This window comes from Ruegeria sp. YTSC199 (assembly GCF_059609725.1).
On record NZ_JBXWMF010000039.1, the window covers coordinates 1 to 42,428 of the forward strand.

A 42,428-nucleotide genomic window follows, 5' to 3' on the forward strand; every position below is an offset into this window, starting at 1 on the left:
TGCCGTCGAAGCCAAGGTCAAAGCCGAAGTCGCAGATCTCTGCGCCAAATTCCCGATCTACCCTAACCTGTAAGTTGAAGGACCCGAACCATGAGCTTTCATTCCATTGAACAGGCCCCTGCCCGCCTGAACCGCAGTGAACTGGCCGTTCCGGGCAGCCAGCCCGGCATGTTCGAAAAGGCCGCCAAGTCTGACGTCGACGTCATCTTCCTCGATCTGGAAGATGCCGTCGCACCCGACGAAAAAGAACAGGCCCGCAAGAACATTATTGAGGGTCTGAACGATATCGACTGGGGCAAGAAAACCATGTCGGTGCGGATTAACGGTCTGGACACCCACTACATGTACCGCGACGTGGTAGATGTGGTCGAGCAGGCCGGAGAGCGGCTGGACCTGATCATGATCCCCAAAGTCGGTACCGCAGCTGATGTCTATGCCGTGGACATGATGGTGACCCAGATTGAAGACGCCAAGGGTCACAAAAAACGCATCGGGTTCGAGCACATCATCGAAACCGCGCTGGGGATGCAGAATGTCAGCGAGATCGCGGCGGCTTCGAAGCGCAACGAAAGCCTGCATTTTGGTGTTGCCGACTATGCCGCCTCGACCCGCGCTCGGACCACGATCATCGGTGGTGTGAACCCCGACTACTCGGTTCTGACCGATTCGGATGCCGACGGTGGGCGCATGACCCACTGGGGCGACATGTGGCATTACGCGCTGGCGCGTATGGTGGTTGCCGCCCGTGCCAACGGTCTGCGCCCGATTGACGGACCATTTGGCGACTTCCAGGATGCCGACGGCTATCGCGCCGCTGCCAAACGTGCGGCGGTTCTGGGATGCGAAGGTAAGTGGGCGATCCACCCCAGCCAGATCGCGCTGGCGAACGAGGTCATGTCACCCGGCGACGCCGAAGTCACCAAGGCGCAGCGTATTCTTGAGGCGATGGCCGAAGCCGAAGCGGCAGGAAAAGGGGCCGTATCTCTGGATGGTCGTCTGATCGATTATGCCTCAATCCGCCAGGCAGAAGTCATGGTCGAAAAAGCCCGTCAAATCGAGGCAGCTTGATCGCATTTTGATTGTGCAATCGTCAATATCCTTACGCGATAGTGCCGCCGCCATATGTTACCGTGGCGGTCGCGGCAGCAGATACGGCCGTCTCCCTGCGCAGACGATTGCAATCAGCCCCTTTACCAAAGAAAGGCGGGCGCAGAATCTTGATCTCGATAGGGAAAGCTGGCCCGCCATGATAGCCGAGGCATTGCGACACGTTCAGGGCGATCACGTCGCCCTGGCCGTGACACATGCCGAAAACCAGCCCAACGTTTCTGGAGCGACGGTATTGACCAACTCACACCCCGTCCCGGATGAACGAGACCTGAAAGCCGGGCAGCAGATCATCGCGCAGCTCAGCGCAGCACGTGAGCAGGATCAGAATATCGCGCTAATCTCGGGCGGGGGGGGCGGCCTTGGTTCCAGCGCCTGTTGAAAGACTAACCCTTTAGGACAAAATCACCGTCAACGGGGTTCTGCTGTCTTCCGGGCTGGACATCATGCGGATTAACCTTGTGCGTCAGCACCTGAACCGACTTAAAGGCGGTGGTTTTTGCAGCACGGCTCGCCTGCCCCGGTCGCGGTCTATATCCTGTCAGATGTGATCGGAGATGACCTGCCCGCCGTATCCGCGCGTCATGACAAGACCCTGTCGCCCTTCTGGACATCGCCGCAGCATCCGACGATTGAAGAACTGTCAAGGTTCAGGCTTACCTTCGCCCGGCTTTGCGATGTGCAGGGGACGTCCGTCGTAACTTCTCGGACCGGCTATTCCGGTGAGTTTGACATGGAATCTTCGGCCTCCTCAAAGATGCCGTTGAAACCATTGATCTCGTGAGGGAGGTCGGTCAGGAATATGGTATTGGACCGCTCGGGTTAGCGGCACTCGACATGTTGCGGATCGAAGGGGACTTGATCTTCTCCGTGTCAGAATTCAACGATCAGACGGACCTGTTTGAAGCCGGCATCAACTTAATCGTGCCGCCAAAATCAAAGACCGACGATTTCATCGGACGGGCGGCGATCGAAGAACGCAAGACGCGCTGCTATTGTTCCGCGACGCTTGGAGGGAAGTTACAAGCTATCGCGAAGGTAGAAGCCCCTCGGGTTCCAACCCTGTGAATCACTCCGACAACTACAACTCGCGGGAGTTGATAACAGAACATGGAACCTAACGAACCGTGCTGATAGACAAAGGCCAGCCAGTCCAAAGTTCGGTTGTAATGGGTTTAGAGAACCTCAAATGAGAAGTCTTGCTGCAAGGAACTTAGATGCGATGCCAAAAATGACCACGAGTATTGTCGGTCCAACTCACTGAAGTGTGACGGTCTGCTTTTCGCAGACTTACTGGATGCTTGGAAAGTACTCTGCCGGAGAGATCAGGAAATCGGTCAGCGTCGGATCTGACCGGGTCAAAAGGGTTATGTCAGGCCCAATCAGCCCGACCGGTTTTTCAGATGCCAGAACGGACACAACCTGATTGAGTGCCATGTCACCCTGCATGGCCGGATCGTCAAATGGAGCTGCCAAGACCCTTCCATTCATCAATCCACGCATGACGGTATGGCTGATATAGGTAGAGATCAGATGCGGCGGGTCAGGATCATCTGAGTTCACAAGTACACCAATCGCCGCCTCAATTGCTGGTGCACTACCAATCAGGTAATCTGCATCGGGATAGCGTTCCAAGGCCGTTTCGACCTGAGCCAATTGCTGACTAAGGCCCGTATCGGCACCAAAGACCTCAAGGATTGTCACCTCGCTACCGCTCAGGCCGTTGCGCAGCCCCACCTCCAATGGGCCCGTCCAACCGGCTTCTGCCGGGCCTGAAACAAAGATTGCGGTTTTGGGCGGCGATCCGTCGGGATGCAGCTTGGTCAAATGATGCCCAACGGCTTGTCCCATATCCTGCCAGTCGACGCCGATGCGCCCACTCAGGGTATCTGAATGAAGCTCGTTAACCAGGCCAAAAACAGGGGTCCTCAGCGCTGCCTGTTCTATGGATTTAATCAGATCCGCATGATCAGATGTTACTGCGCCGATGAGGATCGCATCGACGCCCTCGTCAATGCAGGTTTCAATCTGCTCAATCTGCCGAGACCGGGCGCGGTAGCCGCCCGCCTCATAGAGTCGAAGGTCCAAGCCCAACCGCTCTGCTTGCTGTTCCAGCCCATAGCCGACGCTTAGCCAGTACTCATCCTTGAAATGGGGAACAAGCACGCACACCAGCGTGCGCGGACTCGCCGCGACAGCAGACCAGAACGCGACACATAGTCCGGTCGCCAAGATTGAACCAACCCAGATGGCCCCGTAGTGTCTGACAATGCGACGGACGAGATTTGACACGCGGCTGATCCAAATCCTTTCAGCAATGGGGGCGCTTGCCATCATGGTGGGTATCGTCGCGATTGCCGTCAACCGATATCTCATACGCACACAGAACGAGCTGATCGAAACCAATCTGCCCGCAATAGAGCTGGCCAGCCGGATCGGTGCCTCTGCCGAGGTTGTTAGTACGCTTGCCACTGCATTCACGCAGGCGGATACCAGCGATGATCTTGATCGAATTTCAGTTGCGCTTGGCCAGACCGTCGAAAGCATCGAACTTGGGGTTCAGGTCATGCAGGGCATGAGCCCTACCACGGCAGGCACAAGGCCAGAAGCTCGCGCAAGCGAAGTTGTCGCGCAAATGGCCGAAAACGGACAAGAGGAGTTGCAGCTTGCCATCCAAATCGCAGTACAAACAAACGAGATCATACAGCTGGCAGGGCAGTTGGATTCACTCATCAGCGACGAGACCGATCTGGCGCGACTTAGGATAACAGCCGGCATCGTAGGGATTTATACCGATTCTGACGGCGACCCACGCCCGGCGCTGGACGAGCTTGCGGATCGCCATTTCTTTGCCTTCGAACGGTTGACTGAGCTCGCAAATGTGGTTGATGCGATCCGGCTGAAGCTGCAGCAAGTGCAGGCGATTGCCTCACAGGATGCGCTTGCAGATCTCCGCGCAGAGCTATCGGATCGTCTGACTCTGGCCGATCGTCGCATCCGCTACCTGCCGACACCAACAGCGAGGGACGCGGCACAGGCTGCGTTGCAACAGCTGCAGGATACCATCGCACAGGGTGGGCTAGTCGATAGTCAGAGAAACAGGATCGCTTTGCAGATGGCGATTGCTGACGACAGTCAACGCCTGCAATCCCTGATCGCCAGCCTGTCGTCACAAGCCCGGCAGGCACGCAATGCCGTGCAGGCCCAGGGGGTCGCTCAGATCGCGGCTGCGGAACGGCAGTCTTCTATGATGAACATCGCATTGCTTGTAGTGGTCGCTGCAGCGGTGATCTCCGGTTCGGTCTTGTGGCTTTACGCCCGACAGCAACTGGTCGCACGTCTGGGAGAGCTGGCCCGACGCATCGTGGCCGTGGCAGAAGGTGATTATGGCGCACCGATGCAGATCAGCGGCCACGATGAGATCGGGCGTATGGAAAAAGCGCTCAACATCCTGCGTCGCCGTGCAAGCGAAGCGGCCGATCTGCGCGAACATCTGGAAGAGGCGGTGATCGCACGTACCGGCGACGTCGTCGCCGAGATGCAGGCCTCGGACGCGGCGCGCACCGAGGCCGAGGCTGCAAACCGCAGCAAAACCGAATTCCTGGCCCGGATGAGTCATGAAATCCGCACCCCGCTGAACGGCATTATCGGGATGTTGGGGCTACTGGAGGCCGAAGTGATGGACAAGGCCCGGCAAGACCGGGTGCGAACGGCACACCGATCGGCCCGTGAATTGCTGGAGATCACCAATGACATATTGGACTATGCGAGCAGTGAAGACAGTGGCAATCGCACGAACCCTGTGCACTTTCACCTACGCGATCTGGTTGGCCAGCTTGGTCACCAGATGCAGTCTCTGGCAGCAAAGACGGGGCTGCAAACCGTTGTTGAGCTCGCAGGGCCCGCCCCTCCGGTGCTATTCGGCGATGTAGTGAAAATCCGTCAGATACTGGGCAACCTGATCTCGAACGCGGTCAAGTACACCAAGCGCGGGACTGTCACGCTTACCGTGGACCATGCGGTGGCGGACGACACCGGACAACCCGTTGTCAGTTTCACGGTGGCCGACACCGGAATAGGCATGACGCGTGAGGCTATCGCTCAGGCCTTTGATGCCTATACGCGGACAGCAACCGTAAAACGCGCAGGAATAGAGGGGCTTGGCCTCGGTCTTGCCATATCGCGTAATCTGACCGAAGCGCTTGGCGGAGTGCTAAGCGTCGAAAGTGAACCCGGCGTCGGCACCCGGTTTACCCTGACCGTTCCGCTGATGCCCGGCGATGCCGACTGTGTGGCCGAAGACGAAACCCACTTGTCCGAGGCTGATCTCGACCGCAATGTCCTGGTGATCGATGATCATGCCGTGAACCGTATGGTGGCACGGGGATATCTGGAGCGGCTGGGGTGTCGGGTGCATGAAGCCGAAACCGGAATAGCCGGGTTGAAGTGCAGCCTCGACAACCGCTTCGATCTCGTCCTGATCGATCTCGATTTGCCGGACATGCGGGGCGAGGAAGTGGCCGCGCGGATCGGTGCCGAGGAACATGCGCCGATGCTGGTCGCGCTGACGGCGCATTTGATTGATGACACGGAACAGAACCGCAACCGGTTGGGCGTTGCGCGCATTCTGGCCAAACCGATTTCACCCAGAGCTTTGACAGAAGTTCTTTCGCCCGTCAGCCCGACCGAAACGCCCCGGCACGAGACGGCGGTTCTGGACAGTCTTCGCAGCGATATTTCAGATCTCGGCCAGGAAACAACAGGGCTAATCGTATCCGAGTTTCTGCGCGCACTGCCCGAGGCTGTAGAAACGATCAAGTCCACACGGGCCGACCAGCAACGCAAGGCCGCACACCGGTTGAAAGGGGCTGCTGCGAATTTCCGGCTTGAGACCCTGTGTACGCTGCTCGCCGAGTTGGAGGCACAAGACAGTGATGCCAGCGAGGCCCTGTTGGACCGGGTCTGCGTCAGTGCCCAGACCGCGGCATCGACACTTGAAGCGGCGGCTGCAGAGGCGGGGCTTCAGGTCGAGGCCGGATTGACAAAGTGATAGCCCTGACCATGTTGGGTTAGAATCCACTCGGGATTGGCCGGGTCTTTTTCCAGCTTCTTGCGCAACCGTCCAACCACCACGTCGATCATCCGGTCATTGGCGCGGTTGGAGCTGCGGCCGATCAGTTCGGAAAGCCGCGCGCGGCTGAGCGTCTGCCCAGGGTGATCCGCCAGTGCCGTCATGATCGCGAATTCCTGAGGTGTAAGTGTTTCTGTTCTTGCTGCCGAGACCAACCGGTGCCGAATCCGATCAAAACACCAAACACCAAACAATTCGACTGGTGGAGGGCCCTCGGGTGCCTGCCCGATATCCGCAATCCGGGCCAGCAGATTCTTCACGCGCGCCGCCAACTCACGTTTGTCGAATGGTTTCGTCACATAGTCGTCGGCGCCCATTTCCAATCCGACGATCTTGTCGACCTGATCATCGCGGGCTGTCAGCAGAATGATACCGACCCGTGATTTTGCCCGCTGTTCGCGGGTAATCGTCAGGCCATCCTTTCCGTCCATGTTGATATCGACCAGCAATAGGTCCGGCGGATCGTATTCGATGATGCTCTCCATCTCGTCCGCATCTTCGGCCAGGCTGACACGATGCCCCTGCTCTTGCAAATAAGCGGCAAGCCGCAACCGGGTTGTGCGGTCGTCTTCGACGATGAGGATATGCTGCGCCATATGCTGCTTTTACATTTCTTTACATATTCGGACAACCGCAGTTGTGCGCAATCAAAGCGACAGCGTTGCCCAAGAAATAGTGTTTGCCCAGAAGCCACAGGAGACCCGATATGTCTTTCTCAACGCCAACCCGCCGCGCCTTTTTGCAAGGGGGTATCGCCACCTTCGGCGCAACTGCTCTGATGAATTCCACTGCACTTGCAGCGCTTGACCCCAACTCATTCGGGGGCCGCACGTTCCACGCGACCCATTTCGGGCCGTTTGAGGCCGTGGTCCGCGATGGCAAGCTGATCGGTATCAATAAAATAATGGAGCTTGATGCCCGCCCTACCGAGATGCTGGCCTACGGCGTCATGGATCGTACCTATGACAAGAGCCGGATCAACTATCCGATGGTGCGAAAGTCCTATTTAGACGGGTGGGAAAGTGGCGACATCAAGCCCGAATTGCGCGGCAAGGAAGAATATGTCCGCGTCGATTGGGACACCGCCTGGAGCCTGACCGCCAAGGCACTACTGGATACAGCCACCAACCACGGAAACGAAGCGATCTTCAGCTCGTCTTATGGCGGTTGGTCGAATGCCGGCGTGTTCCGTCCCAATGTTCTGCAGGGGCGCTTGATCAACCTGATGGGCGGCTGCACGAACACTGCGGGCGACTGGTCGGCCGGTGCCGGGCAGGTTTGTCTGCCTCATATCATCGGCGACATGGAAGTTTATTCCGCGCAGTCCGCCTGGGAAACCATCCGCGACAACACCGAATTGTTTGTGCTTGTCGGCTGTGACCCGATCAAGAACAACCGGATCGAGTACCGCGTGGCTGACCACGGCATGTACGCCCATTGGGAAGAAATCCGCGATGCGGGCGTCAAGTTCATTTCGATCAACCCGCAGCGCACCGCCAGTGACGATTACTTGAACGCAGAGTGGAAGCGGATCATACCGAACACCGATACCGCCCTGTTCCTGTCGATGGCCTATCATGCGCTGGAAAACGGTCTGGAAGATCAGGCCTATATGGACAAGTACACAGTCGGCAGCGACAAGTGGATTGCCTATGTGAAAGGTGAAACCGACGGCACACCGAAAACACCCGCCTGGGCCTCGGCAATCACCGGCATTGACGAGCAGGAAATCAAGGATCTCGCCGAACTCATCGCGTCGTCGAAAACCAGCATCGCCGGTTCCTGGGCCATCCAACGCGCCCAGCATGGTGAAATGGCCTATTGGTCTCTGATCAACTTTGCGGCCTTACTTGGCAAGATCGGTAAACCGGGCGAGGGCGTTGGGTTCTCGTGGCACTATGGTAACGGCGGTATGCCTCAGGGTGGCAACGCCACACCGGTCGGCATGAGCCAGGGCAGGAACTTCGTCAAGAAGATAGTCCCGGCCTCGCGCATTACCGAGGCGTTGGAAAGCCCGGGCGTGGATTTCTTCTATAACGGGCAGACCAACACCTATCCCGACATCAAGATGATCTTCAATGCCGGCAACAACTTCATGTCGCACCAGCAGGATACCAACCGGTTGATCCGCGCGCTTGAGAAGGTCGACACCATCGTCTCTGTCGATGTGTGGTGGACAGCTGCAACCCGCTGGGCCGATATTGTCCTGCCTGCGGCCTCGACACTGGAACAGGATGATATCACGTCGGGCGGCACCTATTCGAACGACCGCGTCTACGCGATGAAAAAGGTGATCGAACCCGTTGGCGAAAGTCTGCCCGACTATGAGATTTTCGAAGGTCTGGCCGACAAGCTGGGTCTGTGGGCGCAGTTCACAGACAGCGAAGACAAGATGTATCACATCAAACTGGCTTATGAGGCTTCGGGCGCGGCCAAGGAAACACCATTCGAGGAGTTCTGGGAAAAAGGCTATGCCCGGATGCCGGTACCTGCAGAGGCCCGGAAATGGGTGCGGCACGGCGAATTCTACGCCAACCCGGAAGCAAACCCGTTGCACACAGCATCGGGCAAGATCGAGATGTTCTGCGAAAACATCGCGAATATGGAGATCGAGGACTGCCCCGGTATGCCAATGTGGATGGAGAAACACGAGTACCTCGGCAATGCCAAGGAAGGTCAGTTGCATGTCGTGTCGCCCCACCCGTGGTACCGCCTGCACAGCCAGATGGACCAGTCGGAAACGCTGCGTGGTATCTATAAGGTTCAGGGTCGCGAGCCGGTGCGGATCAATGCCGAAGACGCCGCAGCACGCAGCATCGAAGACGGCGATCTTGTTGAATTGTACAACAACCGAGGCACCGTTATCGCCGGGGCTGTTGTCAGCGACGAGATCATGCCGGGCGTCGTTTCGATCTACGAAGGTTGCTGGCCGTCACTTGACAGCAAGGGGCGCTGTAACTCGGGTCTGGTGAACTTCCTGACTTCGACACAGCGCGCTTCAGGTCTCAGCGAGGCAACTACGGCCAACACCGTCCTTATCGAAATGCGCAAATGCGAAGACCCCGAAGGTCCGAACATGGCTTACGACAAACCGGCTATCATCGAAGACATCGAGCTTGCCGCGATTGATGACGATAAACTTGGCCTGGAGCGGCTCGAAGCTTTGACGGCATCCCTCTACGCCGACATGACCCCGGGCGAGAAGATGTTCTTCCAGCGCTGTACCGTCTGTCACGCCCCACGGGAAGTGACTCACTACACGCAGCAACAGTGGAAAGGCATCGTACCGTCAATGTTCGAAAGGGCCGGCCTTGATGGCAGCGAACGTGAACTCGTCATGGAATACCTGATGATGAACGCGGCCGACGCCCACTAAGACACCGAAGACCAGCGTGGCCGGGGCAACGCCCGGCCACGCAAAACTTAAGAAAATCCCCATCACATGCAGGAGGGTCCGATGCTGGACAACACAAACAGCAGTGGTTGCGGCGAGAATGCCGACCCTTCTGACCTGACCCCCATCAAAACTGCGCGCATTAGCGCATCTTCGTCATCCAAAAGAAAAGCGCAGGATCCGCTAACTCCGCTGGTCGATGGTTTTGGCCGAACCGTCAACTATCTGCGCCTGTCCGTCACCGACCGCTGCGACCTGCGCTGCACATATTGCATGGCCGAGAAGATGTCGTTTCTTCCCAAGCGCGACCTTCTGAGCCTTGAAGAGTTGGCCCGTCTCAGCGACGTTTTCATTCGAAGCGGTGTGCGCAAGCTGCGCATTACCGGAGGCGAGCCTCTGGTGCGTCGTGATGTAATCGATTTATTTCGGGATGTGTCGCGGCATCTGCGATCCGGCGCGTTGGATGAGTTGACGCTCACCACCAACGGAACGTTACTGGCGCGCCACGCGAATTGCTTGGCGGCTTGCGGTATAAAGCGGGTCAACGTCTCTCTCGACACGCTAAACCCGGATCGATACCGCAGCATGACACGGCTTGGTGATATTCGTATGGTACTGGCTGGGCTGGATGCCGCGCAGGACGCGGGCCTTAAGGTCAAGCTGAACGCGATTGCCAGCCGTGGTGCGTTCGAAGACGAAGTCGACGATTTGATCCGTTTTGCCCATGGGCGAGGCATGGGTTTGACGCTGATCGAAGAAATGCCGTTGGGCGATACCGGCCTGGACCGAAGTGAAAGTGTGTTGTCCCTGAGTGATCTGCAATCGGACCTGGCGCGCCGCTGGACGCTAACCTCGTTAAAACGCAGTTCTGGCGGTCCGGCGCGCTACGTGCAGGTTGCAGAGACTGGTGGCCAGCTTGGGTTCATTTCCCCGATGTCCTGCAATTTCTGCGCACTCTGCAATCGTGTGCGGGTCAGTTGCACCGGACGCCTCTACACTTGCATGGGCGACGAAGGATCGGTTGATCTGCGCGCGCCACTGCGCCGATCCGAGGACGCGGTATCGTCCGCCATTCGAAGCGCGTTGCTGATGAAGCCTGAACGTCACCGCTTCGACCTTTCACAAATGTCACAACCCGCTGTGACGCGCCATATGTCCGCGCTTGGTGGATAAAACTACAAACCTCACAGGGAAACGCAGGATGAAACTTAAATCTCTGGCCACAGCCACCTTTCTAGCTCTTGGCCCGGTTTCGGTGTTTGCTGAAACCATCGAGGTCCAGATGCCAAACCGAGGCGAAGCGGAAACAATGGTGTTCGAACCGCGACTTGTCTCTGCTCAGGTCGGCGACATCTTGGTCTTCCGCGCAGCGGACAAAGGTCACACTGTCGAAACCGTCAAAGGTATGGTTCCCGATGGGCAACAGCCTTTAGTAGGCAAGATCAATGAAGAGGTTGAGCTGACTGCCGATGGCATGATCGGGGTTAAATGCAAACCGCATCTCGGGATGAGTGTGGTAATGGTCATTCAGGTCGGCGCTTCTGATATGCAGGACGGGTTCCTCGATGCCAAAATGCCAAAAAAGCTAAGAACGCATTTGAAGAATTCATTTCCGAAGGCATGAGCTAACGAAAAGGAGAGTTCGAGATGACCAAAGATCTGCCCGGCGCCGCAGGCGCGCTTGCTGCAAAACACCCCAACATCTGGGATGCATATGCCGCACTTGGATCAGCAACCGCACAGGCCGGGAACCTCACGGAACGCGAACGCCGGCTTGTCAAACTGGCACTCGCGATTGGCGCCGCGTCAGAAGGTGCCGTACATTCACATAGCCGCCGGGGACTGGCCGAAGGAATTCCTGCCGAAGACTTGCGGCAGGTCGCGCTTTTGGCGATTGGCCCACTTGGACTTCCACGGGCTGTTGCAGCGGGAACGTGGATTTCGGACGTGACCGGCGATTAAGCTATCACATGCGGCGCCTGAACAGAGAGGCGTCGCATGTATCCTTAAGAAACCGGTTCCTGGTTATACAGCATGCCCATCGTTTATTGAAGCGGTCGGATTGAGCTGACAGCGTTGAGGATAGTCTGGCTTATTTGTTGAGACTTCACGCGGCGCGCCCATTGTCACTGTACCAAAAACTTTGGGCGCGGTAACACTCTGGGACATATTGCCCGATTCTGTGCCCTTAATTCCCGGATTTGTGACGTTCGACAAGGAATGTCGGACGAACAACGATTTGCCATTGCCTTTTCGCCAAGCCATTGATTTCTGGACCACGGGGTTTTCCTCAGCACACAAGTTTCACCATTTGCGACTCAAAGGTCTTCCACTACGCTGATGCAATATAGGAGCGGCCGTTGGTCGGTGAGGCGCAAAGTATCCGCTTCGAGCCTAACGTTGTCGTTGCGTTCGCCCGTGAATGGACTGAGACCCAAAGCTTTTTGGAAACACTGACTGCAGTACAAACAGACAGATCTTCAAAGCCTCCTCGGGTTTAAAGATCTCTGAGTGCAAGTGGTAATCGGTCCAGAGCCCTTCCAGCAGCGCAATCAATGCGTCTGCAGCAAGTTTGCAGTCGATGTCTTTGTACTCACCTTCGCTCTTTAATTCCTCAAATAGTTCCAGGATCACGGCTCGAAAATCTTTGTCTCGCGAGTCGATCAATGGAAAGATTTGTGGATTCGAGACCGCTTCAGCCCGAAACGAAAACCAGATCGAAACATCCCGCGGATTAAGGACGAAAGGATCGAAATCCGCCTTTATGATAGAAATCAGCTTTTGGGCAGCGTCCAACTTTGGATCGTCTGCTATTGCCCTCCACCGCCCTGCGTAGCGCGCTGACAATTCTTCTGCCACAGCGAGCAGCAGCTTCTCCTTAGAACCAAAATGCAGGTTCACCAATCCCCGAGACAATCCAGATAATTCCTGGATCCTAGCCGAGGTCGTTCCGCGAATTCCGTATTCGTGGATAGCGTCCGCAGCCGCCTGGATCAGCTGCTTTCGGTTCTGCAACTTGCTCAGATCTCGGGCATTGGTTGGGCTATCTGGCTCGAGAGTAATCTTATTTGTCCTTCGCTGGGGTGCCGCTTTTGGTCTTTTCGCATCTAGCTGATCATAAGTTCAAGGATTGACATTGAATGAATGATTGTTCATTTTGTGATAAATGTTTCAACACGGTGACGCATGATCCTTTTCAACTCCGACTTTCAGTCCGTACGTGACTGGGACAACAAACACTTCCTGCACCCGTGGGAGGGAATGTCGCATCTCGGTCTGAATGAACGAACTTTTGCCGAAAGTGGTCTTGGTGTTCACGTCGTGACAGAAGACGGCAAACGCCTGATAGACGGGCCTGCCGGCATGTGGTGCGTGCAGCTGGGCTACGGAAACACCGAGATTGCCGATGCCATGGCCCAGCAGGCAAAGGAGATGGCCTATTTTTCGCCCTTCAACAATACCAACTCAGCACCTGTCGGGTTGGCACATGAGATCGCCAAGAGAACACCGGGCGATTTGAACCATGTCTTCTTTACAACCGGTGGTTCCACGGCCGTGGATAGTGCTCTGCGTTTCGTGCAGTTCCGGAACAACCTGCTGGGCAAACCGGAAAAGAAAATCGTGATATCGCGCCAGAAAGCCTATCACGGATCGACTTATTTGGCCGCCTCGGTATCCGGAAAAGAGCGCGACAAGGGATGGTTGGACCAAGCTTCCCACCTGACGCGTTTCCTGCCGAACGTGAACCCTTATACACGTCGCCCTGAACAGACAGTTAATGAATTCCTGGACGAAAAAATCAGTGATCTGGAGAACATGATCCTGCAGACCGGAGCAGACAAGGTCGCTGCCTTCATCGCGGAACCGATCCTGTGCTCTGGCGGGGTCATCGTACCTCCGCAAGGGTATCATCAGCGCTGTCTGGAAGTCTGCCGGAAGTACGATGTCTTGTATATTTCAGACGAGGTCGTAACCGGGTTCGGACGGCTTGGACATTGGTTTGCGTCCGAAGACGTCTTTCAAATCCAACCCGATATCATCACCTGCGCAAAAGGCATGACGTCTGGATACGTACCCATGGGGGCCTGCATCATCTCCGATCGGTTGATTGAAGATGTGACTGGTGACAACGCACAGGACGCCACCTTTTCAAACGGTTTCACTTATTCGGGCCATCCGGTGAGTGCGGCAGCAGGTCTGAAAACAATCGAAATCATGGAGCGTGACGGCGTTCTAGAACATGTCCGCGCGATCACGCCGCTGTTCGAAGAGCGCCTTCAGGCTCTGGCAGACTTGCCGCTCGTCGGTGATGCCCGTGGTATGGGGCTAGTGGGCTGCGTTGAATGTGTTGCCGATGCAAAAGCAGAGAACCTGTTGGACCTTGATAAATCAGTAGGTGCATTGATTGACCGGTATTGCCAAGAGAACGGGCTGATCCTGCGCCCGATCATCAATATGTGCGTATTTTCCCCACCACTGATCATTACCGAAGACGAGTTGAACCAGATGTTCGACATCCTTGAAAAAGGCATACAGCTGGCGACCGAAGACCTGACGCGACAGGGTGCCTTGAGGATTTAGGTTTTGCAATGGAATGGCATCGCAATCTTGTAAATTGCGATGCCTTCTTCGCAGTCACAGCGCTTAATCCGCTCGCATCGCCTCAGGCGGTAATTTGATCGGGAACTTGGACCGCACCTCTTTATCGGCTTTGCTACCAAAGTAGTTTGGGTAGTGATTGGACAGGATATCGTCAACAACCGACCGGCTCCGCTCAAACATGTCCTGACGACCTGCTTTCTCCCAGGTGTCGGTCAGTTCCCGGTCTAGCAGGGTCGGATAGACATATTCGGTCTCCATATATTGCAAGGTCTGCGAGTTGCCGAGAAAGTGACCGGGATCAATTGCGCATTCATGGATGACGTCGACGGAAAGCGTGTCGTCGCTCACCTCAATCCCACGGAGGGTTCGCGAGATCATACCGGCGGCTTCGTTGTCGATGACCATGGACTCAAAACTGCACCCCATCAGACTGCCAAGCATACCGCCAAATTCACACAACCTGTTGGCACCGGCATGGGCCGCCAACGCGAAGGTTAGCGCCTTTTCCAGACCGTATTGCGCATCGGGTATCTTGGAATCCGTCATACCACATCCGACGCTGGTCGGCAGGTTGTAGAAATTGCCCATCTGAATGGCCGCAGCTGAAATCAACGCTTGTTCGCCACTGCCGCCTGTAAACGAACCGGTACGCAGGTCGGTGATGAAGGGCCAAGCCGCAAAGACTACCGGAGTGCCAGGGTTGATCAAGTTGGCAATTGCGACACATGACAGGGTCTCGGCGACGGCTTGCGCCAAGGTCCCGGCAAGCGGCGCAGGCGACGTCGCCCCAGCTTGCGGCGGAACAGCGAGGTCGCAAACCAGCCCCATTTTCGCCGTATCAATCAGGATCTCCAGATTCTCCCGCCCGAATCTGAGCGGTGATACGATGGGGCACCCGCCAAAAATGACCGAGGGTTTTTCAAGGAACTTGCCTTCCCCGCCCGATGCCAGGTCGAACAAATGAATGGCGTCCTGAATATGCTCGCGTGTACGGAATGTCAGGCAAGACGGCTTCTCGCTACCCGCCAGAATGGCGTAGAGCATGCTCATATCATGCTCGTAGTCCTGTGGCACATCCGTCGCCAAAACCGTGTCACCGGTCATGTGAATGTTGTCTAGCCGGTCTACCAAGCGGGTGAAGTCGTAAATGTCCTTGAGTGTTGATGGCCGGTAACTGCGCGTTTCCGCGTCAAACGTGGTCACAGCGGTACCGGAGTTTGCGTAATACACCTTGTCCTTGGTGCAGTGCATATCATCCTTACCAGCCCGCGATCCGCGTGCATGGACATAAAACTCACTGGCGGCCTTGGCCAAAAGGTCTTCCATCAAGGCCCGAGGAAAGCACAGCCTGCCATGCTCGTTCAAAGTCGCCCCCTTGGGCAATACGAGATCAAGAACTTCCTGCGTAGGATCCCCGACCCCAGTCCGTTCCAGAATGCTGAGCGCAGCTTCGTGAATGCGCGACATGTCTTCGTCTGACAGGGGTTTGTATCGCCCACCGGGAACACCCGGCCAAATCGCCTGCGAAGGGGCGTTACTGGATCGTACTGCTGCGCGCGCCTCACGCCCACCCCCGCGCCGTCTTGATCTGCGCTGCGTTAGTTCTGTCATGTTTATTCTCCGAATTATGCGCGTCTCAGATCATGCTGAAGTAGTTGCGGTAGAAACCGGGAATGCTCCATTCCATCTCGGACAGCGGCCCCGGGGCGAAATGGTATGAATTCACGCCTTCCTGATTGTGACGGATGATCCGTTCGTCATCGAGCGACGTGACATGCCACAGCCATGTCAGGGCATCTTTTTCATAGTCGCGCCCCTCTTCGGCGTCTCCGCGCACGTACCAGACGATCTGAATATCCGTTTCCTGCAGAGCGCGCGGCACGAACCGATACCCGACCACGTGATCAGCATAGATCAAGAAGTAGTTCAGCGTACCGATCCCCAGATCAGTTGCACCGCCGTCATGGGTTCTCAGTGCACCCAGAGGCGGCGCCAAGGGCGCGCCGTCCTTACTGCCTGTCAAATAGCCCGGGAACAGCGGGTAGCGCCGCCAATAGACATCTGCACCCGGCGCGTCCGCATTCTCTCCGGTCAGGTCGAGCTCCTCTGTTGGAACTCCGGCTTCTTCCATTCGTTCGTGCAGCGCCCCGCTGAACTCCAGAACCTGCACCGGGTCTTTCAGGGAATGGCTACGAGAGTAGTCCTGATGGGACGGTGCACAGTGATAACATTCCAGATAATTCTCCAAGGCCAGCTTCCAGTTTGCCGGAACCGGATATGAGGCCTCATGGGCTAACTTCAGGTTTTCAAAATCAAACGGCTTTGAAAGCGGGGCCAGTCTTTCCAATGCAGCGTCCAGCGGTGGAGCATTTTCAGCCGCACAGACAAAAATCAGGCCTTGGAAAATCTTAACCTGAACCGGGAACAATCCGTATTGGCCCGGGTCAAAATCTGCCCCCATTGCCCGTCCGTTTCTCAGTTTGCCGTTGAGGTCAAAAGTCCACGCGTGATACGGGCATATGAAGTTGCGCGCCTTGCCTTTCTGTTCAATGCAAACGCGCGATCCCCGGTGGCGGCAAACGTTCAGATGCGCGCGCAACTCTCCCTCGCGATCCCGAACGATGATGATGGACTCGGGGCCGTAGTCGAAGAGGAAATATTCACCGGGTTCAGCGACTTGACTGACATGGCCGACCCAGATCCAGTTGCGGTTCCAGAACGTGCTGATATCGTTTTCGTAAACCGCCTGAGACGTATAGAAGTGACGCGGCAAAGCGAACCTTTCCCGCTGCGCCTTCATCAAGTCGCGCATTACTTGCAAGTCATCTTTTGGCATAGCGCACCTCATATAGATTCAAGGGAAACGATTTCCCGACGGAAAAAATCGCGGTCGATATCGCCCGCATCGCGTTCGAAATTTCGGGCCGCCATGTGTCCCGAATACACGGCATCAGCGATCAAACCGGGGGTCGCGGCATCACCGATCAGCTCCAATGTAGTCAGCGGGCTATCGGTCAAACCACGAAGTTCATCATAAAGGGTGGTATCGCGCGCGCGCTGCGTCACCAAAACGACAGAGCCGCAATCAATGGTTTGTTCGCACCCGGTATAGGCGCATTGAGTATTCGCCTTACCGGGTGTCACGCTGGCCAAGGTTTGGGACAGGGCCAACCGAACGCCCTTTTCCAGCAGACTGCGCTGTACTTTGACCTGTTCCAACGTCAATTCCGTGAACGGCGAAACCATTGAGGCTGGGGTTACAAAGACAACCTCTCGCCCTGCCTGGGCCAGATGATCTGCCAGCACCCCACCGAGATAGGCCTGATCATCATCATAGACCAAAACCGGACCGTCCCCCGGCATAACACCTGACATGATGTCGCCCGGCGTAAATACCTGAGAACCAGAGCCTATTGATATTCCCTGAAATGCGGATTTCCCGCGACCATCTCGCCGCCATGATGCGCCAGTTGCCAGAAAGACGTTCGGAATGCCCAGTTCGACAACCTCACCTGCTGATAAGCGGCTGTCAGTGAACAATTGAACGTTTCCGCGTTGCTGCAGGTCGTAAATCCTGTGATCTGTCACGCGTTTCCAGGCGGATAGCCCGGCCAGGCTGGATTCCTGCAACACACGCCCGCCAAGCGCTTGCTTGGCTTCGGCCACAGTTACGTCGTAACCCCGGCGAGCCAGCTGCATGGCGCATTCCAGCCCGGCGGGACCGCCGCCAATAACCAGCGCGGCCTCTTCTTCGCCCTTGCGTTCAATGATTTCAGGATGCCATTTCCGTCGCCATTCTTCACCCATTGTCGGGTTTTGCGTACACCGGATAGGAACCCCCAGAGAATCCGATGAAACACAGATATTGCAACCGATGCACTCTCGGATTTCCTCGATGCGGCCGTCCTTGATTTTGTTTGGAAGAAACGGGTCAGCAATGGACGGTCGTGCCGCGCCGATAAAATCAAGAATGCCTTTTTTGACGAGTGATACCATCAAGTCCGGAGACGTAAGACGCCCGACGCCCACAACCGGCTTGGACGTGACCTGTTTGACGAACTCGATATAAGAGGTTTGAAAACCGTCACGGGGTTCAAAGCGGGTCGTCGCCGAGTCGTTGCTCCAATCCGCTACATTCACGTCCCAAAGGTCCGGCAGCTCGGCCAGTAGTTCGACAACGGCACGGCCTTCTTCCTGCGCCTGCATGCCGTCAGGTCCCAGCATTTCATCAACTGCAAACCGCAGAGCAACAGCACAGTCATCGCCAATTTCTTCTTTGGTTTCTTCCAGAAGCTCTCGGGTAAGACGCACCCGGTTCTCTAACGATCCGCCGTATTCATCCGTTCGGTCATTGAACTGCGGCAACAGAAAATGATGCGGCAAGGTCATGTGGTGACCCGCGTATACATACACAATGTCGAAGCCCGCCTCGCGCGAACGTCGCGCTGCCGCACGGTGCCACTTGCGGAGCTCGCGAATGTCCGACTTGTCCATTGCCCGGGCTTGCTTGGGATATGCTGTCTGCAGGGCAAGTTCTGACGGCGCCAGTAAGGGCGCGCGGCTCAGGTGATTTTGCGCATGGTGGCCATTGTGCGCCAGTTCAATCGCCGCCAACGAACCCTTCTCGTGCACCGCTTCTGTCATCAGGCGCAGCGCTGGAATGTCCCTTTCGTCCCATAGTCGGTTTTCAGCAAAGGGGGACAGGTCCGAAGTGGGGTGGATTTCCGTTTCTTGATTGGACACAACAGCCCAGCCGCCCTCGGCCTTCATGGCCCGCATGGCCGCTTCGGCCTGCGGTCGCAAATGTCCCATGCCGTTGCAGTGGGGCACCTGATAGAACCGGTTTCGCGCCGTCACGGGCCCGATCTGAATCGGCTCAAAGAGAACAGAATATCCGTCAGCGCCTGACATTGCCGCGCTTCCTCCAGAAAAATTGGAAATAGTTCTGCGGGAACGGCAGGGCAGCGAAGCCTCTACCGATCCCGGGTGTGTCGTTAGATAGCCCTAGAAGCCCGCCTTGATGCGTTCGAATTCCTTCAACATTTTCGCTTCAATCTCAGGATTGACCGCGTCGAAGAAAAGGCTGCCGTCAAAAAAGCTGTCCACGTCCGAGAACCCGTAGGTTTCGATCAGTTCCGGATCAGCCTGCGCAAATGCCTCCTCGTTGGCATGGGCATAACCCCAGCTTTCGATGATATACTTGCCGCTGGCAGCAGAACTAAGCGCGTTGAGCATGTCATAGACCTGCTCATCGGACTGTTTGGCAGATTTCAGGTGCACATAACCGCAGACCCAGGTGGCGATGCCCTTGTCCACATCACGCATCATGACCGCCGGAGTTTCGTTCCAGATCAGGTTGAGTTCCGATTGGTTCCAGCCCCAGCCCAGTGTCACCTCACCGCTGGCAATGGCTTGATCCAACTGGCCCGCATCAGACCAGTAGAAGCGTACATTCGGATGAATCGCGCGCAGGTAATCCGCGGCCTTCTGGAATTCTTCTTCGCTCATATCGGAATAGCTTGAGGCACCAGTTGCCAGCGCAGCCATGGCAAACGCGCTGGAGGCTGCATCCGGAACAGCAACCTTGCCCTGATAGGCAGGGTCTAACAACAATTGCAGCGAAACATCATCAGCTGAAATCATATCGGTGCGGTAGATCAGGCCGGTATTCCCCCATTCAAAGGGCACCATATAGGTCTGGCCGTCTATCGTGATGCCATCGACCTCTTTGATCTTGGGCATCAGTTTGTCCCAGTTTTCCAGCTTGCTGGTGTCGATCGGTTTGATCATGTCCGCCGCCACCCATTTTCTCAGGGCGTCCGTGCACGGATGGGCCAGATCAGCCTCAAACCCGGATTGAAGCTTGGTGAAGGCCTCTTCCACACTGCCGAAATAGGTGTAGCTGGGCGGCCCGCCGTATTTTTCGACGTAATCACCAAAGAACCCTTGATCCTCATACCCGGACCAGTCGAAAACGGTCAGATCAGCGGCATCAGCCAATGCTTGACTTGCCGTGAAGGTGGCAACCACCGCTGCCACAAGTGATGTTGCTTTATTCATTTGTCTCCTCCCAAAGATTCACGTTTGCCCAGGTCGATCACCGAGGCGCTTTGAACGCCAAGCCAAACGGTATCGCCCCGGCTGTGGTCGACTGTGTGAAAGTAGTTTGGCACCGCAACGGCGATGCTTTCCGGCAACCCGTCGACGCGCACATAATAGTGGACGCTTTCACCATAGAAGGCGACGTCCGACACCTTGCCCTGAACATGCGCGTCGTACTCATCCGGTTTTTCCGCGCTGATTTCCAACTGCTCAGGGCGAACGCCGACCAGCAGATCTTTGTCATGCACCTGAACATTTGGGTTCACCCCAATTGTCATCGAGCCAAACCCTTGAACATTCACGTCCAGCGTGTCGGCGTTCTCAGCAGTCACTTCAGCATTCAGAAAGTTCATTCCGCCGATGAACGAGGCCACTTCCCGATTGCAGGGTTGAGAATACAGAACCTCGGGCTTGTCGACCTGCTTGAGTTGACCAGCGAACATGACGCCGATCCGGTCGGACATGGTCATCGCCTCATACTGGTCATGCGTGACCATAACGAAGGTAATGCCAAGCTTTTGCTGCAGTCGGCGCATTTCCAATTGCATCGCTTCGCGCAGGTTTTTATCTAGCGCGGACAAGGGTTCATCCAGCAGCAGCACCTTGGGCCGCATGACCAGTGCGCGGGCAAGCGCCACGCGCTGCCGCTGTCCGCCAGACAACTCATTGGCCTTACGGTCCTGCAAACCGCCGAGTTCCACCATCTCAAGCGCCTCGGCAACGCGTTCCTTGATTTCATTTCGGGAAAGCTTTGTCTTACGCAAGCCGAACCCGACATTGTCACCCACATTCAGGTGCGGAAAGATCGCATAGCTTTGGAACACCATGTTCGTAGGCCGCTTGTTGGCAGGCACCTCGCCCATCGTCCGGCCGTCAATCCGGATCTCGCCCTCTTCGTGATCCTGAAATCCCGCGATGATGCGCAAAGCCGTTGTCTTTCCACAGCCCGAAGGGCCAAGCAGCGAAAAGAACTCGCCCTCTTTCAAGGTGAGGTTCAGATCGGACACAGCCACAAAGGTGCCAAAGCGTTTTTCTACGCCCTGAATCTCGATGATGTTCTGTTCGCTCATCTTGTTTGTTTCCTTAGGCTTCAATCAGAAGATTGGGTGGAACGGCGGCGGAAATACTCGGCAATCAGCAGCAGCAGGACGGACGAGAGCAAAAGTAGCGAGCCAAGTGCCAGTGTATTGGGCAGTTTTGCCGGGAAGCGAATCTGACTCCAGATATAAACCGGCAGTGTCGGGCTGTTTCCGGACAGGAAGAAGGCCAGAACGAACTCGTCGAAGGACACGGTGAACGTGACCAAAAGGCTCGCGATAATGCCCGGTGCAACGATAGGAAGAGTGACACGCCTAAATGTCCCCACAACGCTTTCGCCGAGGTCAAAGGCAGCCTCTTCCAACGACTGGTCGAAGTCATCAAAAGCGGACTTCATGATCGATACCGCGAAGGGCAAAGCCACGAACACATGCCCAAGGATCACGGTTGTCAGCGAAGGTTTCAGCCCGACGCTGATGAACAGTACCAGCATCGAACTTGCGACAATGATGCCGGGTACGACCAGCGGGAGCATGACCAAGCCTTCGGAAAACTCCCGACCCTTGAAACGGTATCTAACATAGGCGCGCGCGGCGAAAAGGCCCAGAGACGTCGCCATCAGAGCGGTCACGCTGCCGACAATCAGCGAATTCACCATCGCTTGCAGCAGCGTGTCTTGCTGACCCAATTGCGCGTACCATTTCAATGTGAACCCTTTTAGCGGGAAAGCCACAATGGTTCCGTCGTTGAACGAAAACAGCGGCAAAAGCAGAACCGGCAGGTAGAGAAACACCAGATAGCCGACGGCATAGACAAGCAACCATGGGATACGAAACGCCTTGGTCATCTGATCCTCCGCCCCAGTGCGGTGACCACCACCACGAACAAGATCGCGACGCAGCCGACCGAAAGCATGGCAAGCAGAGACAAGGTTGCACCCAATGGCCAATTATTAGCAGCGCCAAACTGCACTTGGATCAAATTGGCAACCATTTTACCTTGCGATCCACCGACCAGAGCCGGTGTGACGTAGTCGCCTACCGTGGGGATAAAGATGATCAGACAGGCCGCGATGATCCCCGGTACTGTCAGAGGCAAAGTCACGCGGACAAACCTTTCAAGCTTGCTACAGCCAAGATCGGTTGCGGCCTCCAGCAAGCTACGGTCGATCTTTTGCAACGACACATAAATCGGCAGGATCGCAAACGGTGCCCAGGCATGGGCAAGCGTGAGAACAACGGCAAATTCGTTATAGAGCAGGAAAGTCAGCGGCTCCTGTATCAGCCCCAATGAGATCAAAGCCGAGTTCATCACTCCATTGAATCCAAGGATCAGCTTCCAACTAAACACCCGAAGCAGATAACTGCTCCAAAACGGGATGGTTATCAGCAATAGCCAGAGGGTCTTCTTTTGTGTCCGGAATGCGATGAAGTAAGCAATCGGATAGGCCAAACAAACGGTTGCCAATGTCACCGCCCCAGCGATCGCGACCGACCGGATCATCAAATGCCGAACCAAGGGGTCGGTAAACGCCTCCTGGTAATTCGCCCAGGTCAGAGTGCGGTCAATCTCGACATAGGTCTGGGTCCAAAAGCTGTAGGCTACAAGAATGCAAAGGGGCACAGCGACAAGCAGGCCGACATAGAGCGTCGCAGGCGCGCTCAATGCCAGGCCCTTGCCCGTTTCACTTCTTATGACTCCGGCCATGCTTCCCTGCTGAACTTTGCTTTCGGTGGCGAGACCATTTCCATCACAAAATGGACAATCGTCCATTTAAATCTGGAATTTTCAGGCCAGTTGTGTCAACTGATATTTTCACATCTGCGGCTGGCCAATTTCACATGGGCCGCTAGAATGCACCGCAAGAGATTGAAAACAAACAGAACTGCCTGATCAAATGACTGGAAGACGCCAACAGATACGAGAACGAAACCGCCTGTCTCTGATCGAGGCAGTCCTCGACTCGGTTGCAGAAAAGGGAATTTCTGAGACGTCGGTCAGCGAAATCATTCAACGTGCCGACTTGTCCCGCGGGATGATTCACCTACATTTCGGCGGCAAAGACAATCTGGTTGACGAGGCGGCCCGCTACTCGTCCGAGCAATACTACGACGGCATCCATGCCATGTTGGAAACGACCGGGCAAACGGGTCAAGAACATATTGAGATGATTGTGCGGGGTGACTTGAGTGAAGCCATCCTCAACAAGAAGAATGTTTCAATTTGGTACGCATTTCGAGGTGAAGCCAGAAACAGAGCAGCAATAGCGGCCTTTTCAGATACACGCGATGCAAAGCTTCGGAACCTGGTTTTCAACGCATTCGTGCGAATTGCGAAAGAAACAGGCATCGAGCACCCCAATCAGGTTGCACGGGATGCTACCCACGGCACAATCGCCATGTTGGAAGGCATGTGGACCGATTACCTACTCCACCCGGATTCATTTGATCGTAACGAGGCAATGAGAATTGTTTTTCGATTTTTACGTGCAATGTTTCCCAAACACTTCGACCTCAACGGCGCACTGCTATTTTGATGAAAGTTGCGATAGTTTGTTAGTGAGGTTCTAAAGGTGCGGACGCCCTCTCTGGCCTCTCCAGGAATTCGTGACGCAGTGTTTTCACAACCCCAATTGTACCGTATTACAAATCTCCTACCCGCGTTACGCGCAAAAACCGGATGCGTCGCAGACATTGGGCTATTATTGACGAGAATGTGTGTTTCGGCACTTGTTGCTTTCAAATCTATCGAGAGCAGGTTTCAGTACGGTCTCATTTAAGGGCTGCCACTTCCCCAAGGAAGCAGTTTTGTACGCTCTATACATCCATTTGCGGTACGCAGTGCCTTATCGTGACTTGGAAGAGATAATGGGTGAACGCGGTGCGCGGATTGACCACGGCACTCACAACAAGCGGGTTGCGAAGCTTTCGCCAATGATCGCCGTGCGTGCGCAATCACAGAAATACCCAACACAGAAATCCTGGGGCAAGGCCGAGATCCACCAGCGTATGCTGGCAAGTGGATGTACCTTTATCGAGCTGTCGGCAAAGCAGGAAGCACGTTTGATTTCATGCTGCCTGAGCGCAGGAACCGTCCATCAGCAACGATGGTTCTTTGCCAAAGCGCTGTCTTCAAGTGGAATTCCAGGCAAGATCATCATCGACAAAAGTTCAGCTAACGCGGCGGGCATTCGAAAAGTGAACGAAACCCTTAGTCGGTTTGACTGCCCAACCGAAATTCAAGCCATCCGGTTCAAAAGTTTTAACGACATGATCGAGCAGGATCACAGTTTTATCCACGGCGTGACCGGCACATGTGCGGGTTCAAGTCGCTCAGCTTAGCTTCCGCGACATTGAATGGGATCGAAGTTGCCAACATGATCAGCAAGAGCCAATTCGACTTTCCGTGTGCCTCTGGGTTTCGTCAATTCGCTGAAGTCTTGAGAAAAGTGTGTCCAGCATATCCCTGATTCCGGCCGTTCCAATAGTTTGCGATACAACCGTCAGCGCGACTGCGTTCTGGTCACCGGACAATGAGCTGCATCGCTGGTTTCAATCACTGCTGGGCGCCTTCGACGGCATGGGGCGGTCGCAACTCCTTCGCACCTCTCGTTAGGGCAGCAGTTCTGATCTATGGGTGCGAATGTAATCTGCTGTGCGGAACACCAATGCGGCCAGAGTAGCTGTTGGGTTGATCGCGCCGGGTGTGGGAAACAGGCTTGCGCCAGCGACAAACAGATTGTCGACTTCATGCACCTGCCCGAAGGAGTTTGTTACCGATGCTAACGCATCATCGCCCATGATTGTACCACCAATCATGTGCATTGGATTTCGCGGCCCTGCCCAGGCGTCACGGGCCCCTGCGGCATTAAAGATGCGCAGACCCTCCTCCTTTGCCAGCTCTGATCTGGACGCATTCGCCCGCGGAAGCGAATTACTCACATGCGCTTGCGGCAATCCATAACGATCACGTTTTGACGCGTCGAGTTTGATGCAGTTTTCCGGAACGCTATCCTCCTCGCAAAGCACAGTCATGTTTCCATAGTGCAAACTGGCCTGACGCAGATATTCATCCAGAGCCGCGCCAAACAATTCCGGCTTTGCCAGAGCAGTCCCCAACAAATCGTTTGGTTTTGCTGCCTGTCCCACCAGCCAGGCGCGGCTGCCAAAGGCATCTTGTGCTGGTTGTTTGTCGTCATAGCCTTCCAAGCAGAGTGAATTGGCGCCGGACACACCCAAATGCGGTTCTGTTTCCTGCTTAAACAGCCCGTGGATGGTCGTGAGAGCGTGGGACATGAAATATCGCCCCAGTGTCTTGCTTCCATTGCCAAGTCCATCGGGATGCTTGTCACTGGAAGACAACAGCAGCAGCCGTGCATTCCAGATTGTATGACAGGCCGAGATGACAACGTCGGCGGGTTGCAGATTTTCCCGGCCCTGCTCATCAAGATACACAACACCGGTTGCCTTCGATCCTGAAGGGTCTGTTTCAACCCGTGACACGTAGGCATTGTGGCGCAGTTTAACCCCCGCCTCTCGGGCCCGTGGCCATTGCAGCACCAATGGGTTCGCCAATGCTCCGATCGGACAACCCGCATCGCACCAGCCGTCAAGCAGGCAACCTGCTCTCCCAACATACGGGACGGAGTTCACCGCCAGAGTGTTTGTCGTCAGCCTCAAACCTTCTGCATCAAACCCTGGTTTGATTGCCTGTGACTGTTTGGATAGGGAAATGGCCGACATGGGATAAGGCGCCGCTGATGGCGCATGGGAATCATTGTCCCCCGATACCCCGAAATAGGACTGCGCATGGTCATACCATGGTTGCAGATCATCATATCCTATGGGCCAGTCCAGACTTCGTCCGTACATAGATTTGACGTGAAAGTCGTCCGGATGCAGCCGGTACCAGTTCGCGTACCAATGCAGGCCCGCGCCGCCGGTCCCCCAACCCATGGCAAAATTCGCCGCCCCCACAAGGTCACCTGTTTCCAGAACTTCCGGCCCGGCCCATCTGAGCCTCCGCGACCAGATTTGCGAGCTGATCATTTCAGACAGATGGCGCTCCGGTCCGGCCTCAAGCACCAGTACTTCAAACCCCGCCTCACCCAATTCGGCCGCCATCGTGCTGCCAGCGATGCCAGAGCCGACAATGACGACTTCAACTTTGTCATGTGCCGCTTTCGCCATTGGCTCCCCGCGTTTTGGTTTAGCATATATGCGGTTAATTCGTTACCAGGGTCGCGGTGGCGGAATATGCGCCAGATAAGGGATGTTCAGATCCGAAAATCCCGCCTGCGTGCCATAAACCACATCCACCGCGTCGCTGCGTGAGATGAAATAGAAGAAATTCGGATCCGGGTCGGTCCAGACCTGCATATCCGAGGCTACAGCCGCCTCAACCAATTCCATCTGCTGGTTGTTGGTTATTTGGACAAATGGCAGGTTAAACCGGTGGATACATTCCTGCTCGATTCCGGCGAGACCCAGACGGTAAAATCCCGCCATGTCGCTGGCATTGAGGTACCGCAAGAGCAGTAGCGACGAGGCCTGATCTCCTGCAAGGCTTTGATCGACAAACTTTGCCACCCCGGCGTCTCCTGCGCCCGGCACGATAGTTGAGCACCAAGCAGTCAGAATCTCCGCTTCCTTTACCGTTAGTGCTTTGTAGATCTCACTTTCGACGGTTTTTGCCTCCGCATTTTTGGACAGGCTGCGCATCAAGGTGCTTGTCCCGAATGTGGTCGGGAGTATACGAGTCAAAAAGCGGCGTCTTCCCATCATTTGATCCGTCTCCGCCTATCGCAAATGGAACTTTCCATTGTCGCAGTCGTGCGGTTTTTGTCAAATTCCAGAGCTTTGCCGGTGTTGAACCTGAAAAAGCCCGACTGTCATGAATCAGCAACTCAAGTTGCATCGGATTGGTTTTCCCCTAACCCAGATGCAGGCTCAAAGGGTCGCAACCACAGAAAGGGTGCAGTCGTCCACGTCTTCTATAAGCCTGATAATACAGCCCTCACGATGATGGTGTTTGCATTACGACCTTGGCATCAATCAAACATTCAAACCCATCTAACGCCGAAACCCAAATTCGGTCTCATAGATTCTCGGAGACATCCCGCTGAACAAATCACGCAGTTTTTCAAGCTCAGCCTTAGGACCATGCAACTCTACCCCGGTGATCTCGACCAGGGCTTGTGTACTTTCAAAGATGTGTGTGCCCAATTCCATATGGCGGATCACTGCATCAGCGCTCTCGTAATCTTCGCGTGAAGCGGCCGTCCCATCCTTACCAAAACTATAGGCCGAAGCCACATGGCCAGGTTCCTGATTGCGCAGTTCTATCATTTCCGCACAGTTTTTTCGAAATGCCTCCGCATTCGCTGCGGACACGGAAAAATAGCCGACGACGGTAACAATCTGTGGAACGGACATAATACTTCCTCCAATAACCCGTTTAAATCATCCGTCGTCAGAATAGGCGGAGTCCGACCTGCCTTCAAAAGCAAAACTGCTTGAAGGCTGACCCTGTAAGACTGCTCAGGTCGCAGGACCGAAGGATGGATGCTTGATGACCCGGCAACATTGCATGTCCCGAGCGTTCCCTATACGTTCCTCCCTGCGATTCAAAGGGACACAGCTAAATGGTGAAAGTTGCGCTGATACTTACAAACGAGTTCGCTGACTGGGAGTACGCCTTGATAGGTGGTATCGGCGGTTCATTTTATGGGCTCAATGTGATGTACTTCTCTCCTACGCCAGGGCAATTGATCTCGATGGGCGGATTGACAGTTGTTGTCTCCAGAGGATTGAGCGATCTGGCCGATTGGCAACCGGACGTAGTGGCAGTCATTGGTGGTACCGTGTGGGATTCTGATGCCGCGCCTGACATTTCGGACCTGCTTGTGGCTCAAAATGAAAAAGGCGTTCCAATAGGGGGGATTTGTGGTGGCACCCTGGCCCTTGCCAGATCTGGATTGCTGAACGAGAAGCCGCATACTTCAAACGATACCGAATTTTTGGTCAAGAATGCCGTGGGATATGATGGCGTATCGCACTACGTTCAAAGTGCTTCGGCGGTTTCATCAGGTCGACTTATTACCGCTTCTGGAACAGCGCCTGTGAGCTTTGCTGCTGCGATCTTTGAAGCAGCCGGTGTTCCGCAAGAAACCGTTTCTCAGTTTATCGAATTGATTACGGCTGAGCACAATTAAATGCAGGCAGTCGCAACAATAGTATCGATAGCGGCCTCAGCGAACTTAGGTTCAAGACCCGTTCTTGTTTCATAGCCAGAAAATGACAGCTGCGACGAGAGCAACGGCGGAAAGGAATACTTTTGGGCACCTATCGTATCTGTTTGCGACACGCCGCCATGGTATTGCCAAGTTGTTTGCCGGCAGTTGAAAAGAGCTGTGAACGGCGCGGTCAGGAGGTCAACTCGAGGGCATGGCCATTCCAAAAATCGTAGGCATCCGATCGGGCGTGGCGGTACGAGTTGGCGGTGGCAGAACATGGTGTTGATCTGGTCGTGAGCGCAAAGGAACCTTTGGGCGTGTTTCGGAGATTTGAAGCGGCCCATCAGCTTTTCGCTTTTTCGGGTCGGCCGGTTCGATCCTTCAGCCCGAATGTTCAACCCCGTGTGCGCCCGGTGATCGGGTCCCGGTCATAGTACTCTGATTGGCTTGACGTAGCTACGCAGTTTGTCGGTGACGATGACACGCGGTTCGCCGATCCGGTCGATCAGTTGTTTCAGAAAACGTCCGGCGGCTTTTGCATTGCGTTGCCTTTACATCAGGATATCGAGCACGTTGCCATTGGCATCAACCGACCGCCAGATCCAAAATATTTCACCGTCCATCGAGATGACAACCTCGTCCAAATGCCACTTGTCTGCAGCCCACTGCGGCAACTGGATGAGAGACTAGTAAGCAAATTCCAGACTGACGGAATCGTCCTATCAGGGCACAGCTACACGGATGGCGGCCGACTGACAGGGTTGGTGATCCGGGGCAACAGGCCTTGACTTCAGCCCAATGCTGAATCCGGAAGTCTCTACCGGAAGCCCGGCCAATAACGGGTTCAACTACGCCAATTTCCTGCTCGGGGAACTGGGCATCCTAAACGGCAACAGCGAGATCGGGACCTTTGGCTCGGACGCTCTGACCGGGACGCGCGACAAGGGCATGATCCTGGGCTGCGACGGCAATGGTTTTGTCACCGGCGGCCAGGGCGATGGTCGGATCTCGGGCGGCAGCGGCAACGACCTGTTGAAAGGTGGATGCGGAGAAAACGTGATTGAAGGTGGCGCCGGGAACAATATGTCCTCCGGCGGGTGCAACTAAGAGGTGTTCGAATATGCACAATGGCTTGTGAAGACGGGAAGTGGACGAGCCGGGGGTAATAAGCCTATTGCATTTCTTAGTAAGGAATTTATGGGAAGGAAGAGCGTTGCAGAATTCTGCCTGCTGATTTTCCATTCTGGGCCGCTTGGCCGGAACAAATGCCTACACACTGCGCGGCCCCGTACGCCGTTCATATCACGACCATTTTTTTAGAAAACAACACCGAACGGAGATGCGAAAGATGCTCAGAACCCGAGCCTTCCTGCTTACGTCATTGACTGCATTGCTTTCCGGTTTGACATCATTGGCTGCTGCGCAAACCAACGATCCTGTGCCGGTAACAGTTGTGACGCTGCAAGCGCAGGACGTGACCTTGTTTTCGGAATTGCCGGGCCGCGTCGCCGCGCTGGGTGTGGCAGAGGTCAGGCCACAGGTCTCCGGAATCGTTGTCGAGCGCCTGTTTCAGGAAGGCGGCACCGTTCAGGAAGGTGATGCGATGTATCGCATCGACGACGACGTCTATGACGCGCAGGTCCAGCAGGCCACCGCAAGCGTTGCTCAGGCCAAGGCTCGGCTGACCGCTGCGGAAAAGGAAGAAAAACGCGTGGCCGAGCTGTTGCTGCGCAACGTGGCCAGCCAACAGGCGGTTGACAGTGCCGTGGCAGAACGCGACGCGGCCAAGGCCGCGTTGCTGGTGGCACAGGCGCAATTGCAAACCACAAAAATCGACCTGCAACACACGACGATCCGCGCGCCCCTTTCAGGCCGCGTAGGCCGGGCGCTGGCCACGCAAGGCGCGCTGGTGACCGCGCAACAGGCTGAACCGTTGGCTGTGATCCGGCAGATCGACCGTGTCTATGTGGACGTTGCCGTTTCCACTCAGGATGTGTTGCGATTCAATCGGGCCGTTGCATCGCAGACGGCAGCGTTACAAATGATTGACCCGACGGTGACGGTGTCGCTGGCGGATGGATCGACCTTTGATCAGACCGGTACGGTTCTTGCGGCGGAACCGCAAGTGGACCCGCAGACTGGTGTCTCGGTACTGCGGATCGAATTCCCGAACCCCAACCAGATTGTCCTGCCCGGCATGTATGTCACCGCGCATCTGCCGGTCGAAGTTCTGCGGGGCGCAGTGCTTGCACCGCAGCAGGGCGTCGCGCGCAACCGGCGCGGTCAGCCGACGGCGATGGTGGTAGACGACAACAACACCGTCGTCGAACGGATCCTTACGGTCCGGGGCACCGAGGGCAACAAATGGATCGTGACGGACGGTCTTGAAGCTGGCGACCGCCTGATCGTTGCAGGGCTGCAAAAGATAGGGGTCGGCGCGACGGTTGCGCCAACCGAGGAACCGGAGTCCTGAACCGCGCTGACGGATTTAAGCGCTCAGTCTCCCGCAACCAGATGTGAAAGTTCCCCATGGCACGTTTCTTCATCGACCGACCTGTATTTGCATGGGTCATTTCCATCCTGCTGATGGGCATCGGCACTTTGGCTGTCTTCAACTTGCCGGTGGCGCAATATCCGCAAATCGCCCCACCCACGGTCGAGGTTACCGCCTCCTATTCCGGCGCCTCGGCCCAGACCGTGAACAACACCGTGACTCAGGTGATCGAGGAACAGATGACCGGGCTCGACGGGCTGCGATACATCAGTTCGTCCTCGACATCGACCGGGTCTTCCACGGTGACGCTGACCTTTGAAACCGGCACCGACCCTGACATTGCGCAGGTGCAGGTTCAGAACAAGCTGAGTCAGGCGACGCCGCTGCTACCGGAAATCGTTCAGCGTCAGGGTGTTGTCGTCGAAAAATCTTCGGGCGGATTCCTTCTGGTGGCGGCGCTTGTTTCGACCGATGACCGCCTCGATGCGGTGGATTTGTCAGACTATATGGTATCGAACATGGTCGACGAGTTCAGCCGTTTGGAGGGTGTCGGCAATGTTCAGGTCTTTGGTGCGCAATATGCGATGCGGATTTGGTTGAACCCCGAACAATTGGCCGCATTCGAGCTGACGCCTACGGATATTGTACAGGCCGTTTCGGAAGAAAACGCCCAGGTCTCGGCGGGGTCCTTCGGCGCTTTGCCTGCGGTTGAAGGTCAGGCGCTTAACGCCACGATCACCGCGCAGTCGCTGCTGTCGACGCCCGAAGACTTTGAACAGATCGTGGTGCGCGCAGAAACCGATGGTGGGCTGGTTCTGCTGCGTGATGTGGCGCGGGTGGAGATCGGAGCGGAAAGCTATACCACATCCGCCTGGTTCAATGGCAAGCCCACCGCGGGTATGGCGATCCGGCTGGCCTCGGGCGCCAATGCTTTGGATACAGCCGAGCGCGTGAAGCACAAGCTAGATGAAGTCTCTGCCTTTTTCCCGGACGGCGTGGAATATGTCATACCCTATGACACCACCCCCTTTGTCGAGATCTCGATCGAAGAAGTGGTGCACACACTGATCGAGGCGATTGTACTGGTCTTCCTCGTCATGTTCCTGTTTCTGCAGAGTTTGCGCGCAACGATTATTCCGACCCTCGCTGTGCCGGTCGTGCTGCTTGGGACATTCGCGATCATCTCGGTCTTTGGGTTCACGATCAACACACTGACCATGTTAGCGATGGTTCTGGCCATCGGTCTGCTGGTGGATGATGCCATCGTCGTGGTCGAAAACGTCGAACGGATCATGGAGGAAGAGGGACTTTCCCCTTACGAGGCCACCAAGAAATCCATGAGTCAGATCACCGGTGCACTGGTCGGCATCGCCTTGGTGCTGTCGGCGGTGTTCATCCCGATGGCGTTCTTCGGTGGCTCCACCGGGGTCATTTACCAGCAATTCTCGATCACCATCGTCTCAGCCATGATGCTGTCAGTTGTGGTTGCGCTGACCTTGACGCCCGCCTTGTGCGCAACGCTTTTGCGCAAACCTGATCATGACAAACGCAATCGCGGCCTGTTCGGATGGTTCAACCGCGGATTCGACCGGCTGACCGAAAGCTATTCGTCACTGGTTGGATTCTCGATCCGGCGTCCACTGCGCGTGGGGCTGATCTATCTGCTGATCGGCGCTGCGATGGTTTTCCTGTTTGCGCGCACGCCGACCGGTTTTTTGCCCGAAGAGGATCAGGGCATCCTTTTCACTCTGGTTCAGGGTCCTACGGGCTCTACCGCTGAGGCGACAGAGGACGTGCTTGAACAGATTGAGCAGTATTATTTGGAGAGTGAGACCGAAAACGTCGTTTCTGTCTTTACCGTGCGTGGCTTCAGCTTCGCCGGGCAGGGCCAAAACATGGGTATTGCATTCATCAGCCTGAAGGATTGGGACGAACGAAACACTCCTGATCGAAGCGCTCAAGCCATTGCGGGCCGGGCCTTTGGGGCGTTCTCGCAAATTCAGGAAGCGTTTGTGTTCCCCATTGTTCCACCTGCGGTGATCGAACTTGGCAACGTCAGCGGCTTCGACTTCTACTTGCAGGCCCGTGACGGCCAAAGCCATGAAGAGCTGGTACAGGCGAGAAATCAATTGATGGGCCTTGCGGGGCAAAGTGAGACAATCGCCTCGATCCGTCCCAACGGGCTTGAGGACGCGGCCCAGTTCAACATCAATCTGGACTGGCGCGCCGCCGGTGCGATGGGCCTGTCTGCGCAGGAAGTGGGTGAGCTTTTGTCGGTGGCGTGGGCTGGGCGCTATGTGAACGACTTTCTGGACCGGGGCCGGATCAAACGCGTCTATGTTCAGGGGGATGCACCCTATCGCATGGTCCCCGAAGATATCGAGGCCTGGCGGGTTCGCAATGATGCAGGTGGTCTTGTGCCGCTGTCCAACTTTTCTTCCGCGAACTGGCAATTCGGTCCGCAGGGTCTGTACCGCAATAATGGTGTTTCGGCCATTCAACTGCAGGGCAGCCCTGCGCCAGGGTTCACCACCGGCGAAGCCATGGCAGAGATCGAGGCGCTGGCGCAGCAATTGCCGCCAGGATACCAGATCGCATGGACAGGCCTGTCGCTGGAGGAGCGGGAATCCGGGGATCAGGCGGGGATGCTCTATGCCCTCTCCCTTGCTGCCGTGTTCCTGTGTCTTGCGGCACTGTACGAAAGCTGGACCATCCCCTTTGCAGTGATGCTGGCCATGCCGATCGGTGTGACAGGATCGCTGGTCGGGGCCTGGCTGGGCGGATTTGAAAACGGAGTGTATTTCCAGGTCGCGCTGCTAACGGTGATTGGTCTGACCGGCAAAAATGCGATCCTGATCGTCGAGTTCGCCCGCGACAAGGTCGTAGCCGGTGAGCCTTTGCTGCAAGCCGTCAAGGACGCGGCGCATCAGCGGTTCAGGCCCATTCTGATGACTTCGATGGCGTTCTCTCTGGGTGTTCTGCCGCTGGTCCTGTCTTCGGGCGCTGGCGCGGGGGGGCGCACGGCAATGGGGTCTGGTGTGATGGGCGGTGTCATATCGGCCACCGTGCTGGGCGTTGTTTTTGTGCCAGTCTTCTTCGTGATGATCTACCGCGTGGTCAGACGCGTAGCCACCGAATGAAAAAAGTTACCCGGTTTTTGGACAACAGCAGTTGGTCACAACTGTCAGGGAGGCTTTGCCAAGTTGTTTGCCGGTGGTTGAAAAGAGCTGTGAACGGCGCGGTCAGGAGGTCAACTTGAGGGCATGGCCATTCCAAAGATCGTGGGCATCCGCATGGGTGTGGCGGTACGAGGTGTCGGAAAGGCGATAGCGGCGGGGCGGAACATCGTGTTCCTCTGGTCGTGAGCACAAAGGAATCTTTGGGCGTGTCTCGGATATTCGAAGCAGCCCATCAGCTTTTCGCTTTTTCGGGTCGTTCGGTGCGATCCTTCAGCCCGATTTTTCAACCCCGTGTGCGCCCGGTGGTCGGCGCCCGGACATAGTTCTCTGATTGGCTTGACGTAGCTGCGTAGTTTGTCGGTGACGATGACACGCGGTTCGCCAAACCTGTCGATGAGTTGTTTCAGAAAACGTCTGGCGGCTTTTGCATCGCGTTGCCGCTGCGCCAGGATATCGAGCACGTTCAAGTCCCTCCTTTGCGGCGCTGTTTTGGTGCGTGACCGATATCCCAGGCGACTTGGTGACCTGTTCCCCGGTGACAGCAACACAATGGCCGATATCGGTCAGACCCCTTCGTTGATATCAACAAATTGAACTCTCCGCTGGCCAGCGATTCAACCGCTCTGCAGGTCAGCGGGCCCTATGCTAAGTAACCAAAAAAGACGTGAATACAAAGTGTTCCCGCTGCTAGAGCGCAAGCACCAGACGGTCGGATTTTGCCCGAGATACACAGGTGCAGAGATAGCTGTTCGTAGACTGCTCCTCGGGGGTCAGAATGCCATCGCGATGATCCACTTCACCTTCAACAACATCGACCATGCACGACCCGCAGAGCCCTTCGGAGCAGCCGAAATCCACATGAACGCCGTTGGTTTTGAGTACGTCGAGGATCGTTTCGTCCTGTGACACCTTGTAGACAACACCTGTGGACTGAACCTCGATCTCAAAGCTGTCATTGGGTGCGTGCTCGATATCCGACACGGCAGCGAACCGTTCGAAATGGATCGCACCACCGCGCAGTGCGGTTCCAGCCTCCAATACGGCGTTCAGCATCGGCTCGGGGCCGCAGGCATAGACATCAGCACCCATCGGAATGGATTGCATCACCACCGCCAGATCGAACGGGCCATCGGTATCGTCGCAATGCAAGTGATACCATTCATCCAGACCCAGCGCGCGGAACTGTTTGTCCATTGCGGCGTAATCCTTGGAGCGTACAAGATAGTAGACCCGGAAATCCTGCCCCCGGTTCAGTAACTCGCGTGCCATTGCCACCAGCGGGGTTGCCCCGATCCCGCCCGCGATCAGGGTGACGTGCCGATCATGGCTTTCCAGCGGGAAATGATTGCGAGGCCCACCAATGGCAAACTTTGTACCCTCTTCCATGTCGTGCATGGTCCGCGAGCCGCCGCGCCCACCATCCTCGCGTTTTACGGCAACGTTGATCATGCGCCCGTCCTGGCTCCAGCTCCACAGCGAGTATTGGCGCACCAGATCATCGCTCAGGTGAACATCCACATGGGCGCCGGGCTCAAGACCGGTGAACCGACCGTCGAGGATTTCGAAGCAGAAATCCGATGTATCCGGGCTCAGTTCAGTTTTTCGGACAAGGCGCGCGACTTCGGTGTTCATCTGGTTTTCCATCATGTGTTTGTCGGTATGCCCTGCAGGTTACCGAATTCGTGTTCGGCGCCTGGTAATTTTGGACATAAAAAACGGGCCGTGCCAAAGCTGCAGAAAAAAACATGGTTTTCAATTGCAAAATTTTTCATATTCAGTTGAAGCAAGCTCAAGTTAAGTTTCAACGCAACGTAGCCCTGATGTCACGACGCCATTACAACCTACCCCCTCTTGCCACACTGTCCGCCTTTGAGGCAGCCGCGCGTCATCTGAGTTTCAAGGACGCAGCAAGCGAATTGTCCGTCACCCCAGGTGCCGTGAGCCATCAGATCAAGGCGCTGGAAACCGACCTGAGCGCGCCTCTGTTTATACGCAAGCATAGGGGTGTTGAACTCACCGAAGATGGCGCGGCTCTCTTTGAGGTTCTGGGCACATCTTTCCTCAAGGTGTCAAAGGTTCTGGAGCAAGTCCGCAGTGGTGATTCCGAAAACCACGCCACCGTGGGATCGACCACCGCAGTTGCCGCCTTGTGGCTATCCCCGTCCGTTATCCGGTTCTGGCAGGAACATCCGCACGTTAAAGTGAATCAGATGGCGCAGGACACATCCTTTGCCGACCGTCCCGATCTGGATTTCTTTATCCGCTACGGGCAGGATCCGAACTCCTCGTTGCCTCATACAAAGCTTTATCGCGATACCCTGACACCAGTGTGCAGCCCCGATTTGGCCGCTGAGTTGAAGGGAGCCAGCCTGAGCGACCTGACAGAGCATCGCCTGATCCATCTGGAAACCAGAGACAATACATGGACGACGTGGCCGGAATGGTTTCACGAGATCGGGTTTTCCGGCAATATACCGGCGCAATCGCGAGTCAACAGTTACGCGCTAGCCCTGCAAGTGGCCCGCAAGGGGGCTGGCCTCGCACTGGGGTGGAAGCGACTGATTCAACCGATGCTCAGCTCGGGCAAGCTGGTAGCACTTGAAGAGTTCAGTATTCCGGCCCCAAACAATTTCTATCTGGTGGGGCGCGAGGATGAACATCTTCCCGAAGGCGCACTGGCTCTCAAAAACTGGCTGCTAGACGAAGTTCAGGGCGGATCGGTTTAGCCAGTCTCACTTACCGGTTAGGTTTTTTGGTATTGAAGACAGACCTGATGCGCTGCCAATGGGGAAGAAATCCAAAGCTACAGACACACTCAGGAGTGACCGATGAACAAGCATGCATCGCTTTCGTCCGTTCTAACCCCGGTAAACACAGCCAAGGGACTGCCGAACGAGCACTATATCGACCCCGCCGTTTTTGCCGAAGAACGGGAGTCGGTCCTGTTTACCAACTGGTCCGGTATCGGTTTTGGCAAGGACATCCCCGAGGCAGGCGATGCGAAACCGGTCGACTTCCTGGGGATGCCCATCCTGATGGTCCGCGACCGCAATGGTGAGATCGGCGTGTTCCAAAACACCTGCCGTCACCGTGGTATGATCTTGGTCGACAAGCCTCAGAAAATCCGCGGCGCGATCCGCTGCCCTTATCACAGCTGGTGCTATGGCCTTAATGGCGAGCTGCGCACTGCCCCCCATGTAGGCGGCCCCGGTCAGAACACCCACGAAGATCTGGATTTTGCTAAACTGGGCCTAATGCGCATTCGGTCATACGTCTGGCGTGACGTAGTTTTCGTAAATGTAGACGGCAACGCGCCTGAGTTCGAAGAGGTTCACGGCGAGTTGATGGAGCGCTGGAAAGAGTTCGAACAGCCGATGTATCATGGCGGTGCCGGTGCCTCGGTGCGTCTGGAACTGGACGCGAACTGGAAACTGGCCGTTGAGAACTTTTGTGAAAGCTACCATCTGCCGTGGGTTCACCCCGGTCTGAACAGCTATTCCCGTCTGGAAGATCACTACAACATCAACGAGTTGGGCAAATACTCCGGTCAGGGTACCTATGTGTATCGCCAATTCGAAGGTCAGGATGGTGAGAAACTAAGCGATTTCCGGGGGCTCAGCGAAAAATGGATGGAAGGCGCGGAATACATCGTCGTCTATCCGAACGTCATGCTGGGTGTGCAGCGCGACCACGGCTTTGCCTTTATCCTCGAGCCGGTGACACAGGAAAGGACCATCGAGCATATAGAACTCTATTATGCTCAGAAACCAGAAGACGCGCCCCAGCATGAGGCGCTGCGGGCCAAGAACTCGGCGCTGTGGAACACCGTGTTCCAGGAAGACGTGTTTGTTGTTGAGGGTATGCAAAAGGGCCGCCATGGCGTTCTGTTCGATGGTGGCCGTTTCTCTCCCGCCATGGACGGGCCGACCCACTGCTTCCACCACTGGGTGGCGACTCAGGTCGAAAAAGGCCGCGCCGGAGCATGAACGGCTTTCTGAACGACGGTCTGGCCGGAACCTATCTGGCCGGGTCGTGGGTTGAACGCGATAAGGACGCTGCCATTGCAATTGAAGATCCCGCCAATCAGGATCTTGGGGCGGGTTGCGCGCAGGCGAGCGAGAACACTCAGGCCCCAGCGCTGGAAGCGGCGCGGGATGAATTCACCGAAGCGACACAATACTTCGAATACTACGGCGGTGTGACCGACAAGATCGAAGGCAAGTCGATCCCCTTGGGTCCAAACTATACCGACTATACCGTTTTCGAACCCTACGGGGTGTCGGCACAGATCGTGCCGTGGAACTTCCCGGTGTCCATTGCGGGCCGGTCGCAGGCGCTGTCGAAGGCGGCGGACAATTCGACCATCATCAAAATCGCCGGAACTGGACCCGATCAGTCTGGCCACGCTGGGCGTGGCACTGGAGCGTGCGGAGGTGCCCGCAGGCACCGTGTCGGTCCTGAATGGCATCCGCTTGGACCTGTACAAAAAGCTGGTGGCGAGTTCCCAGGTGGATCAGATCGAGTTTACCGGCGCGGTTTCCACGGGTCAGCACGTCCTGCGGTTGGCGGCCAATAACGTGATCCTGTTGCTGATGGAGCTGGGTGGCAAATCCGCCGCTGTTGCCCTGGAAGACGCTGATATGGGCACGCTGTTGTCCAGCCTGCAATGCGGTATCCTTTACAATGCCGGTCACCTCTGTCCGCCAATTGCAGTGCGTCGAAGAGATCACCTCGACCGCCCGTCAGGCCGGTGTCCACGTCGCCGCGGGTGGCGCGCGTCTGAATCGCAACGGCTACATCATGACCCCAACCAATCTGGTCGAAGTCGACCCCTCCAGCCGAGCGATGCAGGAAGAGATCTTGGCCCTGTGACCTGCTTTACCCCCGTCGAGACCGAGGCCGAGGCCAACGCTACCGAGTTTGGGCTGGTCGCGTGCATCTTTATCCGTGATCTGGCGCGGGCGCATCGGGTGGCACGCAAGCTTCTGGCCGGTCAGGTTTTTGTCAATTAATGGTTCGCCGGCGGAATATCGCCCCCGTTCGGGGGGGTAAGTCGCGCCTCGGGCGTGAAAAAGGACTTCAGGAGTTTTATAACTACGTGCGCACCATGAACATTGCTATTTCGCTGAAAGGCTGACCATGGATCTGGACAAGCTGGATAAACAATTGCTTCAGGCACATGCGGACAATGATGTGCCCGCGCTGATCCACCTGTACCACGAGGCGGCAAATCAGGCTGAGTTGCGGCAGGATTCCGATGCGGCCTGTTTCTACCTGACCCATGCCTTCGTCTTTGCGCTTGAATACGGCGCACCCGAGGCGGATGAGTTGAACCAAAAACTCGTTGCACGCGGTCGTGCGCATCGTCTGAAGTTTTGAGAAGGCCGCAGCGTCACGCGCCTGCGCTCTGACGCACTGCTTCCGTTTTGTTGTCCCCGATCCATGAGTTTAACCAACCTCACCCCACCTTGAATTTTGTGGACATTGTCGATGGCGCCCGGTTCGTGAAAGAAACCCAACGACACAAAACGCGCGAGATAACAAAATGCAAACAGAAGCTCAGGCCGTGGTCATCGGTGGCGGTGTAATCGGGTGCTCTATTCTATACCATTTGACCAAATTGGGGTGGTCGGATGTGGTTTTGCTGGAACGGGATGAGTTGACGTCAGGCTCAACCTGGCATGCGGCGGCGAATATTCACGGCCTGCATGACAGCACCAATATCAGCCGCATCCAGCACTATACGATGAGCTTGTATAAGGCGCTGGAGGAAGAGACAGGCCAAAGCTGCGGCGTGTTCCAACCTGGCTCGCTGTACCTGGCCCAGACCGAAGAGCGTGAGCATCAGCTCAAACTGCAGGCGGCCAAGGCCAAGCTATATGGCATGAATTTCTATGAGATCAGCATCGAAGAAGCGCAAAAGCTGAACCCGCTGGTCAATTACGACGGCATCCGCTGCGTGATGTTCGAACCCGATGGCGGCAATGTCGACCCGTCGGGTGTGACCAACGCCTATGCCGTCGGCGCGCGTCAGCGCGGGGCCAAAATTCACCGCTTTACCCCAGTCACCGCAACCGAGCAACAGGACGACGGCACCTGGATCGTAGAAACGCCCAAAGGGGAAATCAGGACGCCTTGGGTGATAAATGCCGCCGGTCTGTGGGGGCGCGAAGTGGCGAGACTGGCGGGGATTGAGCTGCCGTTGCAACCGACTGAGCACCAATATTTTGTGACCGAAACCATGACCGATGTCGAAGCGCACGGCACCCGCCTGCCCTCGGTCTCGGACCGCGATGGTGAATACTATCTGCGTCAGGAAGGTCAGGGTCTGCTGATCGGCGCTTATGAGAAGGGCATGAAGTTCTGGGCCGAGGACGGCACCCCGCTGGACTTTGCCCATGACCTGTTCCCCGACGATCTGGAACGAATAGAAGAGAACATGATGAACGCTATCGAGCGCCTACCCGCCGTGGGAGAGGCCGGGATCAAACGCGTCATCAACGGTCCGATGATTTGGTCGCCGGATTCGAATGTTCTGATGGGACCGGTCCCTGAGGTTGATGGCTATTTCTGCTGCAACGGCATCATCCCCGGTTTCTCGCAATCCGGTGGTATGGGCCTAATGGCGGCACAGTGGATCATCGAGGGCGAAACCGAATACGACTTGTTTGCCTGGGACATGGCGCGGTTTGGCAGCTGGGCCACAAAGGAATTCACCAAGGCCAAAGTACAGGATCAATACGCGCACCGCTTTGCCATCCATTTTCCGAACGAGGAACGCAGCGCAGGCCGCCCGGCCCGTGTGCGCCCGATCTACGAGACCCAAAAAGCGATGGGTGCCGTCTTTGGCCTAAATGTTGGTTGGGAGCACCCGCTGTGGTTCGCGAATGCGCCCGGAACCGTGGATACCAACGGCTTTACTCGTCAGAACTGGTGGGGACCTGTGGGCGAGGAATGCAGGATGCTGCGCGACCGCGCCGGCATCATCGATATCTCGAACTTTGCCAAATATACCTGCAAGGGTCCGGGTGCCGCGGACTGGCTAAACGCCGTCTTCGCCAACACTATACCCAAGGCGGTGGGCCGGTCGTGCCTGACCCCGCTGATCTCGAAACGTGGCGGTATCGCGGGCGACTTTACTGTCACCCGCGTGGCCGAGGATGAGTTCTGGATCATCGGCTCGGGCATGGCCGAACGCTATCACAAGCGGTACTTCAAGCAGGTTCCTCTACCCGAGGGCACCACCTTCGAAAGCAAAACCGAAGCGATGTGCGGCTTCAACGTCGCGGGCCCGAAATCGCGCGAAATCCTGCAACAACTGACTAACGCGTCGCTGGCGACCAAGGATTTCCCGTTCATGCGCTCGGCCATGATCGAACTGGCGGGCGTTGAGGTTCTGGCACTTCGCGTGTCCTTCACCGGCGATCTGGGGTGGGAATTGCACTGCACCACCGAAAATCAGGCGCGTCTGTACGATGCGCTGATCGAAGCGGGTAAAGAGCTTGGTGCAGGCCCCGTCGGTAGTCGCGCGCTGATGTCGTTGAGGATCGAAAAGGGCTATGGTTCGTGGGGCCGCGAATACAGTCCGGAATACTGGCCTCACGAGGTGGGCTTGGACGGTTTGTGCAAGTTCGACAAGGACTTCCTGAATAAAGAAGCCGCGCGGAAGGTTCTGGAAAACCCGGCGCGCGAACAGCTGGTTCTTCTGCGTCTGGACGAGGCCAACGTGACCGCCTCCAACGCCGATGCAACCGGTGGCGAGCCGATCTTCAAGGATGGCGAGGGTATAGGGCGCGTGACCTCGGGCACTTATGGCTACACTGTCGGCATGTCGCTGGCCTTGGGCTACGTCAAAAACGCTCAGCCGGGGGATGAGGTTGAGGTCATGGTTCTCGGGCGCCCGCACAAGGCGGTTATTCTGCACGAGCCGCCCTTTGATGCAGCGGGTAAAGTGTTGCGGGATTAAGCCAGTCCCCATGAAGAACGCGCCGGCCGTATCGGCTGGCGCGTCTTAGCTAGGGCCAGGATGCATTGATTTTGAAAGCGCTGCATGATTCACGGTTCGAAAAGCGGAGCGGTGATATGAGCGACCTTTTCTGGCTGACTGACAAGCAGATGGCCAAACTTTCCCCTTTCTTCCCGCGGTC

The 42,428-nt window shown here is 56.2% G+C and carries 34 protein-coding genes and 6 pseudogenes; 23 read left to right on the forward strand and 17 right to left on the reverse strand.

The genetic code is table 11. The features are described 5' to 3' along the window. The first annotated feature begins 90 nt into the window (after positions 1-90). The 4 genes from AC2FEE_RS23785 to AC2FEE_RS23800 all read left to right on the forward strand — a co-directional run bounded on the left by AC2FEE_RS23785 (position 91) and on the right by AC2FEE_RS23800 (position 2,175). Positions 91-1,068 (forward strand): HpcH/HpaI aldolase/citrate lyase family protein, encoded by a 978-nt coding sequence (locus AC2FEE_RS23785; RefSeq protein WP_496867929.1) that lies wholly within the window; start codon positions 91-93, stop codon positions 1,066-1,068. A 178-nt stretch (positions 1,069-1,246) separates the two neighbouring features. Continuing rightward, on the forward strand, positions 1,247-1,489 hold the full coding sequence (locus AC2FEE_RS23790) for a DUF4147 domain-containing protein (protein WP_496867930.1): 243 nt from the start codon (positions 1,247-1,249) through the stop codon (positions 1,487-1,489). Between the two features lie 117 nt (positions 1,490-1,606). Continuing rightward, positions 1,607-1,891: a hypothetical protein gene (locus tag AC2FEE_RS23795; protein ID WP_496867961.1), complete on the forward strand. Its 285-nt coding sequence runs from the start codon at positions 1,607-1,609 to the stop codon at positions 1,889-1,891. A gap of 53 nt (positions 1,892-1,944) precedes the next feature. Beyond that, the gene (locus tag AC2FEE_RS23800; RefSeq protein WP_496867931.1) at positions 1,945-2,175 is read left to right on the forward strand and encodes a hypothetical protein; all 231 of its coding nucleotides are present in this window, start codon (positions 1,945-1,947) and stop codon (positions 2,173-2,175) included. A 222-nt stretch (positions 2,176-2,397) separates the two neighbouring features. Here AC2FEE_RS23800 and torT read toward each other — a convergent pair whose 3' ends face one another. Then, positions 2,398-3,339, reverse strand: coding sequence for a TMAO reductase system periplasmic protein TorT (gene torT / locus AC2FEE_RS23805; RefSeq protein WP_496867932.1), 942 nt, complete (start codon positions 3,337-3,339; stop codon positions 2,398-2,400). 37 nt (positions 3,340-3,376) lie between these two features. On the opposite strand from torT, the gene AC2FEE_RS23810 reads away from it, so the two are divergent. Then, positions 3,377-6,157 (forward strand): ATP-binding protein, encoded by a 2,781-nt coding sequence (locus tag AC2FEE_RS23810; protein ID WP_496867933.1) that lies wholly within the window; start codon positions 3,377-3,379, stop codon positions 6,155-6,157. On the opposite strand, the gene AC2FEE_RS23815 is transcribed toward AC2FEE_RS23810, so the two are convergent. Beyond that, the gene (locus AC2FEE_RS23815) at positions 6,130-6,834 is read right to left on the reverse strand and encodes a response regulator (protein ID WP_496867934.1); all 705 of its coding nucleotides are present in this window, start codon (positions 6,832-6,834) and stop codon (positions 6,130-6,132) included. The genes AC2FEE_RS23810 and AC2FEE_RS23815 overlap by 28 nt on opposite strands. Before the next feature lie 110 nt (positions 6,835-6,944). Between AC2FEE_RS23815 and AC2FEE_RS23820 the strand changes: the two genes are divergently transcribed. From AC2FEE_RS23820 to AC2FEE_RS23835, 4 genes are all read left to right on the forward strand, one after another. Continuing rightward, on the forward strand, positions 6,945-9,614 hold the full coding sequence (locus tag AC2FEE_RS23820) for a molybdopterin-dependent oxidoreductase (RefSeq protein ID WP_496867935.1): 2,670 nt from the start codon (positions 6,945-6,947) through the stop codon (positions 9,612-9,614). 81 nt (positions 9,615-9,695) lie between these two features. After that, positions 9,696-10,805, forward strand: a complete 1,110-nt coding sequence (gene moaA / locus AC2FEE_RS23825; protein ID WP_496867936.1) for a GTP 3',8-cyclase MoaA — start codon at positions 9,696-9,698, stop codon at positions 10,803-10,805. Continuing rightward, a complete protein-coding gene (locus AC2FEE_RS23830; RefSeq protein WP_496867960.1) occupies positions 10,798-11,256 on the forward strand; it encodes a plastocyanin/azurin family copper-binding protein in 459 nt (152 codons plus the stop codon). The genes moaA and AC2FEE_RS23830 overlap by 8 nt, the downstream gene beginning before the upstream one ends. A 23-nt stretch (positions 11,257-11,279) precedes the next feature. Next, the gene (locus AC2FEE_RS23835; protein ID WP_496867937.1) at positions 11,280-11,594 is read left to right on the forward strand and encodes a carboxymuconolactone decarboxylase family protein; all 315 of its coding nucleotides are present in this window, start codon (positions 11,280-11,282) and stop codon (positions 11,592-11,594) included. Positions 11,595-12,026: 432 nt separating this feature from the next. Here AC2FEE_RS23835 and AC2FEE_RS23840 read toward each other — a convergent pair whose 3' ends face one another. Beyond that, entirely contained in the window at positions 12,027-12,647 is a 621-nt protein-coding gene (locus AC2FEE_RS23840) for a TetR/AcrR family transcriptional regulator (RefSeq protein ID WP_496867938.1), read from the reverse strand. Between the two features lie 171 nt (positions 12,648-12,818). On the opposite strand from AC2FEE_RS23840, the gene AC2FEE_RS23845 reads away from it, so the two are divergent. Continuing rightward, positions 12,819-14,213: an aminotransferase gene (locus AC2FEE_RS23845; RefSeq protein WP_496867939.1), complete on the forward strand. Its 1,395-nt coding sequence runs from the start codon at positions 12,819-12,821 to the stop codon at positions 14,211-14,213. Between the two features lie 63 nt (positions 14,214-14,276). Here AC2FEE_RS23845 and AC2FEE_RS23850 read toward each other — a convergent pair whose 3' ends face one another. From AC2FEE_RS23850 to AC2FEE_RS23880, 7 genes are all read right to left on the reverse strand, one after another. Further along, the gene (locus AC2FEE_RS23850) at positions 14,277-15,845 is read right to left on the reverse strand and encodes a trimethylamine methyltransferase family protein (protein ID WP_496867940.1); all 1,569 of its coding nucleotides are present in this window, start codon (positions 15,843-15,845) and stop codon (positions 14,277-14,279) included. A gap of 25 nt (positions 15,846-15,870) precedes the next feature. Continuing rightward, positions 15,871-17,070: an aromatic ring-hydroxylating oxygenase subunit alpha gene (locus AC2FEE_RS23855; protein WP_496867941.1), complete on the reverse strand. Its 1,200-nt coding sequence runs from the start codon at positions 17,068-17,070 to the stop codon at positions 15,871-15,873. Positions 17,071-17,078: 8 nt separating this feature from the next. Then, positions 17,079-19,145, reverse strand: coding sequence for an oxidoreductase (locus tag AC2FEE_RS23860; protein WP_496867942.1), 2,067 nt, complete (start codon positions 19,143-19,145; stop codon positions 17,079-17,081). 93 nt (positions 19,146-19,238) lie between these two features. After that, entirely contained in the window at positions 19,239-20,294 is a 1,056-nt protein-coding gene (locus AC2FEE_RS23865; RefSeq protein ID WP_496867943.1) for an ABC transporter substrate-binding protein, read from the reverse strand. After that, positions 20,291-21,406 carry an ABC transporter ATP-binding protein gene (locus AC2FEE_RS23870; RefSeq protein WP_496867944.1) on the reverse strand — a complete coding sequence of 372 codons (1,116 nt, stop codon included), beginning with the start codon at positions 21,404-21,406 and terminating at the stop codon, positions 20,291-20,293. The genes AC2FEE_RS23865 and AC2FEE_RS23870 overlap by 4 nt, the downstream gene beginning before the upstream one ends. Positions 21,407-21,426: 20 nt before the next feature. After that, positions 21,427-22,221: an ABC transporter permease gene (locus tag AC2FEE_RS23875; protein ID WP_496867945.1), complete on the reverse strand. Its 795-nt coding sequence runs from the start codon at positions 22,219-22,221 to the stop codon at positions 21,427-21,429. After that, the gene (locus AC2FEE_RS23880) at positions 22,218-23,081 is read right to left on the reverse strand and encodes an ABC transporter permease (RefSeq protein WP_480468892.1); all 864 of its coding nucleotides are present in this window, start codon (positions 23,079-23,081) and stop codon (positions 22,218-22,220) included. The genes AC2FEE_RS23875 and AC2FEE_RS23880 overlap by 4 nt, the downstream gene beginning before the upstream one ends. A gap of 190 nt (positions 23,082-23,271) precedes the next feature. On the opposite strand from AC2FEE_RS23880, the gene AC2FEE_RS23885 reads away from it, so the two are divergent. Together AC2FEE_RS23885 and AC2FEE_RS23890 are read left to right on the forward strand one after the other, a co-directional pair. Next, a complete protein-coding gene (locus AC2FEE_RS23885; protein ID WP_496867946.1) occupies positions 23,272-23,910 on the forward strand; it encodes a TetR family transcriptional regulator C-terminal domain-containing protein in 639 nt (212 codons plus the stop codon). Positions 23,911-24,106: 196 nt separating this feature from the next. Then, positions 24,107-24,843 (forward strand): annotated as a pseudogene (locus tag AC2FEE_RS23890) (IS6 family transposase). A 142-nt stretch (positions 24,844-24,985) separates the two neighbouring features. Here the strand turns inward: AC2FEE_RS23890 and AC2FEE_RS23895 are convergent. From AC2FEE_RS23895 to AC2FEE_RS23905, 3 genes are all read right to left on the reverse strand, one after another. After that, complete coding sequence (locus AC2FEE_RS23895) at positions 24,986-26,563, reverse strand: GMC family oxidoreductase (RefSeq protein ID WP_496867947.1); 1,578 nt, start codon at positions 26,561-26,563, stop codon at positions 24,986-24,988. Between the two features lie 42 nt (positions 26,564-26,605). Further along, on the reverse strand, positions 26,606-27,157 hold the full coding sequence (locus AC2FEE_RS23900; RefSeq protein ID WP_496867948.1) for a gluconate 2-dehydrogenase subunit 3 family protein: 552 nt from the start codon (positions 27,155-27,157) through the stop codon (positions 26,606-26,608). A 288-nt stretch (positions 27,158-27,445) separates the two neighbouring features. Further along, on the reverse strand, positions 27,446-27,808 hold the full coding sequence (locus tag AC2FEE_RS23905; RefSeq protein WP_496867949.1) for an antibiotic biosynthesis monooxygenase: 363 nt from the start codon (positions 27,806-27,808) through the stop codon (positions 27,446-27,448). A gap of 209 nt (positions 27,809-28,017) precedes the next feature. Between AC2FEE_RS23905 and AC2FEE_RS23910 the strand changes: the two genes are divergently transcribed. Beyond that, positions 28,018-28,587, forward strand: coding sequence for a DJ-1/PfpI family protein (locus tag AC2FEE_RS23910; RefSeq protein ID WP_496867950.1), 570 nt, complete (start codon positions 28,018-28,020; stop codon positions 28,585-28,587). 69 nt (positions 28,588-28,656) lie between these two features. Here AC2FEE_RS23910 and AC2FEE_RS23915 read toward each other — a convergent pair. Both AC2FEE_RS23915 and AC2FEE_RS23920 read right to left on the reverse strand, forming a co-directional pair. Next, positions 28,657-28,746: pseudogene (locus tag AC2FEE_RS23915) on the reverse strand (IS5/IS1182 family transposase); the annotation flags it as partial. Positions 28,747-28,798: 52 nt separating this feature from the next. Continuing rightward, positions 28,799-29,267, reverse strand: a pseudogene (locus AC2FEE_RS23920) (IS6 family transposase); the annotation flags it as partial. A gap of 139 nt (positions 29,268-29,406) precedes the next feature. Between AC2FEE_RS23920 and AC2FEE_RS23925 the strand changes: the two are divergent. The 3 genes from AC2FEE_RS23925 to AC2FEE_RS23935 all read left to right on the forward strand — a co-directional run bounded on the left by AC2FEE_RS23925 (position 29,407) and on the right by AC2FEE_RS23935 (position 34,242). Continuing rightward, on the forward strand, positions 29,407-29,715 hold the full coding sequence (locus AC2FEE_RS23925; RefSeq protein ID WP_496867951.1) for a hypothetical protein: 309 nt from the start codon (positions 29,407-29,409) through the stop codon (positions 29,713-29,715). A 241-nt stretch (positions 29,716-29,956) separates the two neighbouring features. Next, a complete protein-coding gene (locus AC2FEE_RS23930) occupies positions 29,957-31,081 on the forward strand; it encodes an efflux RND transporter periplasmic adaptor subunit (RefSeq protein WP_496867952.1) in 1,125 nt (374 codons plus the stop codon). 56 nt (positions 31,082-31,137) lie between these two features. After that, positions 31,138-34,242, forward strand: a complete 3,105-nt coding sequence (locus AC2FEE_RS23935) for an efflux RND transporter permease subunit (protein WP_496867953.1) — start codon at positions 31,138-31,140, stop codon at positions 34,240-34,242. A 102-nt stretch (positions 34,243-34,344) separates the two neighbouring features. Here the strand turns inward: AC2FEE_RS23935 and AC2FEE_RS23940 are convergent. Together AC2FEE_RS23940 and AC2FEE_RS23945 are read right to left on the reverse strand one after the other, a co-directional pair. Continuing rightward, positions 34,345-34,745 (reverse strand): annotated as a pseudogene (locus AC2FEE_RS23940) (DDE-type integrase/transposase/recombinase); the annotation flags it as partial. A gap of 223 nt (positions 34,746-34,968) precedes the next feature. Next, complete coding sequence (locus AC2FEE_RS23945; RefSeq protein WP_496867954.1) at positions 34,969-35,913, reverse strand: PDR/VanB family oxidoreductase; 945 nt, start codon at positions 35,911-35,913, stop codon at positions 34,969-34,971. 188 nt (positions 35,914-36,101) lie between these two features. Between AC2FEE_RS23945 and AC2FEE_RS23950 the strand changes: the two genes are divergently transcribed. From AC2FEE_RS23950 to AC2FEE_RS23980, 7 genes and pseudogenes are all read left to right on the forward strand, one after another. Then, a complete protein-coding gene (locus tag AC2FEE_RS23950) occupies positions 36,102-37,007 on the forward strand; it encodes a LysR substrate-binding domain-containing protein (protein WP_496867955.1) in 906 nt (301 codons plus the stop codon). 102 nt (positions 37,008-37,109) lie between these two features. Continuing rightward, positions 37,110-38,267, forward strand: coding sequence for an aromatic ring-hydroxylating oxygenase subunit alpha (locus AC2FEE_RS23955; RefSeq protein ID WP_496867956.1), 1,158 nt, complete (start codon positions 37,110-37,112; stop codon positions 38,265-38,267). Beyond that, a pseudogene (locus AC2FEE_RS23960) lies at positions 38,264-38,638 on the forward strand (aldehyde dehydrogenase family protein); the annotation flags it as partial. The gene AC2FEE_RS23955 and the pseudogene AC2FEE_RS23960, both read left to right, overlap by 4 nt. Positions 38,639-38,693: 55 nt before the next feature. Then, positions 38,694-39,153, forward strand: a pseudogene (locus AC2FEE_RS23965) (aldehyde dehydrogenase family protein). Beyond that, positions 39,150-39,293 (forward strand): aldehyde dehydrogenase family protein, encoded by a 144-nt coding sequence (locus AC2FEE_RS23970; protein WP_496867957.1) that lies wholly within the window; start codon positions 39,150-39,152, stop codon positions 39,291-39,293. The pseudogene AC2FEE_RS23965 and the gene AC2FEE_RS23970 overlap by 4 nt, the downstream one beginning before the upstream one ends. 127 nt (positions 39,294-39,420) lie before the next feature. After that, a complete protein-coding gene (locus tag AC2FEE_RS23975) occupies positions 39,421-39,660 on the forward strand; it encodes a hypothetical protein (RefSeq protein WP_496867958.1) in 240 nt (79 codons plus the stop codon). Between the two features lie 166 nt (positions 39,661-39,826). Continuing rightward, complete coding sequence (locus tag AC2FEE_RS23980; protein WP_496867959.1) at positions 39,827-42,247, forward strand: GcvT family protein; 2,421 nt, start codon at positions 39,827-39,829, stop codon at positions 42,245-42,247. The last annotated feature ends 181 nt before the right edge of the window (positions 42,248-42,428 follow it).

Bases quoted from the DNA above. Each gene is read 5' to 3' on its own strand.
- AC2FEE_RS23785 (WP_496867929.1), top strand. From the start codon at position 91: ATGAGCTTTCATTCCATTGAACAGGCCCCTGCCCGCCTGAACCGCAGT.
- AC2FEE_RS23790 (WP_496867930.1), top strand. From the start codon at position 1,247: ATGATAGCCGAGGCATTGCGACACGTTCAGGGCGATCACGTCGCCCTG.
- AC2FEE_RS23800 (WP_496867931.1), top strand. From the start codon at position 1,945: ATGTTGCGGATCGAAGGGGACTTGATCTTCTCCGTGTCAGAATTCAAC.
- AC2FEE_RS23810 (WP_496867933.1), top strand. From the start codon at position 3,377: ATGCGACGGACGAGATTTGACACGCGGCTGATCCAAATCCTTTCAGCA.
- AC2FEE_RS23815 (WP_496867934.1), bottom strand. From the start codon at position 6,834: ATGGCGCAGCATATCCTCATCGTCGAAGACGACCGCACAACCCGGTTG.
- AC2FEE_RS23820 (WP_496867935.1), top strand. From the start codon at position 6,945: ATGTCTTTCTCAACGCCAACCCGCCGCGCCTTTTTGCAAGGGGGTATC.
- moaA (WP_496867936.1), top strand. From the start codon at position 9,696: ATGCTGGACAACACAAACAGCAGTGGTTGCGGCGAGAATGCCGACCCT.
- AC2FEE_RS23835 (WP_496867937.1), top strand. From the start codon at position 11,280: ATGACCAAAGATCTGCCCGGCGCCGCAGGCGCGCTTGCTGCAAAACAC.
- AC2FEE_RS23845 (WP_496867939.1), top strand. From the start codon at position 12,819: ATGATCCTTTTCAACTCCGACTTTCAGTCCGTACGTGACTGGGACAAC.
- AC2FEE_RS23850 (WP_496867940.1), bottom strand. From the start codon at position 15,845: ATGACAGAACTAACGCAGCGCAGATCAAGACGGCGCGGGGGTGGGCGT.
- AC2FEE_RS23855 (WP_496867941.1), bottom strand. From the start codon at position 17,070: ATGCCAAAAGATGACTTGCAAGTAATGCGCGACTTGATGAAGGCGCAG.
- AC2FEE_RS23860 (WP_496867942.1), bottom strand. From the start codon at position 19,145: ATGTCAGGCGCTGACGGATATTCTGTTCTCTTTGAGCCGATTCAGATC.
- AC2FEE_RS23865 (WP_496867943.1), bottom strand. From the start codon at position 20,294: ATGAATAAAGCAACATCACTTGTGGCAGCGGTGGTTGCCACCTTCACG.
- AC2FEE_RS23870 (WP_496867944.1), bottom strand. From the start codon at position 21,406: ATGAGCGAACAGAACATCATCGAGATTCAGGGCGTAGAAAAACGCTTT.
- AC2FEE_RS23875 (WP_496867945.1), bottom strand. From the start codon at position 22,221: ATGACCAAGGCGTTTCGTATCCCATGGTTGCTTGTCTATGCCGTCGGC.
- AC2FEE_RS23880 (WP_480468892.1), bottom strand. From the start codon at position 23,081: ATGGCCGGAGTCATAAGAAGTGAAACGGGCAAGGGCCTGGCATTGAGC.
- AC2FEE_RS23885 (WP_496867946.1), top strand. From the start codon at position 23,272: ATGACTGGAAGACGCCAACAGATACGAGAACGAAACCGCCTGTCTCTG.
- AC2FEE_RS23895 (WP_496867947.1), bottom strand. From the start codon at position 26,563: ATGGCGAAAGCGGCACATGACAAAGTTGAAGTCGTCATTGTCGGCTCT.
- AC2FEE_RS23900 (WP_496867948.1), bottom strand. From the start codon at position 27,157: ATGATGGGAAGACGCCGCTTTTTGACTCGTATACTCCCGACCACATTC.
- AC2FEE_RS23905 (WP_496867949.1), bottom strand. From the start codon at position 27,808: ATGTCCGTTCCACAGATTGTTACCGTCGTCGGCTATTTTTCCGTGTCC.
- AC2FEE_RS23910 (WP_496867950.1), top strand. From the start codon at position 28,018: ATGGTGAAAGTTGCGCTGATACTTACAAACGAGTTCGCTGACTGGGAG.
- AC2FEE_RS23925 (WP_496867951.1), top strand. From the start codon at position 29,407: ATGCTGAATCCGGAAGTCTCTACCGGAAGCCCGGCCAATAACGGGTTC.
- AC2FEE_RS23930 (WP_496867952.1), top strand. From the start codon at position 29,957: ATGCTCAGAACCCGAGCCTTCCTGCTTACGTCATTGACTGCATTGCTT.
- AC2FEE_RS23935 (WP_496867953.1), top strand. From the start codon at position 31,138: ATGGCACGTTTCTTCATCGACCGACCTGTATTTGCATGGGTCATTTCC.
- AC2FEE_RS23945 (WP_496867954.1), bottom strand. From the start codon at position 35,913: ATGAACACCGAAGTCGCGCGCCTTGTCCGAAAAACTGAACTGAGCCCG.
- AC2FEE_RS23950 (WP_496867955.1), top strand. From the start codon at position 36,102: ATGTCACGACGCCATTACAACCTACCCCCTCTTGCCACACTGTCCGCC.
- AC2FEE_RS23955 (WP_496867956.1), top strand. From the start codon at position 37,110: ATGAACAAGCATGCATCGCTTTCGTCCGTTCTAACCCCGGTAAACACA.
- AC2FEE_RS23975 (WP_496867958.1), top strand. From the start codon at position 39,421: ATGGATCTGGACAAGCTGGATAAACAATTGCTTCAGGCACATGCGGAC.
- AC2FEE_RS23980 (WP_496867959.1), top strand. From the start codon at position 39,827: ATGCAAACAGAAGCTCAGGCCGTGGTCATCGGTGGCGGTGTAATCGGG.